Origin of the sequence: Aquimonas sp. (assembly GCF_044377145.1) — a bacterium.
Taxonomy (GTDB): Bacteria; Pseudomonadota; Gammaproteobacteria; order Xanthomonadales; family Xanthomonadaceae; genus Aquimonas.
On sequence record NZ_JBILJQ010000003.1, the window covers coordinates 115,344 to 165,059 of the forward strand.

Annotated in this window: 34 protein-coding genes (1 of these 34 cut by a window edge); 23 read left to right on the forward strand and 11 right to left on the reverse strand. The window is 66.3% G+C overall.

Annotation, left to right across the window (positions count from 1 at the left end; all coding sequences use genetic code 11):
- Nucleotides 1–88 carry the start of an MBL fold metallo-hydrolase gene (locus ACIQ7H_RS02205; RefSeq protein WP_395787930.1) on the reverse strand. Its footprint begins 854 nt before the window's first position, so 88 of the gene's 942 nt are visible here — the first part of the coding sequence; its start codon is at nt 86–88; its stop codon lies off the left edge, out of view.
- 123 nt (nt 89–211) lie between these two features.
- Between ACIQ7H_RS02205 and ACIQ7H_RS02210 the strand changes: the two genes are divergently transcribed.
- From ACIQ7H_RS02210 to ACIQ7H_RS02220, 3 genes are all read left to right on the forward strand, one after another.
- On the forward strand, nt 212–2,341 hold the full coding sequence (locus ACIQ7H_RS02210) for a S9 family peptidase (RefSeq protein WP_395787932.1): 2,130 nt from the start codon (nt 212–214) through the stop codon (nt 2,339–2,341).
- 222 nt (nt 2,342–2,563) lie between these two features.
- Nucleotides 2,564–4,021, forward strand: a complete 1,458-nt coding sequence (gene nhaC / locus ACIQ7H_RS02215; RefSeq protein WP_395787934.1) for a Na+/H+ antiporter NhaC — start codon at nt 2,564–2,566, stop codon at nt 4,019–4,021.
- 141 nt (nt 4,022–4,162) lie between these two features.
- On the forward strand, nt 4,163–5,518 hold the full coding sequence (locus tag ACIQ7H_RS02220; protein ID WP_395787936.1) for a sodium-dependent transporter: 1,356 nt from the start codon (nt 4,163–4,165) through the stop codon (nt 5,516–5,518).
- 238 nt (nt 5,519–5,756) lie between these two features.
- Here ACIQ7H_RS02220 and ACIQ7H_RS02225 read toward each other — a convergent pair whose 3' ends face one another.
- The gene (locus ACIQ7H_RS02225; RefSeq protein WP_395787938.1) at nt 5,757–8,081 is read right to left on the reverse strand and encodes a caspase family protein; all 2,325 of its coding nucleotides are present in this window, start codon (nt 8,079–8,081) and stop codon (nt 5,757–5,759) included.
- A 159-nt stretch (nt 8,082–8,240) separates the two neighbouring features.
- Between ACIQ7H_RS02225 and ACIQ7H_RS02230 the strand changes: the two genes are divergently transcribed.
- The 4 genes from ACIQ7H_RS02230 (at nt 8,241) to ACIQ7H_RS02245 (ending at nt 18,619) form a co-directional block, all read left to right on the forward strand.
- Complete coding sequence (locus ACIQ7H_RS02230) at nt 8,241–13,340, forward strand: autotransporter domain-containing protein (RefSeq protein WP_395787940.1); 5,100 nt, start codon at nt 8,241–8,243, stop codon at nt 13,338–13,340.
- A 351-nt stretch (nt 13,341–13,691) separates the two neighbouring features.
- The gene (locus ACIQ7H_RS02235) at nt 13,692–14,240 is read left to right on the forward strand and encodes an ECF-type sigma factor (protein ID WP_395787942.1); all 549 of its coding nucleotides are present in this window, start codon (nt 13,692–13,694) and stop codon (nt 14,238–14,240) included.
- Nucleotides 14,237–17,056: a protein kinase gene (locus ACIQ7H_RS02240; RefSeq protein ID WP_395787944.1), complete on the forward strand. Its 2,820-nt coding sequence runs from the start codon at nt 14,237–14,239 to the stop codon at nt 17,054–17,056. The genes ACIQ7H_RS02235 and ACIQ7H_RS02240 overlap by 4 nt, the downstream gene beginning before the upstream one ends.
- Nucleotides 17,057–17,185: 129 nt before the next feature.
- The gene (locus ACIQ7H_RS02245; protein ID WP_395787946.1) at nt 17,186–18,619 is read left to right on the forward strand and encodes a hypothetical protein; all 1,434 of its coding nucleotides are present in this window, start codon (nt 17,186–17,188) and stop codon (nt 18,617–18,619) included.
- Nucleotides 18,620–18,851: 232 nt separating this feature from the next.
- On the opposite strand, the gene ACIQ7H_RS02250 is transcribed toward ACIQ7H_RS02245, so the two are convergent.
- Nucleotides 18,852–19,127, reverse strand: coding sequence for a hypothetical protein (locus tag ACIQ7H_RS02250; RefSeq protein WP_395787948.1), 276 nt, complete (start codon nt 19,125–19,127; stop codon nt 18,852–18,854).
- 453 nt (nt 19,128–19,580) lie between these two features.
- Here ACIQ7H_RS02250 and ACIQ7H_RS02255 point away from each other — a divergent pair, with 453 nt between their 5' ends.
- Nucleotides 19,581–19,877, forward strand: coding sequence for a hypothetical protein (locus tag ACIQ7H_RS02255; protein WP_395787950.1), 297 nt, complete (start codon nt 19,581–19,583; stop codon nt 19,875–19,877).
- Between the two features lie 336 nt (nt 19,878–20,213).
- On the opposite strand, the gene ACIQ7H_RS02260 is transcribed toward ACIQ7H_RS02255, so the two are convergent.
- Nucleotides 20,214–21,866, reverse strand: a complete 1,653-nt coding sequence (locus tag ACIQ7H_RS02260; protein WP_395787952.1) for an MFS transporter — start codon at nt 21,864–21,866, stop codon at nt 20,214–20,216.
- Between the two features lie 739 nt (nt 21,867–22,605).
- Here ACIQ7H_RS02260 and ACIQ7H_RS02265 point away from each other — a divergent pair.
- Complete coding sequence (locus ACIQ7H_RS02265) at nt 22,606–22,959, forward strand: helix-turn-helix domain-containing protein (protein ID WP_395787954.1); 354 nt, start codon at nt 22,606–22,608, stop codon at nt 22,957–22,959.
- 13 nt (nt 22,960–22,972) lie between these two features.
- Here ACIQ7H_RS02265 and ACIQ7H_RS02270 read toward each other — a convergent pair whose 3' ends face one another.
- The 3 genes from ACIQ7H_RS02270 to ACIQ7H_RS02280 all read right to left on the reverse strand — a co-directional run bounded on the left by ACIQ7H_RS02270 (nt 22,973) and on the right by ACIQ7H_RS02280 (nt 29,867).
- Entirely contained in the window at nt 22,973–24,865 is a 1,893-nt protein-coding gene (locus ACIQ7H_RS02270) for a hypothetical protein (RefSeq protein WP_395787956.1), read from the reverse strand.
- 268 nt (nt 24,866–25,133) lie between these two features.
- The gene (locus ACIQ7H_RS02275) at nt 25,134–27,638 is read right to left on the reverse strand and encodes a PQQ-dependent sugar dehydrogenase (protein ID WP_395787958.1); all 2,505 of its coding nucleotides are present in this window, start codon (nt 27,636–27,638) and stop codon (nt 25,134–25,136) included.
- A 216-nt stretch (nt 27,639–27,854) separates the two neighbouring features.
- The gene (locus ACIQ7H_RS02280) at nt 27,855–29,867 is read right to left on the reverse strand and encodes an amidohydrolase family protein (protein WP_395787960.1); all 2,013 of its coding nucleotides are present in this window, start codon (nt 29,865–29,867) and stop codon (nt 27,855–27,857) included.
- A 278-nt stretch (nt 29,868–30,145) separates the two neighbouring features.
- Here ACIQ7H_RS02280 and wrbA point away from each other — a divergent pair, with 278 nt between their 5' ends.
- A complete protein-coding gene (gene wrbA / locus ACIQ7H_RS02285; protein ID WP_395787962.1) occupies nt 30,146–30,745 on the forward strand; it encodes an NAD(P)H:quinone oxidoreductase in 600 nt (199 codons plus the stop codon).
- Entirely contained in the window at nt 30,742–31,200 is a 459-nt protein-coding gene (locus ACIQ7H_RS02290; RefSeq protein WP_395787964.1) for a DUF2069 domain-containing protein, read from the forward strand. The genes wrbA and ACIQ7H_RS02290 overlap by 4 nt, the downstream gene beginning before the upstream one ends.
- A 22-nt stretch (nt 31,201–31,222) precedes the next feature.
- On the opposite strand, the gene ACIQ7H_RS02295 is transcribed toward ACIQ7H_RS02290, so the two are convergent.
- Complete coding sequence (locus tag ACIQ7H_RS02295; RefSeq protein ID WP_395787965.1) at nt 31,223–32,620, reverse strand: hypothetical protein; 1,398 nt, start codon at nt 32,618–32,620, stop codon at nt 31,223–31,225.
- A 148-nt stretch (nt 32,621–32,768) separates the two neighbouring features.
- On the opposite strand from ACIQ7H_RS02295, the gene ACIQ7H_RS02300 reads away from it, so the two are divergent.
- Nucleotides 32,769–33,257, forward strand: coding sequence for an asparaginase domain-containing protein (locus ACIQ7H_RS02300; protein ID WP_395787967.1), 489 nt, complete (start codon nt 32,769–32,771; stop codon nt 33,255–33,257).
- A 147-nt stretch (nt 33,258–33,404) separates the two neighbouring features.
- Entirely contained in the window at nt 33,405–34,766 is a 1,362-nt protein-coding gene (gene mgtE / locus ACIQ7H_RS02305; protein ID WP_395787969.1) for a magnesium transporter, read from the forward strand.
- A 102-nt stretch (nt 34,767–34,868) separates the two neighbouring features.
- On the opposite strand, the gene ACIQ7H_RS02310 is transcribed toward mgtE, so the two are convergent.
- Complete coding sequence (locus tag ACIQ7H_RS02310) at nt 34,869–35,333, reverse strand: thiol-disulfide oxidoreductase DCC family protein (RefSeq protein WP_395787971.1); 465 nt, start codon at nt 35,331–35,333, stop codon at nt 34,869–34,871.
- 207 nt (nt 35,334–35,540) lie between these two features.
- Here ACIQ7H_RS02310 and ACIQ7H_RS02315 point away from each other — a divergent pair, with 207 nt between their 5' ends.
- A complete protein-coding gene (locus ACIQ7H_RS02315; RefSeq protein ID WP_395787973.1) occupies nt 35,541–35,969 on the forward strand; it encodes a GNAT family N-acetyltransferase in 429 nt (142 codons plus the stop codon).
- A 110-nt stretch (nt 35,970–36,079) separates the two neighbouring features.
- Here ACIQ7H_RS02315 and serS read toward each other — a convergent pair whose 3' ends face one another.
- On the reverse strand, nt 36,080–37,408 hold the full coding sequence (serS, locus tag ACIQ7H_RS02320; protein WP_395787975.1) for a serine--tRNA ligase: 1,329 nt from the start codon (nt 37,406–37,408) through the stop codon (nt 36,080–36,082).
- Nucleotides 37,409–38,078: 670 nt separating this feature from the next.
- Between serS and ACIQ7H_RS02325 the strand changes: the two genes are divergently transcribed.
- Together ACIQ7H_RS02325 and ACIQ7H_RS02330 are read left to right on the forward strand one after the other, a co-directional pair.
- Nucleotides 38,079–38,942, forward strand: a complete 864-nt coding sequence (locus ACIQ7H_RS02325) for a hypothetical protein (protein ID WP_395787977.1) — start codon at nt 38,079–38,081, stop codon at nt 38,940–38,942.
- 12 nt (nt 38,943–38,954) lie between these two features.
- Entirely contained in the window at nt 38,955–40,181 is a 1,227-nt protein-coding gene (locus tag ACIQ7H_RS02330) for a DUF4785 domain-containing protein (protein WP_395787979.1), read from the forward strand.
- A gap of 89 nt (nt 40,182–40,270) precedes the next feature.
- Here ACIQ7H_RS02330 and ACIQ7H_RS02335 read toward each other — a convergent pair whose 3' ends face one another.
- On the reverse strand, nt 40,271–40,738 hold the full coding sequence (locus tag ACIQ7H_RS02335; protein WP_395787981.1) for a nuclear transport factor 2 family protein: 468 nt from the start codon (nt 40,736–40,738) through the stop codon (nt 40,271–40,273).
- 188 nt (nt 40,739–40,926) lie between these two features.
- On the opposite strand from ACIQ7H_RS02335, the gene ACIQ7H_RS02340 reads away from it, so the two are divergent.
- The 7 genes from ACIQ7H_RS02340 to ACIQ7H_RS02370 all read left to right on the forward strand — a co-directional run bounded on the left by ACIQ7H_RS02340 (nt 40,927) and on the right by ACIQ7H_RS02370 (nt 49,509).
- A complete protein-coding gene (locus tag ACIQ7H_RS02340; RefSeq protein WP_395787983.1) occupies nt 40,927–42,606 on the forward strand; it encodes an AMP-binding protein in 1,680 nt (559 codons plus the stop codon).
- A gap of 640 nt (nt 42,607–43,246) precedes the next feature.
- The gene (locus tag ACIQ7H_RS02345; RefSeq protein WP_395787985.1) at nt 43,247–44,164 is read left to right on the forward strand and encodes a diiron oxygenase; all 918 of its coding nucleotides are present in this window, start codon (nt 43,247–43,249) and stop codon (nt 44,162–44,164) included.
- A complete protein-coding gene (locus ACIQ7H_RS02350) occupies nt 44,161–44,406 on the forward strand; it encodes a hypothetical protein (protein WP_395787987.1) in 246 nt (81 codons plus the stop codon). The genes ACIQ7H_RS02345 and ACIQ7H_RS02350 overlap by 4 nt, the downstream gene beginning before the upstream one ends.
- 218 nt (nt 44,407–44,624) lie before the next feature.
- Entirely contained in the window at nt 44,625–46,670 is a 2,046-nt protein-coding gene (locus ACIQ7H_RS02355; protein ID WP_395787989.1) for an alpha/beta fold hydrolase, read from the forward strand.
- A 14-nt stretch (nt 46,671–46,684) separates the two neighbouring features.
- A complete protein-coding gene (locus tag ACIQ7H_RS02360) occupies nt 46,685–48,331 on the forward strand; it encodes an amino acid adenylation domain-containing protein (protein WP_395787991.1) in 1,647 nt (548 codons plus the stop codon).
- Nucleotides 48,328–48,804, forward strand: coding sequence for an HIT family protein (locus ACIQ7H_RS02365; RefSeq protein WP_395787993.1), 477 nt, complete (start codon nt 48,328–48,330; stop codon nt 48,802–48,804). The genes ACIQ7H_RS02360 and ACIQ7H_RS02365 overlap by 4 nt, the downstream gene beginning before the upstream one ends.
- A 201-nt stretch (nt 48,805–49,005) precedes the next feature.
- Nucleotides 49,006–49,509 (forward strand): serine hydrolase domain-containing protein, encoded by a 504-nt coding sequence (locus tag ACIQ7H_RS02370; protein WP_395787995.1) that lies wholly within the window; start codon nt 49,006–49,008, stop codon nt 49,507–49,509.
- Nucleotides 49,510–49,716 lie beyond the last annotated feature (207 nt).

Below are 49,716 nucleotides of genomic sequence, written 5' to 3' on the forward strand. Positions count from 1 at the left end.
GGCCGCTCTCCACGACCAGATAGGCCGCATCGAACTGTGGCCGGTGGAAGCCGGTGTCGATGGTGTGGATGCCGTGCGCTTCGCTCATGTGGGTCTCCCGGGTGGCTGTCGATCATAGCGATGCTTGGGGCGGCGCCCGACAGGACTATCCGCACACTCATCACGCGACTCGCTGGCCTAGGCTTTCCACTGCGTTCCGAGGAGAGTCCTGATGCCCCTGCTGCAGCCCCCTGCCCGTCGCCCTGCCCTGTTGGATCTCACCCAGATGCTGGCGCGCGTCGGCGCCGCCGTTGTCGGAGGCATCGTGGGGCTGGCGCTGGCGCTTCCGGCCTGCGCGGAAGCACCTTCACCGCTGATGCCGCCGGATATCTTCGAGCTGGAGTGGGCCAGCCAGCCCGAGCTGTCGCCGGATGGCCGTCAACTGGTGTATCTGCGCAACCACTTCGATCGCATGAACGACCTTCGTCGAGGCCATCTGTGGCTGCTGGATCTGCAGCGCGACACCCATCGCCCTTTGACCACCGGCCGCAGCGGCGACGGCCCGGCGCTGTGGTCGCCGAATGGCGATCGGCTGGTGTGGGTCAGCGCCCGCGACGGCAGCTCGCAGGTGTGGGTGCGCTGGATGGACAGCGGCGAAAGCGCCCAGCTGACCCAGCTTGAGCGCAGCCCCTCCAACCTGAGCTGGTCGCCGGACGGCCGCTGGCTGGCGTTCACGCTGCAGGTGCCGGAGGCGCCGTCCTCGCTGGCCACGCTGCCGGCCAAGCCCGAGGGCGCGACCTGGGCGCCGGCGGCCAAGCTGATCGAGGATGTCGGCTATCGCGCCGACGGACGCGGTTATCTGGAGGCGGGCTATTCGCATCTGTTCGTGCTCTCAGCCGAAGGCGGCACGCCGCGCCAGATCAGCCAGGGCAAGGTCAATCACCGCGGCCGGCCGGTTTGGACCGCCGACGGCAAGGCGCTGCTGGTGTCGGCGAATTACGCCGACAACGCCAAGCTCAATCCGATGGAAAGCGAGCTGTATCGGATCGAGATCGCCGATGGCCGCGCCACTGCGCTGACCCAGCGCGTCGGCCCGGACATGCAGCCGGTGCTGTCGCCCGACGGCAAATCCGTCGCCTACCTCGGTTTCGACGACCGCCGCATGGGCTATCAGCAGACCGGGCTCTACGTATTGGACCTGAGCACGGGCAACAGCCGCGCACTCGCCGCCGACTTCGACTACGCGGTAGAGAGCCCGAGCTGGGACGGTCGCGGTCGCTTCATCTATTTCAGCTTCGATCGCCAGGGCAAGACCCGGATCGGCCGCATTCCTGCCGGCGGCGGCAAGGTCGAGGAACTGGTCGACGATCTCGGCGGTACGGCGATGGGACGGCCGTACCCGGGCGGCAGTTTCAGCGTGGCCGGCGAGCGCGTCGCCTACACCCGCGGCACCGCGCTGGCACCGGCAGAAGTCGGCCTGATCGACCGTGGTCGCGCGCGTACGCTCACCGATCTCAATGCCGATCTGCTGCCGCACCGGCAGCTCGGCGCGGTGGAGGAAATCTGGACCCAGTCCAGCCATGACGGCCTCGACATCCAGAGCTGGGTGGTGCTGCCACCGGATTTCGATCCGGCCAAGAAGTATCCGCTGCTGCTGGAAATCCACGGCGGCCCCTATGCCAACTACGGCCCGCGCTTCGCGCCCGAAGTGCAGCTGTATGCGAGCGCCGGCTATGTCGTGCTGTATTCGAACCCGCGCGGCAGCAGCAGCTACGGCCAGGCCTTTGCCGACCATATTCATCACAACTATCCGAGCCAGGACTACGACGACCTGATCAGCGCGGTCGACGCGGTGATCGCACGCGGCTATGTCGACCCTCAGCAGCTCTACGTCACCGGCGGCTCCGGCGGCGGCGTGCTCACCGCCTGGATCATCGGCAAGACCGACCGCTTCCGCGCCGCGGTGGTGGCCAAGCCGGTGATCAACTGGACCAGCTTCGTGCTGACCGCTGACTTCTATCCGCTGTTCTCGCAGTACTGGTTCCCGGCCATGCCCTGGGAAGACCCGATGCATTACTGGAAGCGCTCGCCGCTGTCGCTGGTCGGCCAGGTGAACACGCCGACGATGCTGGTGACGGGTGAGGACGATTACCGCACGCCGATCTCGGAGACCGAGCAGTACTACCAGGCGCTGAAGCTGCGCGGCGTACCGGCCGCGATGCTGCGTATCCCCGGCGCCGGCCATGGCATCAACGCGCGGCCCAGCCATCTGCTGGCGCAGGTGCTGAACACGCTGGGCTGGTTCGAGCGCTATCGCGGTGAGGCCGGTGATCGGCCGGCGGCCGCGACGGAAACGCCGTAGACGTGACACATCAAGCCGGACGCGCACGAGTGAAGCACTCACTCATCTGGGTGCTGCCGTCGGCGGCAAGCGCCGCTGACCCCCGCTGCTACACTCGCGCCTCCACGGGGGTGGAGGCCGGCCGCCGGATGAGCGCACAGACTGCTCGCCGTGCATACAGAGCCAACGGCGCAGGACGCGCCGCGCGCCAGCCGGTTGCAACTGCACTACACGGGGATGGGCATGTCTGATACCACCGCGCCACTGCGGGCGCCGAGCCTGCTTCAGGCGCTTGCGCCGCTTGCCTTCTTGATCGCAGCGCTGGCCGCTGGCGTGTACCTCTACCAGGACAACTCATCCTACGGCGCCAACCAGATCGCACTGTTGCTGGCCGGGGCCATCGCAGCCTTGGTCGGCCTGCGCAACGGTATGCGCTGGGATGACATCCAGCAGGCCATCGTGCGCGGTGTGGCCCTTGCCACACCCGCGCTGCTGATCCTGCTCGCGGTCGGCGCGCTGATCGGCACCTGGATTCTTTCCGGCACGGTGCCCGCTCTGATCGTCTACGGTTTGAAGCTGATGCATCCGAGCTTCTTTTACCCGGCCGCCTGCCTGGTGTGCGGACTGGTCTCCCTGGCGATTGGCAGCTCATGGACTGTGGCCGGCACGCTCGGTGTCGCTCTGATGGGCGTTGCCAGTGGCCTGGGCATGTCGCCGGAGATCACCGCCGGCGCAATCATTTCCGGCGCCTACTTCGGCGACAAGCTATCGCCCCTCTCCGACACCACCAACCTCGCCCCCGCCGCCGCCGGCAGCGAGCTGTTCGCGCATGTGCGGCACATGGCATGGACGACCGTGCCCGCCTTCGCGATCGCGATGCTGATTTTCACCGCGGTCGGGCTGGGCACGTCAGCCGGAAGCGGCGAAGCGGATTTCGGCGACCTGGCCACGATCATGCACGGCCACTTCAACTTGGGTCTGCATCTGCTGATTCCGCTGTTGGTGGTGTTCGTGCTGGCCGTGAAGCGCTTTCCGGCCTATCCGACCATCCTGATTGGTGCGCTGCTGGGCGCCGTGTTCGCGGTCGTGTTCCAGCCCGATCGCGTGGTCGCCCTGGCTGATGCCGAGGCGTTGTCGCGGCCGTGGGCCCTGTTGTCGGGCGCCTGGAAGGCGCTGTTCGATGGCTATGCCGCCGAGACTGGCAACGCGGCGGTCGATGAACTGATCAGTCGCGGGGGCATGTCGAGCATGCTCAATACGGTCTGGCTGATCATTTGCGCGATGGCCTTCGGTGCGGTGATGGAGGCCGCCGGGCTGCTGGAGCGGCTGATCCGCGGCGTACTGACGCTTGCACGCAGCACCGGCAGCCTGATCGCCGCCACCATCGGTACGGCCTTCGGATGCAACCTGGTGGCAGCGGATCAGTACATGGCGATCGTGCTGACCGGGCGGCTGTTCAAGCCGGAGTACGAGCGCCGTGGGCTGGCGCCAGAGAACCTGTCGCGTGCCCTGGAAGACGGCGGCACCCTGACCTCGCCGCTAGTGCCCTGGAACACCTGTGGTGCGTATATGGCAGCCACCCTCGGCGTGGCCACACTCGACTACCTGCCCTACGTGTTCTTCAACCTGATCAGCCCGGTGCTGGCGTCGATCTTGGCCTATGCGGGCTACAAGATCCTGGTGGCGCGTCCGGCGACCTGATCCCAGGTCGCGCAACGGAGGGGCTCGCAGGACGATAGGGCGAGGGCCTTCGTCACTGTGGGCCGCGTCAACCACACCAAAGCTCATTCAAAATTCTTCGAGCGCACTGAAATGCGTTCGGGCCGAACCCCGGAGTCAAGCATGGACAATCAATCGGCCCACGGCATGTGGTCCTCACGTATGGCCTTCATCCTTGCCGCCTCCGGCTCGGCGGTCGGACTCGGCAATATCTGGCGGTTTCCGTATCTTGCCTCCGATAACGGCGGCGGCGCCTTCGTGCTGGTGTATCTGGCCTGCATCCTGGCGATCGGCCTGCCGATTCTGTTCGCCGAAGTGCTGATCGGGCGCCACGGCCGCAAGAGCCCGATCAACACCCTGCTCGGACTCAGCCGCGAAACCGGCCACAGTCCGCTGTGGGCCGTGATCGGCGTGATGGGCATGATCTCGGCGATTCTGATTTTGAGCTTCTACAGCGTGGTCGCGGGCTGGACGCTGCACTACGCCTGGCTCTACCTGCAGCAGCTGTTGGGCGGGCCCGGCATCACCGATGGCGGTGCCACCTTCGGCGGCATGCTCGGTTCGCCGAAGACGCTGCTGATCTGGCACTCGGTATTCATGGTGCTGACGATTGGCGTCGTCGCCATGGGCGTTGAAAAAGGTCTGGAGCGCTCGGTCAAGTTTCTGATGCCGGCGCTGTTCTTGGTGTTGCTGATCCTGGTCGGCTACGGCGTCAGTACCGGCCACTTCGGCAAGGCGGCAGCATTCCTGTTCACGCCTGACTTCAGCAAGATCAATGGCGACGTGGTGCTGGCTGCGCTTGGCCAGGCCTTCTTCTCGCTGAGCCTCGGCCTTGCGGGCATGATGGCTTACGGTGCGTACCTGCCGCGGTCGGTGTCGATCCCGCAGGCGGGCGTCGCGATTGCGATCACCGATACCAGCGTCGCCCTGCTGGCGGGCCTCGCGATCTTTCCGGTGCTGTTCAACTTCGGCATCAGCCCCACCGGCGGCGGCCCCGGCCTGATCTTCACCTCGCTGCCGATGGCGTTCGCCGATATGTGGGGCGGTATCGCCTACGGCCTCGCGTTCTTCCTGCTGCTGATGGTCGCCGCCTGGACTTCATCGATCTCGCTGCTGGAGCCGCCGACCGCGTATCTCGTCGAGCGCACCCGGCTGACGCGGGCGAATGCGGCCATGCTGGCCGGACTGCTGGTGTGGGCGATCGGCATCGTCACCTTGCTCGGCTTCAACGTCTGGAGCGAGGTGAAGATCGGCGGCAAGGATCTACAGGGTGCGATCGAGTTCGTCGCCTCTGACATCATGCTGCCGCTGGGCGGCATGCTGATTGCGCTCTATGCCGGCTGGGTTCTGGATCAGAAGCTGACCCGCAACGAACTTTCGCAGCTGAGTGATGGGCTCTACACCGCGTGGCGTTGGTCCGTGCGCGTAGTCTCACCGCTGCTGGTGCTGCTGATTCTGGTGCAGAAGTTCAGTGGTTGAACGGCGGGGATTCGGGATTCGGGATTCGGGATTCGGGATTCGGGATCAGCTTGGCTTGAGGCGGGGCTGATGCAAGCGGCTTGGCGTGCTCAAGCGACATCCGACCAGGCCACCGATCGCACCGCGCCAACACGCGGCCCGGCTCCCTCCACATCACACCTCTGCCTTACGCCGGCTCGCACTTTTGATGACAGCGGTCCCTCCAACGGCGCCACGGCGCGGTTGGAGGGCGACGATCTCAGCGCTGGCTTGCGGTCGGCTGAAAGAAGAACTCGCCGGCCTGATGTCCGGCGAACTGGATCGGCGCGTATTGCGGCACCTGTGAGATCGGTGCGTCCAGGGCAGCCAGGGCCAAGGCGGAATTGATCTCGCGGTACAGGCGCGCGCCTTCGATGACCCTGTTGTTGTCCTGCAGCACATTCAGGAAGGCGCGGGCGAAGTACGAGTGGCGACCGCTGCCCGCATCCGGAACCGGCTGCAGGCCACCCGAGGTCAAGGCGAGCCGCGAGCGTGAGTCGACCAAGCTGCGGACCCAAGCCGGCCAGTCGGCGCCGGGTTCGGTGGCGCCATAGGCGGGCATCGAGGTGTCCGCCAGCGCGCCGGCGTAACAGGAATCCGCCACCACCAGCACATGCTTCGAGGGCATGCTCTCCAGCAGATCGGAGATCGCACGGTTGGAGATCCAGCTGGTCGGCGTGCGGCTCTGCCCATCCACCGGAATCCAGTAGCCCTCGCGTCCGTCGCCGCTGAGTTCGCCGTGGCCGGCGTAGTACACCAGCAGGTTGTCTTCTGGCTTCAGCTGCTCGCGCAGCTCGGCCAGGGCGGAGAGGATGTCGAGTCGACTGCCGTTGAGCAGCAGCCGGGTCTCGTAGCCGTAGCGCTCGCGCAGCAGCTGGGCCACGGCGGTGGCGTCGTTGACCGCGCTGGAAAGGGCAGGAAAGCCCGCATCGCTGTAGCTGTTGTTGCCGATCACCAGTGCATGGAAGCGACCCAGTTTGATATCCGCCGGCAGCTGGCCCGCACGCAGCGCCGGGCGCGCACTGGTGCTCGCGCGGCTGTCGCTGGGCAACAGGCTGAACGTGAGCTGGGCGACTTCGCCGCCACGACCCAGCGCCTCGATGCGCACTTCAGTGCCTTCTGGTGGCACCTCGACGCTGCCGCGGAACAGGCCGTTGTCGGCCAGCACCACTGGCAGATCATTGATCGACAGCCGTTCGATCAACTGCGGCGATGAGACCCTTCCCACCACCGCCTGACGACCGGCTGCACTGCGAACGGCGGCGCCGCCGCTGCTGCGGGTCAGGCTCAGAGCCGGGCTGATCACTTCGAGCTGCGGCGACAGCGAGGCCAGCAGGCTGCCGTTCTCAAGCGCCACCTGCTGCTGCAGCTGGGCGATCTGCAGCTGCTGGTCGCGCAGGGCGGTCTCGCGCTGGGCCAGCTGGCCCTCCAGCAGTTTCATCAGCTCCCAATCTTCGCGGCTGCGGGCGTCGAGTTCGCTCTCAAGCTCATTGATGCGCTGGGTGTAGGCGGTGCGCTCCTGTTCAACCGCCGACTGCGCCTGGCCGAGGTCACGATTCAAACCCTCCAGCGCGGCCTGACCTTGCTGCAGAGCCGAGGCCAGTCGCTGTTGCTGTTCGGCCAGCGCGGTCGGGTCGGCCGCTTCTGCGTTCTGATAAGCGGTCGCCTGCTCCTGGCGACGTTCAACCGCACGCTGCTGGGCCGCCAAGCGCTCGCGCAGTTGCTGCAGCTCGGCCTCCTGCTGATCAATCCTGCTGCGCTGCGCGTCCAAACTGGCATTGGCGGCGCCGGCGCGATCGCGCACAGCGACCAGTTCACCGCGCAGGCGCTGCGCTTCGGCCTGTTCGCGGGCGTACTCGCTGCGGCGGTCGGCGAGCTCGGCTTCAAGCTCGCGGACCCGCGTCTTGAGAGTCTCGATCTGGCCCGCCTGCTGCTCGATTCGGGCATCGCGCGCTGCCAGCTCGACCCGCACCACCGAGGCGTACAGCAAGTCGTCGCTGGCCCCGGATGACGCGCGATAGAGATTCAGTGCGCGCAGCGGGTCGGCGGCAACGCCCTGTCCCTGCTCAAGCAGCACGGCCAGGTTGGCTTGGGCACGGCGGTTGCCCTGCGCTGCGGCTTTCTCGAACCAGCCGGCCGCCTTGCCAGGATCCGGCGTGGTCCCGAGGCCCTGCAGGAAAATCTCGCCGACATGATTCTGTGCGTCCGCATCGCCGGCCTCGGCTGACGACAGCCATACCTGCAGCGCAGTGCGGTAGTCGGCGCGGTCATAGGCGACAAACTCACCGCCACGGATCGCGCAGTCGGCCTGCGTGGTTCGCACCGGTCGGCGCGCCGACATGAAGTTGGCCTGGCCGCCCAAGCGGCGCATCTGGCCGGGCAGCAGGCAGTCGACAACAAACAGGTCTTCGGCATGCACCACGCCCGCGCTGCGGGCATGCACCGGCGGAGCACTGAGCGCTCCCAGCCAGACCAGAGCCGCCAACCCGAACCGCAGGCCGGAACGCGTCAAAGATCGCAGAAGCCCAGGGATTCGCGTTGACATGCCGCCCTCCAGCCGTCGCCGGCTCTGTGCAAGTGGCGTGAGTATACTGGTGCCCAATCGTAGACGAGTGGCGCAAAGTGACCCTGATCACAGCAAAGCCACCGCGCATCGGTTCTAGAAGGCTCACATTGGCGCCTGCTGCGCCTGAAGCGAGGTCGCATGAACGCTGAACACTCGACAGACCGCCCGCACGCAACCCGCGTCCGCGCATTCCTCTGGCTCATGTTGTTCACGGTCGGGCTCGCCGCGAGCGGGCTCGCCAGTGCCACCGGCTGCCGCCTGGAGTTCAGCCAAACCTCGCCGATCGCCCTCCTTCCCGGGACCGCCACCACACTCCTGCTGTCGGCGGCGGACGCCGGCAGCGGTGCCTGCACGGCCGCGAGCTTCAACATCGTCACCCTGAGTGATACCACCGCCGGCACCGCGCTGACGCCCTTGACGGGAACGGCCATGTTCGGCGGTGGCCCGGTCACACTCAACGTCACCGCACCCAGTAGCGCCGGGGGCAGCGTCACCTGGCAGGCGATCTGTGCCAGCGGCTGCGAGGCCACCAACCCGCCCAATCCGACCTTCACGGTCAACATCGGTGTCGACGTCTACGCCATGAATTTCTTCAACCCCGCCGGCGGCATCGGCGCGGTCAACGGCGGAGAGACCCGGCCATTCAGCGTCCGTCTGTTGAAGAACGGCCTGCCCGCCTTCGCTGCAGGTGAGAATCAGGTCTGCTTCGAGTTCACTGCGGGCGGCAACCCGGAAGGCGCTACGCTCAGCGGCGGCTCGGGCCCATGTGGCAATGGTGGGCGCCTGGTGCAAGCGGACAACACAGGCACCGCGCAGGCACTACTCGTCAGCGCGCCGGGCATGTGCACGCAAACGCGGGTACGGGCGACCGCAATCGGCTTTCCGGTGCCACAGACGCTTGAGTTCCGATTCGATGGCCAAACTGTTCCAGTGATGAATGCAGTCAATGGCAGCGGGCAGTCAACGCCGGCAGGAACCGCCTTCGCCAGTCCGTTGAGTGTGGCCCTCGCCTGTCCTGGCCGCGGCCCCCTGACCGACAAGCCCGTCCGCTGGGATCGGATCAACAACACCAACATCGAGTTCGCAGGGGGCCTGCCCAGCATCGATACAGTGACAGACGCCGCAGGGCTGACCTCGGTCTCGGTCACCGCCCTGGCGGCGACCGGTACGACCGCGGCCCGCGCGTGTCTCGAACCGAACTGCACGGTGAGCGTCACCCTGCCCTTGACGGTGCTGCCCGTGGCGGTGCGTGCGCTTGCCGCGCAGGGCCTGACCCAGTTGGAAGTCGCGCCGGGCACTAGCGTGCCGGTGTCCACGCTGGCTCAGAACGACGGCGTGGCTGCCCCGAACACCGTGGTGAACTGGGCCGTGGTCGGCGGCAGCGCGGTTCTGGGTGGCGCCGCCACCAGCGCAAATGCCAATGGAGTCGCTTCGAACTCGGTTGCGGCATCGCCCAGTGCCGGCACTGCGATCATTCGCGCGACCCGCAACGATGCTCCTGCATCCACGGTGGATTTCACTCTCGACATCCCCGTCTATTCTCTCCTCGACGCCAGTCAGGGCAACCCGACGGTCACCGTGCCACAGGGCCAGCAGTCCACGCTGGCGGTGCAGGTGCAGCGGCAGACCGCAGCCACGCAGAATGCGCCCGGCCGCTTGGTCAGTTTCGCCGTCAGCAGTGGCCCCGGCCCGGCCAGCCTGCAACCGGTGTCCGGCGGGCTCAGCGACAACAACGGCATCGCGGCCGTGCAGTTCAGCTCCAGCGCGGTCGGCCTGTTCACCATCGAGGCAAGCTTCAGCCCTGGCCCCGGCTTTCCACCCTCGGTCGCCCTGCTGCAGATCGAGGTCACCGGCAGCACCAGCAGTCTGCGCATTGTCGAAGCTCCCGAGATTCTGTTCACCGACGAAACCACAGCGGGTGGCATTCGAGTTCGAGCCCTGCGCAGTGGCCAGACCGGATTGGTGGGCGCAGCCGGCATCCAGGTGGTCGTGCTGATCTCGCAAGGCTTCGCCACCTTCGCAGAGGGCAGCGCCTTGGTGCAGATGACAACCGACGAGGATGGCTACGCGCAGACATCGCCGATTTCGGTCGGCCGCAGCACTGCTCCGCTGGAGTTCGAGATCCGGGCAACCGGCCGTGGCGCGCAGACGCTCACGCGCGCGGTAACGCCCTCGATCTACCGGCTGCAGGCACAGACGCCGACCCAGTCGCCGCGCATTGGCGAGCCGGTGGTGCTGCGGACCATCCTGACCCGACAAGGCAGTGCTCAGGCCGTGGCCCTGGCCAACGCGGAAATCGACTGGAGCAGCAGCGGTGGCAGCGTAACCCCGGCGCGCAGCCGGACCGATGCGACCGGCACGGCTGTGACCCGGTTCATTGCAAATGCCGCTGGCGACCAGATCGTTACGGCGCGCCTGAACTCAGCGCCGCAGTCGACGCCGGTCGAAGCACGCTTCCTGCTGTCGCCTGCCGGAAAAAGCCTGCAGATCGTGTCGGGAGACGCACAAACGGCCGCGGCCGGTGCCGCGCTGCCGTTTCCGGTGGTTGTCGAAGCCAGCGAAGCCGGGACACCGCAGGCGGGAGTCGCGGTGAACTTGACCGTGCTGCCCGAGGGCAGCGCCAGGGTCAGCCCGACCGAAGCGGTGACCGGCAACGATGGTCGCGCCAGCTTCAACGTGGTGCTGTCGCCAAATGCGCGCGGCGACCTGCGACTGCTGGCCGAGCGTGTGGATGCGCGCATCCAGGCCAATGGCGTTGTACGGGTTGGAACGCCACCGCGTGTGCGCAGCCTGGAGGCCAGCGCAGGCAATGGTCAGACGGCCCGGCCCGGCCAGCTGCTCGCGGCCCCGCTGCAAGTGCTGGCGCTGAATGACGGCGCCGCCGCCAGCGGCGTTCCGATCAGCTTCAGCGTATCGCCGCTGGGTGCGGCAGTGGTGGAGCCTGCCGCCGCCACCACCGGGGCGGATGGCCGGCTGGCGGTTCAAGTTCGCCTTGGCGCCGAAGCGCAAGGCAGCGTGCGGATCAACGCCGCGCGCAGCGACGACCCCGGTGCCGTCGCAGAGTTCACCGTGTTTGCCGGCGGCAGCGGAGGCGAGCAGCGATTGGAAATCGACAGTGGCAACAATCAGTCCGGCCTGGCGGGCACACGAGCCAATGAACTGGTGGTGCGATACACGCTGAACGGGCTGGCCGCGACAGATGTTCCCGTGCAATGGAGTGTGCTTGAAGGTCCAGCCGTGCTCGATGCAGGTAACAGCCGCACCGACAGCCAAGGACGTGCGCGGATCGGCCTCCGAGTGGGCGACAGCGCAGGCAGCTCGCGCATTCGTGCGCGCGCCAATGAGCTTGACGTTTTGTTCAGCGTCAGCAGTTTCGAAGGCCAGCTGCAGCTCATCAGCGGAAGCGGCCAGACCGGCGCGCCCGGCGCAGCACTGGAGCAGCCACTGCGGGTGCGCCTGCTGCCGCAAGCCATCGCGGGTGTGCAGATCCAATGGCGAGTGCTCAGCGGTGGCGGTCAAATAAGCTCCGCGAGCAGCCTGACCAGCGCCAACGGCGAAGCGGAAACCCGCTGGACCCTGGGCTCGCAAGCCGGCCGCCAAACCGTCGGAGCGCGGCTGAGCACGGGCGCTGAGGTGGTTTTTGAAGCGAGCGCGCAGGCCATCGACAGCGAACTCGAGATCGTTGCCGGCAATGGACAGTTGCTCGCCATCGGCGGTGAGAGCGAGCCTCTCGTAGTGCGCGTGCGGGATTCCGCCGGCCTTGTCCAAGCCGGTCGCACCGTGCGCTGGAGCGCCGACAACGCCCTGCTCAGCGCCGACACCACCCAGACGGATGCCCAGGGCCGCGCCCAGATTCGCGCTCGGCTGCGGCAGCCCGGCGAGGCACGAATCCGTGCCAGTCTGCAAGGCGATGATTCGCAGGTCAGCTTTGTACTCAATGGCGGCCTGGTGCAGATCAGCGGCCTGAACCCTCGTCAGCGCAGCGTCGCCACTGCGCTCGATCGAGCCTGTCCGGCCCTGGTTGCGCTTTCCGCGCGCACGCCCCAACAGCAGGATCTGTTCGAGCGCTGTGGCGATCTGATCGACGCCGCCGGCGACGATCGCCCTGGCCTGCTGGGTGCGCTGGATCAGCTGCCGAACGACGTCGGCCTGAACCTTGCGCGGGCGGGCGATGAAGCCTTGCGCGGGCAGGTGGCGAATCTCGACCAGCGTTTGCGCGCTCTGCGTAGCGAGGGCGGTGGAGCCAACCGCGTGCAAGTCGGGCTCGGGCTCAGCACACCGAACGGGATGCTGCCGCTTTCCGCCCTGCCGGCGCTGGCGCTGGCGGTTGGCGAGGACGACGTGAACCAGGAAATCGGCGAAGGCTTCGAGCGCTGGGGTGCATTTCTGACCGGCAGCTTCGGCCGCGGCCGCTCGCGCCAGCCGAGCTTGAACCCCGAATTCGATTACAGCCTGGGCAGTCTCACCGCGGGCGTCGATTACCGCTTCAGCGACAAGCTGGTCGCAGGCTTAGCACTTGGCCTGAGCCGCGACGACACCGATCTCGCCAACTCGCGCGGCCAGCTGGAAAGCCGAGGCACCAGCCTGTCGGCCTACGCCAGCCTGTGGCTGCCGCGGGACTGGTATCTGGATGCAAACCTGAGCCGCGGCACCAATTCGTTTGACATGCATCGAAACATCCTGTTCGAGCTGGGCGGGCGCCGTGTCCAGCAGACCGCCACGGCCAGCACGGATGCCGACCTGCTGGGCGGCAGTCTGTCGTTCGGGCGCGACTGGAATCACCGCGCCTGGGGACTGGGCGCCTACCTGCGGGCGCAGTTCAGCCGCGTCGAGTACGACCCGTTCGAAGAGCAGTTGATCAGTGGCCGCAGCGGTGAAGGCCTGGGCCTGCATGTCGAATCACCGCGCTGGAACAGCCGCGAAGCCGTACTCGGCAGCCGAGCGAGCTATGTGATGAGCCGCGACTGGGGTGTGCTGATGCCGAACATCCTGCTGGAGTACAGCCGCGAGTTCAGCGATGACCCATCGCGACTTGATCTGCGCTTCCTGGCCGACCCCACCCGAACCGTGTTCAGCCAGAGCGGCGGCGCGATCGACCAGTCCTATCTGAATCTCGGGCTCGGCGTTTCCGCACTGTTCCCGGGCGGACGCTCCGCCTTCTTGCAGTACGAGCGACGTCTGTTGGACGATCGCATCAACCACTGGCTGCTGTCTTTCGGGGGGCGCATCGAGTTCTAGCCGCTCGTCTGGCTGTGGCGGGCCTGGCCGCGAATCCGCCTGCGTTCCAGGCAATCTGCCGTTTCTTGGCCGCGAGCCTTCGCGGTCTGCCAACCGCCGAAGATTGCTGTCCGCGCGCAGTCGCCAATCGCCTCGTCACCAAAGCCTGACAGGCGGCTGGTGGCGAGGGGCTTGCGACGGCGTTTGGGCCGGTTTCACGCGCGGCCTGCGGAGAATGCCTTCGCCTTTGCGTGGGTGCCTCGCCCCCCGCTTCAGGGCCGCCGTCTGCAAGCGCTGGGCGCGCGGCCAGGTTTGTGGTCTGAATGCCCTCTCACGCTGCGATCGATCGTTAAATGTGAACTCAAGATGCCGATGGCTCTGACCGAACTCATCAACGCCGCGCGAGACGGTGACGCGGCGGCCGGCGAGCTGGCCTTGGCTGAAACCTATCGGCAACTCAGGCTGCTCGCTCAGCGGGTCAGCGGTGGCGCGGACGCCGAACTGAGCCCGACCGAGCTGCTGCATGAGGCTTGGTTCAAATTGTTTCCCCAGGACGGCGCCGCGGCGCTCGCCAGCCGCAGCCATTTCATGAACCTGGCCGCGCGCGCGATGCGTCAGGTGCTGGTCGATCTGGCCCGCGAACGCGGCGCTCAGAAACGTGGCGGCGGCTGGCTGGCCGTGACCTTCAGCGCCGCCCTTGGGCAGCCGGCCGAGCAGCTTGATCTGCTCGAAGTCGACCATGCATTGCAGCGGCTGGAACGTCGCGACCCGCGGCTGGTGCGAATTGTCGAAGCCTACTTTTTCGCCGGCCTCAGCTTCGAGCAAACGGGCGCTGCACTGGGCATCAGCGAACGCAGCGCGCGCCGCGGCTGGGAACTCGCGCGCGCGTTTCTCAGCACCGAACTGGCCGGCAGCGCATGAGCGGCACAGCCGACACCGAGTCCGATCCGCTGTGGCCGCGACTGGCTGCACTGTTCGAGCAGCTGATGGATCTGCCAGTCGAGGACCAAGGCTCGCATCTGGAAGTGCTCGCGCTCGAATCGCCGTTGCTGGCACAACGCCTGCGGGTGCTGCTGCTGGCGCATGCGCGCAGCGACCCCAAGCTGGCCCGTGGCGCCGCATTCTCGGCTTTCGAGCTGGACGAGCCGCCGCTTGAAGTGGGCGACCGCGTCGGCCCCTGGCAACTGCTGCGGCGCCTTGGCGAAGGCGGCATGGGCGAGGTCTGGCGGGCCGAACGCCATGAGGGCGAACTGCGCTACGAGGTCGCGCTCAAGCGCATCCGCGGCGGTGCGCAACTGCCTGAGTTGAAGGCTCGTTTTCTGCGCGAACGAGGCATTCTTGCGCGCCTCACCCACCCGCACATCGCTCGCTTCATCGATGCCGGCATTGACGCCCAGGGTTCACCTTGGCTTGCGATGGAGTTCGTCGACGGCGAGAACCTGCTGAGTTACTGCGAGCAGCGTCAGCTGTCGCCGCGGGCGCGCATCCAGCTCAGCCTGCAGGTGCTGGCCGCACTCGACCACGCCCACCGCATGCTGGTGGTGCATCGCGATCTCAAGCCCGGCAATGTGCTGGTCGATCGCGATGGCGAGGTCAAGCTGCTCGACTTCGGCATCGCCAAACTGCTGGAGTCGGCGCCCGAGCTCACCGCCACCCGCGCGCATGCCCCGCTGACGCCACGCTATGCAGCGCCGGAACAGTTGGCTGGGGACGCGGTCGGCACCGCTGCCGATGTGTACTCCGCCGGCGTGCTGCTGTTCGAGCTGCTCAGCGGGCGCTCGCCGTTCGGCGATGAGGTCGGCAGCAGCACGCGGCGCAGCCCGGACTCGCTGTGGCAGGCGTGGTCACGCAGCGCCAGTGCGGGCAGTACGGCGGCGGCCTATACGCTCGACCCGCGGCTGCTGCGCCGGCAGCTGCGCGGTGAGCTGCAGTTGATCCTCAGCCGCGCCCTGGCGGCCGCGCCCGAAGATCGCTATCCATCCGCTGCCGCCTTCGCTGACGATCTGCAGGCTTGGCTGGATGAGCGCCCGCTGCGCAGTCGGCCGACGCCCTGGCCCAACCGACTCTACAAGCTGATCCGCCGACACCGCCTGGCCAGCGCCAGCCTCGCGCTGGCGCTGTTTGCAGTCGTGGGAGGGCTGGTGGTCAGCCTGCACCAGGCACAGCAAGCCGAGCAGCGTGCCGCTCAGGCCGAGGCCGCCCGCGCGTTTCTCGGCGAGGTATTCAGTGCGGCCGATCCACAGCTGCACGGCGACACCCCACCCAGTCTCAACGAGCTCCTGCAGCGCGGCGCGGAGCGGCTGCAATCCAATGACCGTCTGGACCCGCGCACACGCGTGCTGCTGCAGCAGGATCTCGGCCGGGTCAGCCTTAGCCTTGACCAGCGCAGCCAGGCCGCGGCGCTGTTGGCTCAGGCCGAAGCCGCGGCGGCACAGGCCGGGCTGGATGCGCAGGAGCAGCGCAGCCTGCAGCTGGACCTGGCCGAACTTGCACTGGCCCAGGATCAAGCCGAAAGCGGCTGGCAGCGTCTCCACGCGCTGCCGCTGCCATCGACGCAGCACGCGCCCTCGGCGCAGGACCTGCGCGAACTCGGCCTGCGCAGCCAGCTGCTCCAGGCGCGCTCGCAGCCCGCCGAGGCCTTGGCCCTGCTTGAACCCTACTTGCAGGCCGCGACCTGGCAGATCGAACCCGTGGGCACGGGCCTGCTGGCCCACGCGGCCAGCGTGCAGATGCAGCTCGGCCGACCACGCGATGCACTGGCCAGCGTCGAGCGCGCCCTGCCCCTGCTGACGGTCGACAGCCCGCTCGGCCTGCGCGTTCGCCTGTTCGAAACCGAGGTCGAAGCACTGCGCAGCCTGGTCGACACCCCGCGCGCGCTGGCGCGGCAGCGCGAGGTCATCGACCTGCTGGAGCAGCGTCTCGGCAGCGCCCACACCCGCACGCTGTGGGCACGAATGATGTTATGCGGCCTGCTGATCGGTGATGGCGCCTTGGCCCAGGCCGATGCCGAGTACAGCGCCGTGTGGCCCGAACTACAGGGCGAAGAACGTACTGGCTCGATGCGCGCCGAGGCGCTGTGGGGCTGGGGAATGGTGGCGTTCCGGCGCGGCGAGTTCGCGCCAGCGCGACAGCGCTTCGAGCAGGCGCATGCGCTGTACGTGCAGGCCTTCGGCGCTGACTCCGGCAAGGCCCGTCAGGTTGCCGAGGCGCTGGCGATGGTGAGGGTGGAAACCGACGACATCGATGCCGGTTTGGCCGAGTTGCAGACCCTGGTCGCCGCAGCGCGCGCGGTCGATGATCGCGCCCGGCTGGGCAGCCTGCTGAACTCGCAGGCGCTGGCCCTGCTCGCTGCCGAACGCCCAGCGCAGGCGCTGCCGCTGATCGAGCAGAGCCTCGCGCTCAGTGCCGAACTCGGCCAAGCCAGCTGGTGGACCCAGGTCATCCATGCCCGCGCGCTGCGCCTGGCCGGTGACCCCGAGGCTGCGGTCGCTGTGGCCGAACCGGTGGTCGCACACTACCGCGATGTGCTTTCGCCCAAGGGCGGCCCACGCCGCGCCGAGGCCGAACGCGAGCTGGCCCTGGCCCTGCAGCAGGGCGGGCCGGAGGCGCGGGCGCGGGCTGCGAACCTGCTCGAAAGCGCGCTGGCCCAGCGCCGCAGTGCCTTGGGCGACGACAGCCCGCTGACCCGCCAGAGTGGGATCGAGCTGGCGCAGGCGCGCGCTTACAGCCCGCGGTAGTGCGACCGCATGCAGCCGCGGGCAAGGCCTGCTTCATTCGGATCGCAGCCACAGGCGCGTTCGCACAACCCCGCCGGATTTGTGATCACATTTGCGTATCCCGAGAAGTTCAAACTCCGGAGTCTCCGCATGCCTCGCTTCAACACCGCCGCGCCAAGTGTTTCCGCAGCTGTCGCGGACGCTCCGCTGCCTACGCATCTGCGCGTGCGCGTCGCCCAGGTCCTGATCGCCGCACTCGGCGCGCTGGCTGTCAGCACTGTGGCTACAGCCCAGGTCTCGCTTGATTCAAGCTTCGCCACCGCTGGCAGGCGCACGGTCTCGTTCGATCTCGACAGCGCCGCTACCGATGGCGCCCGGCGGATTTTCCCGACCGCCAACGGTGGCTATCTGGTCATCGGCGAAGCCAGCAACAGCGGCGTCGCGCTGGCCTTGACCCGCCTGTCCGCCAGCGGCGCGATCGACATCAGCTTCGGCACCAATGGCAAGCGCAGCTATCCGCTGCAAGTGGATTCGGTCGCCGATGTCGCCCAGGACTCACAGGGCCGGCTGGTCTTCATCGGCACCGAAGCGGTCAGCGGTGGCAGCGATGTGTTCATCGCCCGGCTGCTGCCGAGCGGTGAGGTCGATGCAAGCTTTGGCTTTCTGGGCCTTGCGCGGATCAATGTTCAGGCCCAGGACGAAGCGTTCGCACTGGCGATCGGACCGCAGGACCAAGCGCTGGTGCTGGTGCGTACGCGCGCCAATTCGTCCTTGGGCTGGGCGGGCTATGTGGCGGCACTGGACGCTGCCGGGCAGAACCCGGTCTCGACGGTGGTGTCTGGCATTCCCGAAGCGGGTAGCGGAGCGCTTGCCTGGTCGAGCGGGCGCAACGCACTGCTGGTTGGGCTGAGCTCGTCCGGCAGCCAGACCTGCAACGTGGGCCTGTATCAGGTCAGCCTAAGCGGTAGCGGCGCCGCTCAGCAGCTCGCATCAGGCTTCCTGGGCGGCGTCACCCTGTTCAACACCACCAACGGCTGCACGCAGGCGCGCATCAATGCGGTATCGGCGTTGCCCGGCAGCGGCGGCGCCCTGATGGCCGGGCAGCGCGAAGACCCCACGGCACCTGGCAGCGGCCGCCAGCGGGGCATGCTGCTGCGTTTCGCCGCGAGCGGCGGGATTGATCCAAGCTTCAACGGCGACGGCGTGCGGGTGGAGCCGGCGGCATTTCCGGCCACCGATCTGGTGTTCCGGGCCGTAGCAGTTGACCCGCAGGGGCGCACGCTGGTCGCAGGCAACAGCCGAAACAGCGCCGGTCCGACCAGTGCTTTTGCGCTCTGGCGCTACCTGCCCAACGGCACACCTGACACCAGCTTCAACAGCGGCAGCGCCCAGATCATCACGACCTTCCCCGCTGCCAATGGTCTGGACTCACCGCTTGCTGCAGCCAATGATCTGCGCCTGATCGGCCCGCGCATTCTTGTCGCCGGGCGCAGCCGATGGACCGGCGTCAGCGATGACGACTTCGCGATTGCGGCATTCACCACGCCGGATGCGACGCTGTTCAGCAACGGCTTCGAGCCATAGGCATCTGCGAAGCGCGGTGCTCACCGAGCTGAGGGTGGCACGCGGTTGCGGTTGTGTGTGCAGAAACATGTCAGTTCCGCGCGGCAGTGACGTATGGCTTAAAGCAAGCAGACGACACCGCCACGACGGTAACGCCACGACGGTAACGCCACTGTACGTGCCCACAGGCGAACAGATGGGTAGACTACGCACGCCAGCCGGCTTTCCTCAGGAATCCATAGCGCTTGCCACGTCAGCGGAATGGCGTCAGCGGCACGACGGATGCTGGCGTTTCAGTACGGATCTCGCTGCGATCACCCCATGACACAACAACGGAGCACACACGCATGAAGCCTTTGATGTTTGCCGCTGCAATTATTTTCTTGGTGTCCAGCACCGCGTCGGCTACCCCGCGACAAGAGGCAGGACTGCAGCCCTTCGAGTTTGCGAGCGCCGAAAACCTGAAGTCGATCAGCGTTTCGTCCGTCGTAGAAGCGACGACCGAAATCAGCGAGTTCTGCTGGATCACTTACAGCACCTGCATGCTCCAATGCGGCTTCACTGACCCCGCACAGTTCCCGGTTGATGCCTGCTCGGAAGCGTGCTTCAACGAGTACATGAGTTGCGCTGGGTTCTGATCTGGTAAGGCCTGAGCAACGCAGGCCTGATGAGCCCGCATCGGATCAGGCCCGCGATTACCACACCGGGTCGATCGCGAGATATGCAGCTGCCGGCTGCGACGCAGGCATGCTTCCTGTCGACCAGCGCATATCGGCGGCACTGAACGAGGCACCGATCTTCGCCGCGCTCTTGCGCGCGGCGAAGGTCCTCTATCGGCGCGCTGTGCGCTGTCGCCCTGCGCCACCCCCGCAAGCCTGCCCGCTTCACCGCTGCCACTGCGCTGCCAGAAGCCCGGCGCGAAATTTGCATCCTTGGCTGGTCGACGAACAGGTGCGAGCCGGCACCGCCAAGGAGACCATGGATGCCTCAGCCGATCCTGCACATCTACCAGCAGGCCTTTCCGCACGATATGCCGGCCATCGTTGGCACTGCAGAGGCGCTGGATGTTCTGCGGGCGGCCATCGGCAACGCATTGGCGCGCGGCGAGGCGCTCAGCCGGGATGTGTTGGACTCGGCCGGCGAAGGCTATGTGGTGAAGGTCTGCTGTCGGCTTCCGCACAAAGCCGAAGCGCCGCCCGGCAGCTTTCGCGAGAAACTCGGCAAGGACGATCTGGAGCCGCTGCCGAGTACGTTCTGGGAGCGGCTCGGCGCCCGCTAGCGGCGCCAGCTTGAGCGGGCGATCCGCCACCCCGGCGAAGGCTGCCGCGACCGCTCGACTCCGCCCCTCGGAGACCCCATGCGCTCTGCCTGCAACCGCTGTCTGCACCTGCTCAGCGTGCTCGTTCTCGTTCTCGTAGCCACTTCAGCAATCGGCAGCGCGGGCGCGGAGGACGCAACTCGCGGCGCGCTCACATCGCCCGTCAACAGCGTGGCAGCGATCGTGGATTTCATCGAGCGCCCGCGCCCTGGGCTCGAATCGCGCGAGCGGAACCCGCCGCTTGAGCCGCTCAGCACCAGCCCTCGGCGCAACGCCCGGGTCAGGCTCGAAGGCCGCTCAGATCCCGCGGGTCGGGTCCGTGCTCGGCGGGTCTTCCTCGCGGGGCTCACGTTGGGCCCACGGCAGACGGCTGGTCGAGCGCTCGATCATCCGCCGCACCTTGGGCGAGCCCTCGCCGCGGTGCAGCGCCCGCAGGCGTTCCGGCACGACTGCATCGTCGCGGGTGATGCGGCTGTTGTGGCGCAGGTAGTCGAGCCAAGTCGCAGTCTTGTAGCGCTCGATCCACAGCCGCGGATCGTGCAGATCACGCAGCAGAACCCACTGATGCGCTCCATCGCGGCGGCGAATGCGGCGCCGTTCGGCCATTGCGTTCAGGAACGGCACGATGTCGGGTTCATCGATGATCCACTCGATGGTGACCACGACCGGGCCGGTGCGAGACTCCACCGCCACCGCGGTCACGGGTTCCTCGTAGCGGCGCAGCGGGTCTAGATCGCGTTGTGCGGATTGCTCAAGCGGCAGCAGCCAGCCCAGGGCCGCGCTGCCGAGCAGGGCGCCGGCCGCGCCAAGCAGGGCGGCCTCGACGCTGTGCGATTCGGCCAACTGTCCCCACAGCCAGCTGCCCACCGCCAGCCCGCCAAACGCCGCCATCTGGTACAGCGACAGTGCTCGCGCAACGACCCAGCGTGGTGCAGCCAGCTGCACGGCGACATTGAGATTGGACAAGGCCAGCACCCAGCCGCCGCCAGCACCCAGCATCATCAGTGCGGTCAAGGCGAACACCGGACGGGTGGCAACAACGACCAGGGCCAGCGCGAACACGACGCTGGCCGCCTGCACCAGCGCCTCGGTCGACAGGCGTGTGCGCAACTGCGCGCTGCCGAGGGCGGCACACACCGCACCGAGGCCAAAGGCGCCGAGCAAGAGGCCGTAGCCCAGTGCGCCACCCGCGCCCAGCCGAGCCGCGATCAGCGGCAGCAGGGCCAGAACCGCGCCGGCGCCAAGCCCGAACGCCACGCTGCGCAACAGCACCGTGCGAATGGTTGGCGACAGAGTCACATAGCGCAGTCCGGCGGCCATCGCACTGCCCAGGCGTTCGCGCGGCAGCAGCGGCGGCTCATACCCGGGTTGCCAACGCCACAGCACGGCGATCAAGCCCACATAGCTCAGCGCGTTGACAGCAAAGGCGGCGGCGGCACCGGCAGCCGCCACGATCGCGCCACCGATCGCCGGGCCGGTGCTGCGGGCTAGATTGAAGCCCATGCTGTTCAGCGCAACGGCGGCGGGCACCTGCGGGCGCGGCACCATGTCCTGCACTGAGGCCTGCCAGGCCGGCGCATGAAACGAACTGCCGCAGCCGATCAGGAAGGTGAAGGCGAGCAGCAGCCACGGCGTCAGCACCTGCAGCCATGCACACAACGCCAGCAGTGCCGACACGATCAGCATGAAGCCCTGCGCGCCCAGCATGACGCGCCGCCGATCCCAGCTGTCGGCGATCGCTCCGCCCAGCAGCGACAGCAGCACCACCGGCAGCGCAACCGAGGTCTGCACCAGGGCCACCATCCCAGCCTGAGCGGTCATCTCCAGCATCAGCCAAGCGGCGCCGACCGATTGGATCAGACCACCGAAGTTGGAAGCCAAGCTGGCGAACCAGACCCTGCGAAAGACCGGAACGCGAAACGGCGACAGTGCGGTGACCGGAACATCCATCGCCCGCATTGTAGAGGTGAGCGAAAGCCCAGGGCGCCGACACAGGGACACGCATCCGGCTAGATCGGTACGCGGGCTTGGCCCACTCGGCGAACGCGGCATCCACGTCGAACGCGTGCCTTCTGCAGCGCGAACAATCGCCGCGCCCCACTGCGCAATGACCGCACCGGCTGCGCCACCCGATGCCAAGCGAATGCGTGCGCGACGCCTGATCAACCAGCGATTCTTGCGCGGGGTGGAGACTGTGCGAATCAGCCACTCGGCTCGCGCAGGCGCTGATGCAGGCGGGCCAAGGCAAGATTGATCCGCGCAACCGGGTCAGCACCGGCTTCGATATCGCTGCGGATCTCGGCCAACAGACGCATGCTGTCGGTTAACCCAGCGCGCAGAGTGCTGGCACAACATGATCGCTTCTCGCTCTGCGCATCAGCATCGTCGGCATTCACGCGCTGTCCTCCGCGTTGGGTCTCGTAACGGCGATCAACGTATTTCAGCGTGTTCGCGGCTTCCCGACATCAACCGCGATGCCAGCAGCGCTCGCGCTGACCCGCGCCACGATGTGGGCAGGCACGCGGCCTTCGCTTCCAGCGCGCCGCCTGGGCCGGGTTCGTTGACCCGAACCGCTTCGGCGCGCACGAAGATAGTATTGCTATCCAAGATCAACGTGCAAGCCATTCTATCGCCAAGTGCGCACTCGTGACGCTATACAAGGCGCCGACGACCGACGCTGGCAGGCACCTTGATGAATCTGCATGAGCGGGTGCGAGCAGCCCGCAAGCACTTGAATGCGACCCAAGAGAGCCTGGCCGCGTTGACTGGAGTCACCCGCGGCGCAGTTGCGCAATGGGAAATGCCGAACGGCACCGCGCCCAGCGTGGAGAACCTGATCAAGATCGCGACGATCAGCGGCGTGGGTTTCGAGTGGCTCGCCACCGGGCGCGGCCCCCGCACGCTGGGCGACGCCGCAACGGTGCGGGAACCGCAGCGCCCCGACTATGCCGCGGCCGACCCTTTGGATGTGGCACTCCGAGCAGCGATCGCGCGCCTGCCGGAGGCGAAGCGGCGCGCTTTACTGGAGCTGCTCCGCAAGTAGCCCGGCAGACGGACTAGCTGCCGGCCTTGAACAGGTTGGAGAACACGCCGCTGCCCTGATCCGTGCTGACAACTGCCCACGACGAGAAATGCGCGAGCAGATTGATCTGGGTCGCCGACAGCTCGGTGCTCAGGGTGTTGTAGTGCGGAAACTGCTGGCTCTGCAGTTCGGACGCGACCAGCGACTGCACGGCCGGGTTGTTGGCGAACTGCGATGCCCAGTTGCTGGCGTAGTTCAGATACACCCACACGACCGTCATCGGAGTGGACCGCGCCTGCACGCCGAACCAGGGGTTGGCCTGCACCGTGAGGCTCTGGGACAGAATCGCCGGCTGGACCGCCGGTGCGCTGCCGCCTGCCGCCGCCCACAGCGCGCTGAGAAAGCCCGCGAACGCACTCGAATCGAACACCTGGTTGTTGGCGAACAACGCATTCTCAGGTGTCGCGCCGCCCGCGGAATACAGCACATAGCCGCTGGTGGCGTCATAGGGTTGATAGCCGAACAGCGGCGGCACGGCATCGTCGACGATGATCTGGGTCCCCGCGATCCAGCCCTGCTGGCCATTGGAGATTCCCGCGCTGCCGGTGGTCAGCGGCGTTTCCGAGTTGACGCAGACGATCGCACTATCGATATCGCTGAAAGCCAGCAGACTGGCCAGCCCGGTGTTCTCCAGGCTGCCGCCATCCGCGAAGGTGTTCGGCAGCCGGTTCGTTGCCGCAGCAGCCACCGGCCAGGAGGCGTACTGCGGGATCAGATCCTGCGGGTTCGGAAAGCTGATCGAGGGCGCGGAAGCAGCATCGGCGCGACCACGCGCGATCAGCTCCTGCGCGGTCGCGTGCAGCGCCTCGGGCAGATGGTCCTTGATCCACTGCCAGACGGCGTCGCCCTCCTGTGCCAACCACTTCAGAAACAGCCATGGATTGGCTTCCCATTGGGCGATCTGGTTCTGCACGGTTTCGGCAAAGGCGACGCTGCTGGTGCCGGTGATGTCGGTCAGCGACCACGGTCGCGGCTGGGTCAGCTGCGCGCTCGAGCCTGACAGGCTCAGGAAGGTCGAACTGAAGGCGAAGGAGTCGACTCCACCGCCGCCCACCGCCAGACCGTTGGCATCGACAGCGCCACTCGGCGTGCCGACCACGGCGGTCATCAGGCCATTGGCCTGCACCGGGGCCAACAGCGGGAAAGACTCGCTCTGCACCTTGACGAACATGCCCATATTGCAGATATGCAGCGGCCGTTGAGCGCGTTGCGACGACACCTGATCGGCGAACAGATAGGCGGTACGGGAGGACAGCGAGGGGTTCGTAGCGGTGATGGCCGCCAGCGAATCGACGGTGGCCGAGAAGAAGTCCTGCGGCGCACCGCTGGTCGGATCGATGTCGAACAGATCGTAGCTGCCGAGGATGTTCATCCCGATCACGGTCTGCCACAGCATGTTCGCAGGCAGGGGATTGCTCGGGTTGAAGCGCAGAAACAGCTCGTACAGCAGCACCGCGGTACCGGCGATGCCCTCCAGGGAGAACAGCACCGAGGTCATCGGGTTGCCGGCGTTGCCGGCCGGAAGTGTCGCCAGCTCGGCGAGGGTCAAGGTGCCCTGATCGCTGTCGTACACGCCCAGGTAAGTGTCGTCACTGGGGCCTGATGCGGGCATGTACTGGTAGGGGACCCCCAGCCAGGAACCACCGGAGACCGTTGAAATGGCCTTGAACTGTGACAGCAGACTGCCGCCGTTGGCCTGCAGCGCGGCGAATGCGCGCAGCTGGCCCATGCCGGCGCAGCAGGCGCGGGTGCCGCCGCCCGACAGGCACAGGCCGACGTTTCCGGGCGTGGATGCAGGCGTATAGAGCTGACTGACGGTGAGCGGCGGCGTCGGGGTGACGCTGGCGGTGAGCGTAGGCGTGGTCATGATCTCTCCTAAGGCGCGATTGCGTGGCGGTCGACAGTGGTGGGCAGGACGGCCTGCAGGACCTGCAGGCGATGAACCGCCCAGAGAATCCGCAGGCCTCCGTGTATACCGCATTCGTGATACTGCGTTGCAGTCACTCAGACAGCCAATGCAGACATCGCACTGAAGAGTCAGGCGCGGCTGTGCCGCCCGATCGACGCTGTCGACCGACTCGTGACCATCGCAGCCTGCTCCAGCGCGATCGAGCCGCGCCGGGGCAGGACAAAGATCAGGACTCGAACCCGTCCGCGAACACTTGGTCTGGGTTGAGCTGCTGCAGAATCCAGTCGCGAAACAGCGCTTGCTCCAGCGCCGGCATCGGATCACCCGGACGCATGCGGGTGCCGTTCTGCGGATCGGCGCAGTTGATCTTCTCGAACAGAAAGCTGCGCGAGGGCTCACCCGGCAACACGCGCCGCACGCCGGGAGCGCGGTCGCTCAACGCATTCACCAAGGCCGCCAGGCTGGCCGGCGCGGTCAGATCCAGCCCGCCGCTGTTGGTCGCACCGGGCGCATGGCAGCCGATGCAGGCTGCGTTGAAGATCGGCTGGATCTCGCCAGCGAAGTCGACCGTCGGGGTGGTCGGAATCGCGCTTAGGTTCGTGCAGTCGCGGCCACCGTTCCAGATGCCGACCTGCACGTTCAACGACAGCAGGCTGCCTAGGGTGATGCTGCGATCCAGCATCGGATTGGCGTGGGTGGTCGTAGCGGTATCGGCGGCGGCGTCGATCCGCAGCACACCCGCGCCATCGCTGCGCACAGGGATGTGGAACCAGCCCAGCGCATCACTCATCACCCGATGGGCAACGCCGGTCGCCGTGATGCCCGAGCCCGGGAGATAGTCGCGGCCGTTGGGCAACGCATACGGCGCGCCGGCGCGTCGCAGGCCGACATCCGCCACCAGCGGCAGGCCGCGCGTATCGAGCACGCGCCCGGCGACCGTGGTGTCAGACAGCCACGCATCCATGGCCAAGGTATGCGGGCCGGCGCCCGCCGGCAGCACGAAGCCGCGGCGCACCGGCTGCACGCCGTCGCCGGCCGGCTCGCCGGCACTGATCACGATGGCGTTGCCGCTGAGATCCACCTGCACCTGTGCCGACACCACCCCGCCCGCAGCAACCGTGATGACATTGCTGCCGCCGGCATGCGGTGCCGGCGTCACTCCATCGTCCTGATACAGACGCAGTTCGGTCGCCACGCCGAGCGGCGGCGCCGCCAGCGTGCGGGCGTCGCGCAGACTGCCATTGATCTGCAGGTTCACCGCGCGATTGACCACGACTTCGCGCGTGGTGCTGGCCTGCTGGCCCGCGGCATTGGTCACCGTGAGCCGGGCGGTGTAGCGGCCCGGCGTGGTGTAGGTTCGCGCCGGCGAAGTGGACGTTGATGTCGCGCCATCGCCGAACACCCAGCTGCGCTGGGCAATGCTGCTGCCCGGCGCGGTCGACTGATCGGTGAACTGCACGTTCAAGGGCGCGAGACCTACCGGCGGGTTCGGTGCGGTCGTGAATGCCGCGGTCGGCGGCGTGGTCGCGTTGAAACGCAGCCGGCGCAGCGGGTCATTGCCGCCGGTCGAAGCGCCCTGCCCGCTGGAGGCGAAGTACAGATGCCCATCCGGTCCGAAACGCAGGGTTACTGCCGACACACTGGCGAAGGCGCCATCGTTGTCGAGCGTCTGCAGGCTGTCGAGATTGGCACCGGTGAGCTGGCCGCGCCGCACCGAGGCGCCATAGCGCGCGAAGTACAGCACATCGGTGCCGAAGGGCCCGCCGCTGGCGATCTCGATGCCCACCAGGGACGGATTGATCGTCAGCATCACCTTGTGGTTCGGGTCCTTCGGCGCCACAAACGGCCCGCCATCATTGATATCGCCGGGGCCATTGCAGGCGCCGGCATCACCGCAGGGGCCCCAGCCGCCATTGGAGCCGACCCGCACCCGCGAAATGCGATCGACGCCGTCGCCGTTCTCCGACACATACAGCACATCGGTGTCCGGGCGGCCACGATGGAAGGTGAAGCGAAACGGATTGCGGAACCCGACCGCCCACACCCTTGATGCGATGCTGTTCGGGTCGCCGTTGTAGAACGGATTGCTGGGCAGGCCGCGGCCGTTGCCGGCGTCGACCTTGAGCAGCTTGCCCTCGTACCGATCCGGGCACTGCGGCACCGCGATCTGCAGCGACTCGCGGCTGATGCAGGTGATCCTGGTGGAACGCACGCCATCGTCGCCCAGCGCGATGTAGATCGCGGTCGGGTCCGCGGGTGAGAAATGGATGTCGCCACCTTTGTGGATATTGCTGGCTCGCGGCAGACCGCTCAGCAGCACCGTGGCCGAGCCCGCCTCCGCCGCCGAGAACGCCGAGTTCGCGCGCAGCCGCACCAGGCGCTGATCGCTGGCGGTGCTATAGAACACGTACAGATAGCGGCTGTTGGCGTAGTCCGGATCGATCGCAACACCGAGCAGCCCGGCTTCCTGATCGGTCCAGACTTCAGTGACGAAATCCGCGAACACCACAGGCGTTTCGTAGCCACCGCTACCGTTCGCCGCCGCCCGGATCACCCGGCCCTGCTTTTCGATCAGGTATACCGCGCCGAGATGATCGAACGAGATGCCGGTCTTGCCGTTGGCCGGACTGTGCAGGGTTTCGGTGACGAAGGCCGCAGGCGGCTGCTGCGCCATCGTTGCGCCGACAAGAGCCAGCAGCAGGGTGGCAACAATCCATCGAAGTGTTCGCATCATCGGCTCCCGGGGTGAGGACGCACGATTCTCCATCAGAACTGAGAGCGCTGGCCGCGAACGGCGTGGAGCTTTGCCCACGACGCGGCCAGGGGAATCCGCGACCTTGACCTGATCAGCGCAGCGCTTGGCGCACCACAACGCATTGCGATGAGATGTGGGCCAGCGACACGCCCAAGCCAATACGTGTGAGGAATCGACGCCGACGCGAGCGGCTTACTTGACGATCAGCGGCTTCTCCGCCAGCGGCCGAATGCCGAAGTACGCATGAATCTCGGCGGGGAAATACACCACGCCATCCTTCACCACCATGCGGATCTTCATCGTTTCGCGCAGATCGGTGGTGGGGTCGCCGGGGATCAGGAAGAAGTCGGCGAACTTGCCGCGCTCGATCGAGCCGAGTGATTCGGCCTCGCCGAGATACTCGGCCATGTCGAGGGTCGCGCGTCGCAGGACTTCGGCCGGAGTGAAACCGAGCTGCTGGAACAGCTGCAGTTCGCGGTGATAGGCGAAGCTGCCGCCAAGGTCGGTGCCGGGGATCAGCAGCACACCGCGCTGATGCATCTCGCGCAGGGTGTCGAGCAGCTTCAGCCAGGCGGCGGCGTAGGCCTCGGTGTCGCCCGGGGCGGACATGTCGGTCCAGGCGCGCTTGGCGTCGCGCTGCGCGCCGACCGGAAGGTGATCGATGTAGTCGACCGCTCCGGGTGGCACCTGGCCGTTCTGGTTGAGCGTCAGGTTCTCGTGGATGGCGATGGTGGGCTCGACCGCCACCTTGCGCGCGACGATGCTGTCCATGGTCTTGCGCACCCGCGGCGCGGCGAGGTCCAGATCGGCCAGGCGCTTCAACGCGGTCAGACGCAGCAGGGTGCGGGTATCCTCCTCCGGCGTCAGCACCCAGCCCAGCATGATCTGGTTGATATGGGTGAGTTCGTCGTAGCCGGCTTCGATCATCGCGTCCGCGTTCGAGAACGCGGGCACGTGGCCGGAGGCACGCAGGCCCAGGCGATGGGCTTCGGCCACCGCGGCGAGGTTCCAGGCCGGGTTCATGCTGTTGTAGAGCTTGATCTGGCCGACGCCGCGCGCCGCATACCAGCGCACCGCGGCCAGCGCTTCGGCCTCACTCGCCACCAGCACACCGTTGTTGGAATTGAATGGGCTGCGGCCCTCGATGTACCCGCTGCGGTGTATCCGCGGGCCGGCCACGGTGCCAGCTTCGATGCTGTCGACCAGGCGCTGCAGACTGGCGTTGTCATTGCCCATGTCGCGCACCGAGGTGACGCCCGCGGCGATGTTGAGCGTCGCGGCCTCCTGCCCCAGATGCCCATGCATCTCGTAGAAGCCGGGCACCAGGGTGCCGCCCTCGCCTTCGATGATGACTTCATCTGCGCTGGGCGAACTGCCCGCCGGCTGCACGCCGGTGATGCGACGGCCGAACACGATCACGTCAACGGGTTCCGACAGGGCCAGGCGCTGCGGCTCGAATACCCGCACGTCGCGAATGCGCACAGGCTGCGTGTAGCGATGCGCGGTCGCCTGCTGGATCGCTTCCAGTCGCGTGCGCCCCAAAGCGTCCGCGCGCTCGCCGAGGCGCTGTGCGTCGGCCTCATAACCTTTTCGGATGACGGCGAATCGCGGCGATGCGATCGCAAACAGTGCCCCCTGCGCGTCGAGCAGGAAGAAGGATGGATTCAGCGACAGCCCGCTGATGCTGTGAAAGCGCAGCTGCACGCGCTGCTCGCCGCTGCCGGCCTCGATCGTCTCGCCGGCCTCGACGCTGAGCTCGCCACCGGGCAAGGCCGGCAGCCGCCCACCTTCCACTTGCAGCAAGGCGCGTGCATACAGTCCGAGCGCCCACGGGCTCGCGCCTTGGCCCACATACAGGCTGGGCAGCTCGACATCGGCACGACCCTCGCCGACCGAATCGCGCCAATGCGCGTCGCGGCCGGTCCATTCGAAGGTTTCATCCACTTGGCTGCCGAAGGTGGTGTTGCCGGTGATGCGCCACTCCACCGGCAGGCCGCGCGAATCCAGGCGAAGCTGCTCGGCAATAGTCGGGCCGCGGCCGTTGTTCTTGTAGTCGTAGTCGATCGCGATGCGCTCACCTTCGCGGCTGACCTTCAGGTGCCCGACCGGATTGCCGCCGGCAATCACGGTGTACTCCTCGGCGTCGGCGGCCAGGCAGGGTGCGGACGCCGTGAACAGGGCGAGCAGCAGGGCAGCGATCCGCATGGCGGCGTCCTTCGATGGCGAGAGCGGCGAGCTTCCATCATTGCGCCGCCGGGGCCATGTGCCCTTGGTCGCGTGCGCCCGCGCTCGCCTGCAGCACGGGTACCTACGCAGTCCGCGGATCCGGTTGCGTCCATTCCGAGAGCTGCGCTCGCAGCCTCCGCCCGTACTACACATGAGCGAGATAGACTTCCGCACCTGGCAGGGCATGTTGACCCCGCTGATGGGCCGCTCAGGCTGCCTGCATCGCATTCACTGCCCAGTCGGCGACAATGCGCGCCATGCCCGACATCCTGATCCTCTACTACAGCCGCCACGGTAGCGTGGCCCAGCTCGCGCGCCAGATCGCGCGCGGCGTCGACGAAGTGCCCGGCATGCAGGCACGCCTGCGCACGGTGCCGCCGGTTGCCGCCGTGACCACGGTTGCCGCCCCGCCTGAGCCTGAAGACGGCGCCCCTTACGTTGAACGCAGTGATCTCGCCGAGTGTGCCGGCCTGATCCTCGGCAGCCCGACCCGCTTCGGCAACATGGCGGCGCCGCTGAAGCACTTCATCGATTCGCTCGGCGCCGAATGGGCTTCAGGCAGCCTGGTCGGCAAGCCAGCGGCGGTGTTCACTTCGACCGCGTCGATGCACGGTGGCCAGGAATCGACCCTGCTCAGCATGCTGCTGCCGCTGCTGCACCACGGCATGTTGATCACCGGCATTCCATTCACTCAAAGCCAGCTCAGCACCACCACCAGCGGCGGCACGCCCTACGGCGCCAGCCATTGGACGGGGCCCGAGGGCAGCAGCACGCTCAGCGAAGACGAGCGCGTTCTGGCGCGCGCGCTCGGTCGGCGCGTGGCGCAGATCGCGCACAAACTCGGTGGTGAAGCATGAGCCTGGAGTCGGTCAACTCGAATCTGTTCGATGAGAACGCGAGCCCGGTGCCCGAGCATGTCGGCCGCACCGCGCACCGCATTGGCGCGGTATTGCTGTTCGCCCTGATCGCGCTGCAGGTGCTGTGGTATCTGCACTGGCTGCCGCCGGAGCGCGCGCGGCCTCTGATTGCCCTCGCGATCGCCGCGGTCCCGCTGCTGATCCCGGCGATTTTTCTGCTGCTGCGGGCCAAGAAGGCGCTGTTCTGGGCCGGCTTCATCGCCATGTTCCATTTCACCCACGGCGTGATGGAGGCCTGGAGCGTGCCGGCCGCGCTGTGGCTCGGCGTGCTGGAAGCACTGCTCGCCGCCGGCGTCTGCTGCGCCGCCGCCTGGCACGGGCTGTCGCGACGGATCTACTGGCGCAAGCTGGTGGAAGCTTCCAGCGCGGAGGCGGAGCGCAACGCGGCCGAGTAGCGCTGGTGTAGCGCTGAAGCTGTCATTCGACACAGACACTGGACGCGGCCTGCGACGGAATGGGGAAGTCCTCTGTCGCAGGAACTCCACCGGCTGGTGCGCCGCTCGAAGCTACGGGGCAATCGATGCCGAAATAGCCCAGCACATGCCCGGCCACCTCATGATTGTAGAGCTGTGGCGGCAGCTCGATGCCGCACGCAAAGCAGTCGCCGGCCGGAACGTGCGCGCCGGTGCGCGCCACGATGGCTTCGAAGTGATCGAAGAAGCGGATGCGCCGGCCGTTGATCTCGACCTCGCACTCGTCCGCAAGCTCGTCCCAGCAATCCACCTGGTAGAACAGCCGGCACAGTTCGTCTGCGCGCACTTCAACCTGGAACAGGGCCGCCCCGGCGATCTGCGCGCGCGCCAGCGCCGCGGCCGCGGCATCGCGCTGGGCCGCGCTGTCGAAATCCACGTGCGCATCATTGGTCATCAGCTGCTGCACCTGCCGGCAGCCGAGCCCGATCGACTCCAGAAAGCGAGTGGGGCTGATCTGCCGATAGCAGATGCGCGGAGTTTCGCCGACGATATTGCGCTGGGTCAGCGCGTTCATCACCAGCACCGCCTCGCCTTCCGCAAGGGCGGCGAACAGCAGGCCGAGACAGCGATCGATCGCGCGCAGCCCGAACGCGAGGGCCTGCCCGGGCGGGCCGACCGCTGACCAGCGGTGGTGCTGCAGATGAGCCAGGCTGTTCAAGAAAATCAGCGAGAACTGCGGCGCGTGATGACGTTTGAACCGGGTGAACAGCACGCAGTTGATCAGATCGAACAGCGCGAACAGCAGCGCGTTGTTGGCCCCGGCGCGGCGCAGGCCACCGAGCGCGAACGGCAGCTGTCGCAACAGCCGCAGCACACTGCCGGAGCCGACGACAAACTGCGCGAAACCGAGCACGCCGCGCAGCACAGCGGGCGCCGAAACCTCCAGATAGTTGCGCGCGTAGTAGCGAGGCAGAGCCAGCAGCCGATTCAGCGCGCGTGGGTGGGCGGGCTCGGCGACGCTCCACGGGTCAGGCAGAAAGAAGCGGCAGCGTTCGGCGTTGCCGCGGCCCGCATTCATCGCGCCCCATACGCCGGAGCTGATCCCCTGTGTGCTCAGGATTTCCCACAGCTGCGGGTACTGCAGCCGTAGTGGCGCTTCACCCAGATGCCGCACGCCATGCACCGAAGCGGGCACGCCGGTATGCACCGACACCCACTGCACCCAAGGGTCCAGCCCGCGATGCTCCACCGCGTCGTCGGTCGTCGTGGCGCTGGCGCGCATCGACAGCAGATGCGCCACATGCGGCAGCCGCAAAGCCTCAACCCCGCGCCGCAGCAGGCTGACTGAAAACTCGTTGAGCTCGATCAGACACAAACGCCTTGCAGGTGCGGCCTCGGACATCGCGATCCTTGAACGTGGCGGTCGGGGTGTTTTGCGCCCACTCGAATCCGAAGATGCAAGAGCAGGGCCGCGCGAGGCAGCGAATGCCCGCGGGCCGGTGGGAGCCAGCCCGTATAATCGGTGCCCTCCCCGCAGCTTCGGCATCGCCATGGACCAGCTCTGCATCGTCACCACCGGCGGCACGATCGACAAGATCTACTTCGACGACAAATCCGACTATCAGATCGGTGACCCGCAGATCGGGCGGATTCTCGAAGAACTCGGCGTCACCTTCCGCTTCAGCGTGATCCCGATCCTGCGCAAAGACAGCCTGCACATCACCGACGACGACCGCGCGCTGATCAAGCAGACCATTCTCGCCCAGTCGGCGCGACACATCCTGGTGACTCACGGCACCGACAGCATGGTCGCGACCGGGCGCGTGCTGGCCGACATCGCCGACAAGACCATCGTCATGACCGGCGCGCTGAACCCCGCGCGCTTCCGCGGCTCGGATGCCGAGTTCAACATCGGCACCGCCGTCGGCGCCGTGCAGTGCCTGCCGGCCGGTGTCTACATCGCCATGAACGGGCGCATCTGGGACCCGGCCAAGGTGCGCAAGAACGTCGACGCCAACCGTTTCGAGGCGGTTGCCTGAGGCCTGCGCGCTGGCTCTGATCCACGCCAGCGCGGATAATTCAGCGGCCCGGAACCGGCAGCGCCGCATGCGTGCTGCAACCGCGCCGCAGCCAAGCCGCATACCGGCACCGCTCATCTCTACGCCGCATTCCCCGAGGGCACGCTCATGGCCGAGGCCAGCCGCCAGGACAAAGCCGCGCGCCAGCTGAAGCTGCTGTCCGAGGCGCTGGATTCCGGCCGCCTCGGGCCCGTGCGGCGGCTGGTCAATACGCTCAACCCGGCCGAGATCGGCAACCTGCTGGAATCGCTGCCGCCGGATCGGCGTGTGATCGTGTGGGGCCTTGTCGACGCCGAAGACGACGGCGAAGTGCTGGTCCACGTCGGCGACGAAGTGCGCGAAAGCCTGCTCGCGGCGATGGACACCGACGAGATCGTCGCCGCCGCCGAATCGCTGGACATCGACGACCTCGCCGACCTGATGGAGGACCTGCCGGATCAGGTCATCGATGAGGTCCTGAAGTCGATGGACCGGGAGAACCGCGAGCGCCTCGAACAGGTGCTGTCGTATCCCGAGGACAGCGCCGGCCGTCTGATGAACCCGGACGTGATCACCGTGCGCGCCGATGTCACCATCGACGTGGTGCTGCGCTACCTGCGCCTGCGCGGCGAAATGCCCGATCACACCGACCATCTGTTCGTGGTCAGCCGGCGCCACCAGTACCTCGGCCGGATTCCACTGACCGCCCTGCTGCTGTCCGAGCCCAGCCGTCCGATTAACCAGTTGATGGATGAGGACGACCAACCAGCGATTCCGGTAGACACCCTCACCGCCGAGATCGCCCGCCAGTTCGAGGACCACGACTGGATCTCGGCGCCCGTGGTCGACGAGAACAATATTCTGCTAGGCCGCATCACCATCGATGACGTGGTCGACATCATCCGCGAGCAGGCCGAGCACCAGGTGCTCTCGGCCGCCGGCCTGGATGAAGATGAAGACATGTTCAGCCCGGTACTGCGGGCAGCGCCGCGTCGGATGATCTGGCTGGGCATCAACCTGCTGACCGCGTTCCTCGCCGCCAGCGTGGTCGGCCGCTTCGAGGCCACCATCGAGAAAGTCGTCGCACTCGCGGTGCTGATGCCGATCGTCGCCGGCATGGGCGGCAATGCCGGCACCCAGGTGCTGGCGCTGATGATCCGCGGGCTGGCCCTGGGCCAGGTCGGCGCCAGCAACATCCGCGTGCTGCTGTGGAAAGAACTGCGCGTGGCGATGCTGAACGGCCTGGCCTTGGGCGCTGTGCTGGCGGGCGTGGTCTGGCTGTGGTTTGGCGACCTCGCCCTGTCCGGCGTGATCTTCGCCGCCCTGGTGTTCAATCTGATGGCCGCCAGCCTGGCCGGCGTAGCAGTACCGCTGACCCTGCGCCGGCTGGGCTTCGACCCCGCCCTGGCCAGCAGCATTTTCCTGACCACCGTGACAGATGTGCTGGGGTTTCTGGCCTTCCTGGGCTTGGGTACCTTGCTGCTGCTCTGACCTGTGGACGACGGCAACACGCGCTCAGGCCAGCCAACCGCGATAGCGCACCGTTCGCCCGATGCCGAGCGGCGCATCAAGCGCGACATCGAACCAGCACCTTCACGGCGGATCGCTCATCAATCGTGCGCGCAGGCGGGCGGCAGGCAAGGCACACAGATCGCCGCGCCCGAACCAGCGGTAGCGATTGCGCGCGATCCAACCATACAGAAGATTGCGCAGCGCCCGGGGCAGGATTCGCAGCGGGCTCAAGCCGCGGCCCCAGCCGCCGCTGCGCTCGCCGACGCGGATCATCGCCTCGAAACCGCCCAGCACTCGACCGCGCTCCAGCAGCAGCCAGGTGTCAGGACGATCGACGCTCAGCCCGTAGTGGCTGAGCAACGCGCGGCCCAAAGCGGTCTGCAGCGGGCAGATACGGATCTCGCCGCTGCGGTCGAGCCGATCGATCATGCGCGCGCCGAAGCAGCACAGCGCGCACTCGGCGTCCATCAAGGCGATCGGAAAGCGATCGTCAAAGGTCGGCACCTGCGGGTCGGAGCGATAGCTGAAATCGGGGCGCGTGAGCATGCTGGAAGTGTACGGATGCATCGCCACGCGCGAACACCGCAAGCTCGCCCGCAGCCGGAGGCGGGCTCTGGACGTCGGCAGACCCGCGCTGCGTGTGAACGGCCTTCCGTCCAGGAGCTGACACCGCCTCGCCCGGTATCGCCTCGACATGCGCGCAGCACTTTGAGAGCCTGCAGAGACACTCACTCGATGCGTCGAGGCACTCGAATGCAGCTGCGCACCGCCAACCGAACCGATATCCCTGCCCTGCACGAGGTGCGGATGGCCGTGCGCGAGAACGTGTTGTCGCATCGCGATCGAATCAGCGAAGCCGACTATCTCAGCGCCCTTGAAGAACTCGGCTGCGGTTGGCTGCTTGAGGATGACGGCAAAGTGCTCGGCTTCGCCATCGCCTACCGGAGCGGCAGCATCTGGGCGCTGTTCGTACACCCCGACCATGAAGGGCGCGGCGTCGCCAAAGCGCTGCACGCGGTGATGCTCGAATGGATGCAGAAGCAGGCCGTGAAAACAGCCTTTCTCAGTACCGAACCGGGCACGCGCGCCGAGGCGTTCTACCGCTCGCGCGGTTGGCAGAGTTGCGGTCCACCAGTGCTCGGCGAGATGCAGTTCGAGCTGGCGCTGCCGCAAACCTCGTGAGTTCAATGCCCAAGTGATCACGCACCGGAGTGAACAGGCTCACGGCTGGCGGATGATCCCTGAGCGCTCGGGGCGCTCGGGCGTGCGATCACAGCGCACGCCCGACAGCCTCAGGCGATCGTTTCAGCTGCGCCCATGTACGCCCGCAACACCTCCGGCACGCCGATCGAACCATCGGCGTTCTGATAGTTCTCCATCACCGCGACCAGAGCGCGGCCCACCGCGACGCCGGAGCCGTTCAAGGTGTGCACGGGTTCGGGCTTGCCGGTTTCGGGGTTGCGCCAGCGCGCCTGCATGCGGCGGGCCTGGAAGTCGCCGCAGTTGCTGATCGAGCTGATCTCGCGGTAGGCATTCTGTGCCGGCAGCCAGACTTCTAGGTCGTAGGTCTTGGTGGCGCAGAAGCCCATGTCGCCGGTGCACAGCAGCACCTTGCGATACGGCAGGCCGAGCTTCTCCAGCACAATCTCGGCATGGCGGACCATCGCCTGATGCACCGCCTCGCTCTCGTGCGGGCGGGCGATTGCCACCAGTTCGACCTTCTCGAACTGGTGCTGGCGAATGATGCCGCGCACGTCGCGGCCGTAGCTGCCGGCTTCTGCGCGGAAGCACATCGAGTGCGCAGTCAGCTTCATCGGCAGTTCGGAGTCTTCGACGATGCTGTCGCGCACGAGGTTGGTCAGCGGCACTTCGGAGGTCGGGATCAGGTAGCGCGGGTGCTCGGCGACGGCGGTCTTGAACAGGTCTTCCTCGAACTTCGGCAGCTGGCCGGTGCCCTGCAGGCTGTCGGCATTGACCAGCAGCGGCACATTGCATTCCAGGTAGCCGTGCTCGTCGGTGTGCAGGTTCAGCATGAACTGCGCCAACGCGCGATGCAGACGGGCCAGCTCGCCACGCAACACGGTGAATCGAGCGCCCGACAGCTTCGCGCCGGCATCGCCATCCAGCCAGCCCTTGCGAGCGCCCAGCTCGACGTGATCCTTGACCTCGAACTCGAAGCTGCGCGGGCTGCCCCAGCGGTGCTGTTCGACGTTGTCCTTCTCGTCGCGGCCGGCCGGCACGTCGGCGCTGGGCAGATTGGGAATCCCGAGGCTGATCATGTCGATCGAGAGCTTGATCTGTTCAAGACGCCGCTCGTTGTCCTTGAGCTCTTCTGCGAAGGAAGCGACCTCGCGCTTCAGTTCTTCAACCTTTGACCTGTTGAAGTCAGCGTGGTCAAACTCTTCCGTGGCGTCTAGTCGAGGAATATGCGCCATCAGCGCGCCGATTTCTTTCGACTTCGTGTTGCGCAGATTCTGCAGCTCCTGCGTGCGGCCCTGGATCTGCTTGCGCTCGGTCTCCAGCGCCTTCAGCTGGGCGACATCGAGCTCGAAACCGCGGGTGGACTTCAGGCGTTCGGCGGTTTCGAGCAGTTGGGCGCGCAGCAGATGGGGGTCGAGCATGGGGGTTCCAGCGGGGAGAAGAGGTTTCGGGACCGGCGATTATCGGCGTCGGCAGGCGCTGACCGCAACGCAGCAGCGGCATTCGCCGGTGATCCAGGCGCGATGGCTGCGGAGCGCGTGGCCGCGGTCGGCTGCAAACCATAGCTGCCATCGACCGCACGGGCTTGACACTGTGTGCTCTTTGCCCAGCGTTCAATGCGCGGCTGTCGACGCGTATTCGATCGCGCTCAGCGGCGTGATCGCCCGGCTCGACTGCGCGCTCAACGTCGCCGCAGGCAGGGCCGAATCGGGGATCGGTCAGCTGTTCTGAGAACTGTAAGGCGCAGATGCGAAGGCGCCGAAGGAGCGCGACAGGATGCTGCCAAAGCCGCTGGTGAAGCCGCAAAGCGAGGGCGCGCTGTCGAATCCTGAGGCACTGCAGCAGGCATCGACAACCGCCAGCGGAGCCAGCCCAACCCTGCAGATCTTTCGATTTCGCCGGTCCGAATGCGAGCATCCGGAACGCACGGTCATTGCAACGCAACATTACTGCCTCTTGCTCGCAGCACACGCCCGCGTATGCTCGTCCGTACTTCGGCGTAGGGAGCGGCCGAAGCCATCGGGCGGCCACTGCGCAGGGAGTCCCCACGGGGAGCGCCGGCTGCCGTCCAACATCGGGGAGACCAGAGTGATGAAACGATTTGCTGGCCGGCTTCTCGCCGGCTTCGCGCTGACCGCGGCCGCACTGAGCGCCAGCGCCAATACCGGCGTGGCCTTTGTCCACGGCACCGGCAACCAGACCAATGCCCTGGCCGACTACTGGACGGCCGACATGGTCAATTCGGTTCGCCAGGGCCTGCCCAACTCGGCCGATTACACGGTCATCAACTGCGAGTTCGAGCGCTACATGTGGGAGGCCGGCGCGGCTGGCTGTCTGGCCGGGCAGCTGACCAGCTTCATCAACGCCCGCGGTATCACCGACCTGGTGGTGATCACGCACTCCAACGGCGGCAATGTGATGCGTTGGATCCTGTCCAACCCGACCTTCGACAGCCGCTATCCGGACATCATCAGCAAGATCCGCTGGGTCAATGCGCTGGCTCCCTCTTCGGCCGGCACGCCGCTTGCGAACGCGGTGACAGCCGGCAACGTGTTCGAACAATCGCTGGGCTGGCTGCTGGGCTATGCCAGCGATGCGGTGAAAATGCAGCAGACCCACTGGATGGCGCAGTACAACGCGCAGAACCTGTACGGCACCGCCGGCCGCCCTGCCCTGCCCAAAGGCTTCTGGTCGGTGACCGGCAGCAATGTGCGCTCGGCCCTTTGGACCAGCAACAGCTTCTGCGGTGGCTACCAGTACCAGGTTGGGCTGACCATCACCCAGGCCTGGTTGAACAGCTGCTCGGACGGCTTTCTGGAGTGCAGCAGCCAGCAGGCCGCCGGCACGCCCTGGTTCACCGACACTCAGGCGATGTCGAACGGCTACTACTTGAGCCACCACCAGAGCCGGCGCCAGTGCTTCGGCCTGGACGTCATCCTGCGTAACGACATCTAAGGGGTCATGAGAATGCGAATCCTGAAAATCTCCGCGCTTGCCGCCGCCCTCCTCATCGCCGCAGGTGCAAATGCGCAGACCCTGCAGCTGCAGCGCAGCGCTACGGATCTGGTGCCTTCGGTACTGGCTGCGCCCAAGTCGGCGACGCTCACCGCGATCGAGCAGCAGGCGGTGCATTTCGCCTGGGCACTCGACCCCGAGGCAGCCCTCGAAACGCCGCAACCCCACGTAGCAGACAGCCGCGAGTTCTGGACCCAGCTCGATGCCGACCAGGCCAAGCGCGGCTTTGGCTTCAACCCCACCGCCGACGGCGCGCTGGTGCGTATCAGCAGCCAGGGCGGAGCCAAAGCCGGCGGCATCGCGATCGATGACTTGTCTATTCGCGCCGATGGCGAACTGCTGGACACCGCCAGCGTGGTGCGGCACGCCGCCGGCGACGCCGAACTCAAGGCCGCCGGCGCAGTGTTCAGCGAGGGAACAGTGGTGTTCCAGCTGGCACCGGGCCTGGCCGGCAAGCGCATCGATATCGCAATGCCGAAGTCGACCTCGGGCGTGCTGATGCATGTGCTGGAGCCGCAGAGCCGCCTGTCGATGCAGCTCAGCGCCGACAGCCTTCAGGCCAGCGCCGGTGGCAAGGTTGAGCTGTCGGCATCGTTTCTCGATGGCAGCCAGCCTGTGCCGGCAGAGCGCATTGCGGGCCTGATCACGGCGCCGGACGGGCGCAGCTTCGCGCTTGATTTCGTGCTCGACAAGAGCGGCCGCGGCATCGCCCTGATTGAACTTCCGGCCGACGCCGGCGGCGGCATGGAACCCTGGGAAGTCCACGCTTTCGGTGCCAGCACGCTTGGCAAGGCACAGGTGCTACGCGATGCCCGTACCGCCGTGATGGTCAGCCAACCCAGCGCGCGTCTGCTGGGCAGTGCCGATCTCAAGTCACACGATGGCGGCGTTGCGGTGCAACTGCCGGTGGAGACGTCCGCGGCCGGGCGCTTCGAGCTGCGCGGCACGCTTTACGGTAGCGACAGCCATGGCGAGTTGAAGCCGATGGCGCTTGCCCACAGTGCCGAGCTTCTTGCCGCCGGTCGCGGCACGCTGGAACTGCGCTTTCCCGCCGATGTACTCACCGGCGCGCTCGGAGCCCCGTATGCGCTACGCGATCTGAACCTGTCTGATCAATCGCGAATGAGCCTGTCGGAACGCCGCCAGCACGCGCTGGAGATCGCTGAACTGCCGCGCTGAACTTCTCGCAGTAACCCACCACACAGCGGCCGGGCAAAGCCCGGCCGCTGTGTGGTGGGCTCTAAACGCACGATCGTGCAGAGGCCGATCTATTTCCACTGCGCCGAGATCAGACGCCACTGGCCGTGGTCATCGCGCCAGCCGGTTTCCACCGCCCACACCCGCGCCGATTCGGGGATCAAGGCGCCGCTGCCACCGGTGGCGACCGCGGTGAAACGCACCGTGGCGCGGTCGCCGAGAAGTTCGGTCTGCATCGGCCCCAAAGTCAGGCCCAGCTGCGCGTGGCGCAGCACCTGCAAGCGCAACATGTTGCGTACGCCTTCACGGTCCAGCGTACCGGTGCCGACGAAATCGTCGGCGATGAAGTCCATCGCATTGCTGACCTCGCGCCCCTCGATCGCCGCCTGCAGGCCGTTCACCGAAGCCTGCAGTCGTTGTTCGGCCGGCTCGACCGCGCAGCCGGGCAGAGCGATGACTAGCGCCAGCAGCGCCGCCGCACACATGCGCCCTGCGCCGCTGAAGAACACGCGTCGCGGCATGACAGTCAAGTGGCCCATGACAATCTCCCGAGCACTGCGGCTCGCCTGTGTCCCACACCGCATTCCCGCATGCAGGCGCCTTGCCTGCCTCGGGAGCCTATGCTCCAATCGGGGGAAACATACCCCAGAGCACGGTGCCTCGCTGCACCACAGCATCTGACGGCACAAATTCGGGCACCGCAGTGCCCACAGGGAGGAGACCAAGAATGAGCGTCGCGCGTCCATGGCTGGCCCAGTATTCCAAAGGCGTCCCCGCAGAGATCGATCTCGACCAGTACCGCAACATCGTCTCGGTGCTGGAGGACAGCTGCGAGAGCTATCGCCAGCGCCCGGCCTTCGAGAACATGGGCAAGCAGATCAGCTACGACGATCTTGACCGGCTCAGCTACCAGTTCGCCTGTCATCTGCTGTTGAGCTTGAAGCTGAAGAAGGGCGACCGCGTCGCGATCATGATGCCCAATCTGCTGCAGTACCCGGTGGCGATCTTCGGCGTGCTGCGGGCTGGGCTGACCGTCGTCAACACCAATCCGCTGTACACCGCGCGCGAGCTGAAACACCAGCTCAATGACTCCGGCGCGGTGGCGATCATCGCGGTTGAGAATTTTGCCAACGTGGTGGCCGAGGTGATCGCCGAAACGGACGTCAAGCATGTTTTTACCACCGCGGTGGGCGACATGCTGAGCTTCCCCAAGCGCCAGATCGTCAACTTCGTGCTGAAGTACGTGAAGAAGGCCATCCCCGACTTCAACCTTCCGGGCGCGGTCAATTTCACCGAAGCGGTGGCGCAGGGCGCTGGCAAAAAGCTGCCGCCGGTCGATATCGCGCCGGCTGACATCGCTTTTCTGCAGTACACCGGCGGCACCACCGGTGTATCGAAGGGCGCCATGCTGACCCACGGCAACCTGGTCGCAAACATGCAGCAGTCAGCGGCCTGGCTGGGCACCAATGTGAAGCTTGGCGAAGAGGAAATCATCACCGCGCTGCCGCTGTATCACATCTTTGCGCTGACGGCGAACTGTCTGGTCTTCATGAAGTTCGGCGGGCTGAACCATCTGATCACCAACCCGCGTGACATGCCCGGCTTCGTCAAGATCCTGTCCGGCATTCGCTTCACCGCGATCACCGGCGTCAACACCTTGTTCAATGGCCTGCTGAATACCCCGGGCTTCGAAAAGCTCGACTTCTCGCGGCTGGGCCTGTCGCTTGGCGGCGGTGCCGCGGTCCAGCGCGCAGTCGCCGAACGCTGGAAAAAGGTCACCGGCTGCACCCTGGTCGAGGCCTACGGGCTGACCGAAACCTCACCCGCTGCGTGCATGAACCTGATGGATTCGACCGAGCACACCGGCGCGATTGGCCTTCCGGTTCCGTCCACCGAGGCCTGCGTGAAGGACGACGAGGGCAAGATGATGCCACCCGGCGAAGTCGGTGAGCTGTGCATCCGAGGGCCGCAGGTGATGGCCGGCTACTGGCAACGCCCTGAAGACACGGCCAAGAGCATCGACGCCGACGGTTGGCTGCATACCGGCGATGTCGCGCGGATGGACGAGAAGGGCTTCTTCTACGTCGTCGACCGCAAGAAGGACATGATCCTGGTCTCGGGCTTCAACGTGTATCCGAACGAGATTGAGGACGTGATCGCATTGATGCCTGGCGTGCTGGAAGTCGCAGCCGTCGGCGTCCCGGACGAGAAATCGGGCGAGGCAGTCAAGATCGTGATCGTACGCAAGGATCCCGGCCTGACCGCCGAGCAAGTCAAGGCGCATGCACGCGAACATCTGACTGGCTACAAGCAGCCGCGGATCGTGGAGTTCCGCACCGAGTTGCCGAAGAGCAATGTAGGCAAGATTCTGCGCCGCGAACTACGGGATGAGGCGGCCAGAGCCTGATCGATCGACCTCGCTCTGTCATCCATATCCGTCAGAATTTCCTGCGAGAGAACCTTTCGCGCCCGTGAGAGAAGTGAATCCGGGAGGTCTCCAATGGCCTCCCGGAGTTCTCGGGGCAATGGTGGCCATACGGGCGTTTGCGTTCGGTTTTCGCAAGGCGTCGAACCACTTCAGAGCTGTGGAGCGGAGCTCGCTCCGATACAGTAGCGCCCGGTTTCCCCAGTTGAGTGGATTCGGCGTCCGATACCGTCAGAATGTATCGACGCATGCAAAAGCTGAACAGATCGCGCGTGGATTTGTTCTGATGTTTCCTAGTATCCTCAAGCCATAACACGAGCGGACGTTCGAACCTCGAATCGAGCCGCCTGCAGGACAGTCGCCGCACTCTCTACGCGGCGCCCCATCGGCCCTTGTCCCGCCATTCCTTCTCCGCCAAGTGAACCCACTCTGCGCGTGAAGGTCCCCTGAGGTCTCCAGCTCGAAGCACTTCCAATCTTGCGGATTCACCGCAAGTCGGAAAACAGCCACCGTCGCGCACGACAGACAAGCATCTGCCAGGCGAATGCTGGGCGCGCGGATAGCTGACGGGCTCGGCCTCGCCGCTGGAACGCGTTCACCCGAGCCGCCATGAGGAAGCCGAATGCAATCGACCATCGCCATGCAAGCCTGTGATCTCAGGCAGATCGACGAGGACCCCGCCTTCGCGTCCCGACTTGAGAAGCTCGTCAGCCTGTCGCGCGAGCGCCACATCAACACCTTCACCCAGATCGAGTGGCCGGACTTCCTGCCAGATGACCAGTGGTGGTTGCCGCCGGAACTGCTGAGCGTGTATGGCACCGAACATGCCGAAACGATGCCCGAGCAGCAGCTCAAGCTGCTGTCAAAATGGGAGTGCATCAATCAGTTCAGCCTTAATGTGGAAGGCGAACGCGAGCTGTTGAGCGCATTGTCGGCACAGCTCTATGCGCCTGATCTGCCGCATATCGATACTTACATCCACCACTTCATCGACGAGGAAAACAAGCATCTCTGGTTCTTCGCAGAGTTCTGCCGTCGCTACGGTGGCAAGGTGTATTCGAGCAAGAAGGTCAACGTCGCCGGCGAGCGATTCTGTCGAGAGATGGAGTTCTTCCTACTGTTCGCGCGCATCCTAATTTTTGAAGAGATTGGCGGCTACTACAACGTCATCGCCGGCGGCGACGAACGCGTCACGCCCTTCGTGCGGATGATTCACCAGATCCACCACGCGGATGAGGCCCGCCACATCACCTTCGGCCGCACGATTCTCAGCCAGTCAAAGGAGATCGCCTTCGCCGCCGCCGACCCCGCCGAGCGCGAGGCCGCGGTCGCGCATCTGCAGCGCTATGTGCAGATCTCGATCGAATCGCTTTATCAGCCCGCGATGTACCGCGACAGCGGCATCGAGGCCGGCGTGGCGCTGCGCCGAAAGCTGCTCTCGCACCCAGCGCGACGCGAGCACCACGTCTCCAGGCTGCTCAAGCGCCCGCTGAAGTTCATGAACGAAATCGGCATCAATCTGGAAGGACAGACTCTGTGACCACCGCAACTCTTGGCATCGAAACGCTTCGCGCCTGGCTGCTGGAGAAGCACCCGGATCTCGACACGATCGACGATGAACTCGACTTGTTCGAACACAAGATCATCGACTCGCTGAATTTCGTGGAGTACATCCTGATCATCGAGGAACTGATCGACCGGGAGATTCCGGTGACGCCGGATCTGATGCCCAAAACTGCCAGCCTCGCCCAGGTCCGCCAGCACTTCCTCCGCGGCGGGTGAGGGCTGACGTCGCAACGCAGTGCACCCCTCACCCATGCCCCACCGCAGAACGCAGGTTCGCCGCGCCGCGCATGCGCGGGCTGAATGGCGCCGCACGCAAAGCACCACTGCCCCTCGGACCACATCGAACAAGAGCTCTGATCGCCGAGCCGCCCCCTTCCCTGCCCCGCCGCTGCTGCGGCGAGGCGTAGTCCACTTGCAGATTCCGGAGTCTCGCCATGCCCCTCCCCGAAACCCGTGACCCCAGCACCTTGATCCCCAGCGCTCCCGTGCGCCCCATCCTGCTGACCGGCGCCACCGGCTTTCTTGGTGGCCACTATCTGCTGCGCCGGATCACCTGGCCCGGTGATGTCTACGCGCTGGTGCGCGGCGACTCGCCCGACCAGGCGCGCGCGCGGCTCTATGCCCACCTCGCGGATTGCGCAGCTTCTTACGGCCTAGCCCTGCCAAAGGCCATGCTGGACGCCCGACTGAAAGTGCTGATCGGCGACATTACCCACCCGCGCTGCGGCATCGACGCCGACACCATCGCACAGCTGCGCGCCGCCGGCCTCCGCGAGACATGGCACTGCGCCGCCAGCCTGAAGTTCGAGGACAGGCACCGGCAGGAGATCATCGCGCACAACGTCGAAGGCACCGGCAACATGCTGGCGCTGTTTCACGCGCTCGCTGAAGGCAACACAGCCGGCGCGCCGGCCGAGTTCGTGCATGTATCCACGGCCTACAGCGTCGGCAAGGCGCAGGGGCAGATCGAGGAAGAGCGGCACTCGCTCGATCGCGAGTACAACAACGTCTACGAAGAGAGCAAGAACTTCGCCGAGAACCGTGTGATCGAGTTCTGTGAGTCGCAGGGGCTGAGCTTCCGCATCCTGCGCCCGACGGTGGTGATGGGGCCGCGCGCATCGCACCACAGCGGCACCACGCGCTTTGGCGTCTACGGTTTCACCAAGGAAGTCCGGCGCCTGCGCGAGACCTTGCTGAAGCTCAAGCACCGGTTGGAGCTGGAGGGCGATGAGCACGCCACCGCCAACCTGACGCCGGTCGACGAATGCGTCTACGACATGCTGCAGCTCGGCGCGCAGGGCTTCGGTGAGCAGCGCTACTTCCACCTCAGTAACCCGGAGGGCGTGGCGATGCCGAAGCTGATCGGCATGATCGATCAGAAGACTGGCGTCGATCGCCTCGCCTTCGTTTCAAAGAAGAGCGCAGACCCGAGCCCGCTGCAGGACCTGTTCGACGAGCGCACCCGCTTCTATTCCGGCTACTACAACGCCGACAAGCGCTTCAAACGCAGGGCTCTTCCGCAGCCGCAGCTGGACTGGGACGACGTCGACCGCTATCTCAGCTCGTTCCTGGATGAGCTTGACAAAGAGAAAGTCGGCGGCGGCTTCCGCATGCAGATCGTCAGCATGAGCGATGGCGCGAACCTCAAGGTGTTCAGCTGCGGCAATCCGACCCTGCCACCCTTGATCCTCGCCAACGCCTACGGCATGCCGGCCGAATTCATGTGGCCGCTGGCGCAGCGCCTGCAGAACGACTTCCACGTGGTCACCTGGGAATGCCGCTGGGTGCCCAATATCGAAGTGCCCTTCGACCTCGAAGCCTGCGGGTCGATCCAGCATGCCCGCGACTTGGTCGATATCCAGCGCGCGCTGGACTTGGGCCCGGTTGGTGTCGCCGGCTGGAGCAGCGGTGCGCAGATCGTCCTGCGGGCGATGTCGGCGTTTCCAGACGCCATCCGCGCAGGTGTGCTGCTCAACCCCGGGGTGTCGATCCGACCGTCCGAGAGCGTGCGCGTTACCCGCTTCGAGGCAGGCATCCGCTCGCTGTTCGACAAGATCGCCGGCAACCACCGGATGGCCGAGAAGTACTGTGAGCTTATCTACGGTGCCGGTGGCGCCGATGCAGGTGACAACAAGATGCTCAGCAGCATTCTGACCAGCACCGACCCCTACCTGATGTACATGACCAGCCTGCCGTTCCGGAATGCGGAGTCGCTGTTCCGCTACGCCAACATGATGCGCACCCTGTTCGGGGAACGCGAAGACGCATGGACCCACGATGTCACCCAGCCGGTGGTGGTGCATGTGGCCGGAAATGACGTCGTCACCCACCCTGACATCGGCAAGGCGCTCTGCGACGGCCTTCGCCATGGCAGCCTGCATTTTGACGAGAGCGGCGACCACTTCGGCCACTATTACGACCAGAGCATCGCCGACCTGCTGCGCGGGCATCTCCTGCCGCGTCTGCAGCAGGCGGCGTGAGCGAGCCAGTGGCCATGGACACGTACTCTGCCGCCCGCTATTTCCTCGCCGCGGTCCAGCGCTTCCCGCAGCGGCCCGCGCTGTGGCTGGATGGCCGCAGCTGGTCGTATGCCGAGCTGCACACCGAGGTGTGTCGGCTGCGGGAACGTCTGCTGGCGCATGTGGGCAGCGTATGCGCCACGCTGGCCGACCGCAGCCTTGCCGCCTACTGCGCGCCTCTAGCCTGCATGTTGGCAGGGCGCATCCATGTGCCGCTGGGCACCAGCTTCCCGCCCGAGCGCATGGCGAACATTCTGGGTCGCACTCGACCCAGCGTGCTGATCTGCGACGGCAACGGTGCGTCGATGCTGCCTGAGCTGCTGCCCAGGCTGGATTTCCCGCTCGCGGTGGTGGCACCTGAGGACGGAGCGGATGCCGCAGCATCGCGGATTGCCGCAAGCCCGGAAGCTACCGCTACAGGCCCGGAGCTGGGTCACTCGGCCCGCTCCTCCGGGCTGGACATCGATGACAGCGACATCGCCTACGTGCTGTTCACCTCGGGCAGCACAGGCGTTCCTAAAGGCGTTGCTGTTGGGCACCGCGCGCTGTGCGCCTATGTCGATGCGGTGCTCGCCCAGTACCCGGAACTCGACGAACACCAGCGCTGCAGCCAGTTCTTCGAGCCGACGTTTGATCTGTCGATGCACGACATGTTCGTCACCTGGGCCGCGGGCGCCTGCCTGTACTGCGTGCCGAAGCAGGCGCTGATGATGCCGACGGACTTCGTCAAGGAACACCAGTTGAGCGTGTGGTTCTCGGTGCCCTCGCTCGCGGCTGCGCTGCAGCGGTTCAAGCAGCTGCTGCCGGGCACCTTTCCCTCGCTGCGACTGGCACTGTTTTGTGGCGAAGCGTTGCCGGGGCCACTGGCGGGGGCGTGGCTTGCAGCCGCGCCCCACGCCCGCTGCGACAACATCTATGGCCCCACCGAAGCCACCATCGCCTGCACCGCGCACCGCGTTGTCGCTGCCGATGCAGATCGCAGCGTGGTGCCGATCGGACGCGCGTTTCCAGCGATGGAGATCGCCGTGGTCAACGCGCTTGGCGAGCGCTGCGCCAGCGGTGAAGCCGGCGAGCTCTGGCTCGGCGGCGTGCAGCTCGCGTTTGGCTACTGGCAAGACGAGCAGCAGACCTCAGCCCGCTTTGTCCAGCGCGCGCTGACCGGCTGCGCGAGCGAACGCTGGTATCGCAGCGGCGACCTGGCGGTGATCGAGCCCAACGGCAGCGCGCTGTTCCTCGGCCGAGCCGATCGACAGATCAAACTTCGCGGCTATCGCATCGAACTGCAGGAAGTCGAAGCCCATCTACGCGAGGCTTGCGCCACGCCAGACGCGTCAGCCGAAGTCGCGGTGATTGCGATCATCCCGCCCGGCGCCGACGCACCCTCTGGTTTGGCCGCGTTTGTTGTGTGTCCGCACTACGACGCACGCAAGGCGACGGGGGCGATCAAGGCACGGTTGCCAGCCTACATGCTGCCCTCCGAGGTGCATGTGCTGGATGCGTTGCCGCTCAACAGCAATGGCAAGGTCGACTATGGCGCCCTGGCGACACTTCGACTGCCACGACCGAAACCGCAGGCGCGGCCCGAGCCAGCGGCTCGTGCCTGCCAGGAACATGCCCAATGAACGCCAGCGCAGCTCCCGACAACTGCATCTTCTGCGGCATTGCCAGCGGACGCCTGCCGGCCAGCATCGTCCATGAGGACAGCGAGTGGATGGCGGTGATGGACATCCACCCGATCCGACGGGGCCATGTGCTGCTGATTCCAAGGCGGCATGTGAGCCGCCTCGCCGAGCTTGATGGCGTCGAGCAGCGTCGCCTGTTCCTGCTGGCCGACGCGATCCTCAAGGCTCAGGAGGCCGCCGGCTACGCAAGCGGCGGCAGCAATCTGCTGCTCAACGACGGGGTCGCCGCCAACCAGCACATTCCCCACCTGCACCTGCACTGCATCCCGCGTCGGCCCGGCGACAGCCTTGGCTTCGGCCTGCGCCTGCTTGCCCGCACCGTGGGGCTGTTTGGTTTTGGCATCAAGCATGCGGAACTCGACACCATCGCCGCTGCGATCAGGGCGCAACTTCAGGTTCCGCCTTCGCAATGAATGAGGCACCGAAGACCGCAGGCTCAGGTGATCCGTCGCCGGACTGGGAAATCGCCACACAGGCAATCAAATCGCCTAGAGCACGTCAACCAAGTCGGATGCTGTGCGTTGTTGCGCTCAGTCCTCCCCACTGCGAGATGTGCGATGAAGCAAGGCAAGGTCCTCCGTAGCGGTGTGTGCGCGGTCGCTTCCCTACTGCTCATGGCAAGCACCGCCCAGGCCGGCGGCATCTGCGCGTTTCAGCCGGCACTGAGCCGCTTCGACAACCTTCTTGCGACCGAGGGCTTGCCCGGGGGGGCGGTACTCATCGGCACCCGCCAAGGCGTGCTGCTCGAACGCTACGCCGGCACGTACAACGCCAACACCGTGGTGGCAATCGCATCGGCCAGCAAGCTGGCCAGCGCGATCCGGATCGCCCAATTGATCGACCGCGGCGTGCTGGATGCCGAAGCGCCAGTCAGCGAGTTGCTGCCGCAGTTCACCGGCGAGAAGGCCGACATGAACCTGCTGCAGCTGTTCTCGCACACTTCGGGCTACGGCAACGACTCGGCGGCGCCGGAGATCACCGACCGCAGCATCAGCCTCGCCGAGGCGGTCGACCAGATCGCCTGCTGCCGCGACTTCCCCGCCGGCTATGGCGTCGGACAGCAATTCGCCGTAAGCGTCCGCCCAAGCCACCTACTGCTTCCCCACTCGCCGTGCTGAGCCTCAGTTGCAGATCGGCGCCCAGCCCTCGATCGGCAGCAAGCTGTCGATGTCGCGGTTGCGCGGTATGCGTCCGCCCAAGCCACCTACCGCTTCCCCACTCGCCGTGCTGAGCCTCAGTTGCAGATCGGCGCCCAGCCCTCGATCGGCAGCAAGCTGTCGATGTCGCGGTTGCGCGTGGTCGGCAGTCGGGTGAGCACGTCGATG

What these genes read in the sequence shown, in the direction of transcription:
- mgtE (WP_395787969.1), top strand. Translation starts at nt 33,405, where the DNA reads ATGGCCGAGGCCAGCCGCCAGGACAAAGCCGCGCGCCAGCTGAAGCTG.
- ACIQ7H_RS02245 (WP_395787946.1), top strand. Translation starts at nt 17,186, where the DNA reads ATGCCTCGCTTCAACACCGCCGCGCCAAGTGTTTCCGCAGCTGTCGCG.
- ACIQ7H_RS02295 (WP_395787965.1), bottom strand. Translation starts at nt 32,620, where the DNA reads ATGTCCGAGGCCGCACCTGCAAGGCGTTTGTGTCTGATCGAGCTCAAC.
- ACIQ7H_RS02315 (WP_395787973.1), top strand. Translation starts at nt 35,541, where the DNA reads ATGCAGCTGCGCACCGCCAACCGAACCGATATCCCTGCCCTGCACGAG.
- ACIQ7H_RS02235 (WP_395787942.1), top strand. Translation starts at nt 13,692, where the DNA reads ATGGCTCTGACCGAACTCATCAACGCCGCGCGAGACGGTGACGCGGCG.
- ACIQ7H_RS02225 (WP_395787938.1), bottom strand. Translation starts at nt 8,081, where the DNA reads ATGTCAACGCGAATCCCTGGGCTTCTGCGATCTTTGACGCGTTCCGGC.
- ACIQ7H_RS02365 (WP_395787993.1), top strand. Translation starts at nt 48,328, where the DNA reads ATGAACGCCAGCGCAGCTCCCGACAACTGCATCTTCTGCGGCATTGCC.
- ACIQ7H_RS02325 (WP_395787977.1), top strand. Translation starts at nt 38,079, where the DNA reads ATGAAACGATTTGCTGGCCGGCTTCTCGCCGGCTTCGCGCTGACCGCG.
- wrbA (WP_395787962.1), top strand. Translation starts at nt 30,146, where the DNA reads ATGCCCGACATCCTGATCCTCTACTACAGCCGCCACGGTAGCGTGGCC.
- ACIQ7H_RS02220 (WP_395787936.1), top strand. Translation starts at nt 4,163, where the DNA reads ATGGACAATCAATCGGCCCACGGCATGTGGTCCTCACGTATGGCCTTC.
- ACIQ7H_RS02280 (WP_395787960.1), bottom strand. Translation starts at nt 29,867, where the DNA reads ATGCGGATCGCTGCCCTGCTGCTCGCCCTGTTCACGGCGTCCGCACCC.
- ACIQ7H_RS02370 (WP_395787995.1), top strand. Translation starts at nt 49,006, where the DNA reads ATGGCAAGCACCGCCCAGGCCGGCGGCATCTGCGCGTTTCAGCCGGCA.
- ACIQ7H_RS02230 (WP_395787940.1), top strand. Translation starts at nt 8,241, where the DNA reads ATGAACGCTGAACACTCGACAGACCGCCCGCACGCAACCCGCGTCCGC.
- nhaC (WP_395787934.1), top strand. Translation starts at nt 2,564, where the DNA reads ATGTCTGATACCACCGCGCCACTGCGGGCGCCGAGCCTGCTTCAGGCG.
- ACIQ7H_RS02330 (WP_395787979.1), top strand. Translation starts at nt 38,955, where the DNA reads ATGCGAATCCTGAAAATCTCCGCGCTTGCCGCCGCCCTCCTCATCGCC.
- ACIQ7H_RS02335 (WP_395787981.1), bottom strand. Translation starts at nt 40,738, where the DNA reads ATGGGCCACTTGACTGTCATGCCGCGACGCGTGTTCTTCAGCGGCGCA.
- ACIQ7H_RS02270 (WP_395787956.1), bottom strand. Translation starts at nt 24,865, where the DNA reads ATGACCACGCCTACGCTCACCGCCAGCGTCACCCCGACGCCGCCGCTC.
- ACIQ7H_RS02345 (WP_395787985.1), top strand. Translation starts at nt 43,247, where the DNA reads ATGCAATCGACCATCGCCATGCAAGCCTGTGATCTCAGGCAGATCGAC.
- ACIQ7H_RS02240 (WP_395787944.1), top strand. Translation starts at nt 14,237, where the DNA reads ATGAGCGGCACAGCCGACACCGAGTCCGATCCGCTGTGGCCGCGACTG.
- serS (WP_395787975.1), bottom strand. Translation starts at nt 37,408, where the DNA reads ATGCTCGACCCCCATCTGCTGCGCGCCCAACTGCTCGAAACCGCCGAA.
- ACIQ7H_RS02310 (WP_395787971.1), bottom strand. Translation starts at nt 35,333, where the DNA reads ATGCTCACGCGCCCCGATTTCAGCTATCGCTCCGACCCGCAGGTGCCG.
- ACIQ7H_RS02290 (WP_395787964.1), top strand. Translation starts at nt 30,742, where the DNA reads ATGAGCCTGGAGTCGGTCAACTCGAATCTGTTCGATGAGAACGCGAGC.
- ACIQ7H_RS02210 (WP_395787932.1), top strand. Translation starts at nt 212, where the DNA reads ATGCCCCTGCTGCAGCCCCCTGCCCGTCGCCCTGCCCTGTTGGATCTC.
- ACIQ7H_RS02355 (WP_395787989.1), top strand. Translation starts at nt 44,625, where the DNA reads ATGCCCCTCCCCGAAACCCGTGACCCCAGCACCTTGATCCCCAGCGCT.
- ACIQ7H_RS02255 (WP_395787950.1), top strand. Translation starts at nt 19,581, where the DNA reads ATGCCTCAGCCGATCCTGCACATCTACCAGCAGGCCTTTCCGCACGAT.
- ACIQ7H_RS02275 (WP_395787958.1), bottom strand. Translation starts at nt 27,638, where the DNA reads ATGCGAACACTTCGATGGATTGTTGCCACCCTGCTGCTGGCTCTTGTC.
- ACIQ7H_RS02340 (WP_395787983.1), top strand. Translation starts at nt 40,927, where the DNA reads ATGAGCGTCGCGCGTCCATGGCTGGCCCAGTATTCCAAAGGCGTCCCC.
- ACIQ7H_RS02360 (WP_395787991.1), top strand. Translation starts at nt 46,685, where the DNA reads ATGGACACGTACTCTGCCGCCCGCTATTTCCTCGCCGCGGTCCAGCGC.
- ACIQ7H_RS02260 (WP_395787952.1), bottom strand. Translation starts at nt 21,866, where the DNA reads ATGGATGTTCCGGTCACCGCACTGTCGCCGTTTCGCGTTCCGGTCTTT.
- ACIQ7H_RS02300 (WP_395787967.1), top strand. Translation starts at nt 32,769, where the DNA reads ATGGACCAGCTCTGCATCGTCACCACCGGCGGCACGATCGACAAGATC.